General features: G+C 40.0%; 40 protein-coding genes (2 of these 40 cut by a window edge). 7 read left to right on the top strand and 33 right to left on the bottom strand.

Annotated elements, in window-relative coordinates; genetic code table 11:
• Positions 1-1,190 carry the 5' portion of a TrkH family potassium uptake protein gene (locus tag LMC10_RS07535; protein WP_229269372.1) on the bottom strand. The gene continues 154 nt to the left of window position 1, outside the view, so 1,190 of the gene's 1,344 nt are visible here — the first part of the coding sequence; it begins with the start codon at positions 1,188-1,190; its stop codon lies off the left edge, out of view.
• 154 nt (positions 1,191-1,344) lie between these two features.
• On the opposite strand from LMC10_RS07535, the gene LMC10_RS07530 reads away from it, so the two are divergent.
• Both LMC10_RS07530 and LMC10_RS07525 read left to right on the top strand, forming a co-directional pair.
• A complete protein-coding gene (locus tag LMC10_RS07530) occupies positions 1,345-3,117 on the top strand; it encodes an oleate hydratase (protein ID WP_228341998.1) in 1,773 nt (590 codons plus the stop codon).
• 77 nt (positions 3,118-3,194) lie between these two features.
• Positions 3,195-3,956: an NADPH-dependent oxidoreductase gene (locus tag LMC10_RS07525; protein ID WP_229269371.1), complete on the top strand. Its 762-nt coding sequence runs from the start codon at positions 3,195-3,197 to the stop codon at positions 3,954-3,956.
• Here the strand turns inward: LMC10_RS07525 and LMC10_RS07520 are convergent.
• The 8 genes from LMC10_RS07520 to LMC10_RS07485 form a co-directional block, all read right to left on the bottom strand.
• Entirely contained in the window at positions 3,953-5,092 is a 1,140-nt protein-coding gene (locus LMC10_RS07520) for a glycosyl hydrolase family 8 (RefSeq protein WP_229269370.1), read from the bottom strand. The genes LMC10_RS07525 and LMC10_RS07520 overlap by 4 nt on opposite strands.
• Positions 5,093-5,106: 14 nt before the next feature.
• A complete protein-coding gene (locus LMC10_RS07515) occupies positions 5,107-6,414 on the bottom strand; it encodes a glycosyltransferase family 2 protein (protein ID WP_229269369.1) in 1,308 nt (435 codons plus the stop codon).
• A 142-nt stretch (positions 6,415-6,556) separates the two neighbouring features.
• The gene (locus tag LMC10_RS07510; protein ID WP_229269368.1) at positions 6,557-7,420 is read right to left on the bottom strand and encodes a hypothetical protein; all 864 of its coding nucleotides are present in this window, start codon (positions 7,418-7,420) and stop codon (positions 6,557-6,559) included.
• A gap of 1,179 nt (positions 7,421-8,599) precedes the next feature.
• A complete protein-coding gene (phoU, locus tag LMC10_RS07505; RefSeq protein ID WP_003664717.1) occupies positions 8,600-9,304 on the bottom strand; it encodes a phosphate signaling complex protein PhoU in 705 nt (234 codons plus the stop codon).
• Between the two features lie 10 nt (positions 9,305-9,314).
• Complete coding sequence (gene pstB / locus LMC10_RS07500; protein WP_003664719.1) at positions 9,315-10,070, bottom strand: phosphate ABC transporter ATP-binding protein PstB; 756 nt, start codon at positions 10,068-10,070, stop codon at positions 9,315-9,317.
• 10 nt (positions 10,071-10,080) lie between these two features.
• On the bottom strand, positions 10,081-10,962 hold the full coding sequence (pstA, locus tag LMC10_RS07495) for a phosphate ABC transporter permease PstA (protein WP_229269367.1): 882 nt from the start codon (positions 10,960-10,962) through the stop codon (positions 10,081-10,083).
• Positions 10,962-11,861: a phosphate ABC transporter permease subunit PstC gene (gene pstC / locus LMC10_RS07490; protein ID WP_229269366.1), complete on the bottom strand. Its 900-nt coding sequence runs from the start codon at positions 11,859-11,861 to the stop codon at positions 10,962-10,964. Before pstC ends, pstA begins: the two co-directional genes overlap by 1 nt.
• A gap of 4 nt (positions 11,862-11,865) precedes the next feature.
• Positions 11,866-12,738, bottom strand: coding sequence for a phosphate ABC transporter substrate-binding protein (locus tag LMC10_RS07485; RefSeq protein ID WP_229269365.1), 873 nt, complete (start codon positions 12,736-12,738; stop codon positions 11,866-11,868).
• A gap of 125 nt (positions 12,739-12,863) precedes the next feature.
• Here LMC10_RS07485 and LMC10_RS07480 point away from each other — a divergent pair, with 125 nt between their 5' ends.
• Positions 12,864-13,574, top strand: a complete 711-nt coding sequence (locus LMC10_RS07480) for a winged helix-turn-helix domain-containing protein (RefSeq protein WP_229269364.1) — start codon at positions 12,864-12,866, stop codon at positions 13,572-13,574.
• 73 nt (positions 13,575-13,647) lie between these two features.
• Here LMC10_RS07480 and LMC10_RS07475 read toward each other — a convergent pair whose 3' ends face one another.
• The 16 genes from LMC10_RS07475 to LMC10_RS07400 form a co-directional block, all read right to left on the bottom strand.
• Positions 13,648-14,373, bottom strand: a complete 726-nt coding sequence (locus tag LMC10_RS07475) for an energy-coupling factor ABC transporter ATP-binding protein (RefSeq protein ID WP_229269363.1) — start codon at positions 14,371-14,373, stop codon at positions 13,648-13,650.
• Complete coding sequence (locus LMC10_RS07470) at positions 14,370-15,218, bottom strand: energy-coupling factor transporter transmembrane component T (protein WP_003664730.1); 849 nt, start codon at positions 15,216-15,218, stop codon at positions 14,370-14,372. Before LMC10_RS07470 ends, LMC10_RS07475 begins: the two co-directional genes overlap by 4 nt.
• Positions 15,187-16,200, bottom strand: a complete 1,014-nt coding sequence (cbiM, locus tag LMC10_RS07465; protein ID WP_229269362.1) for a cobalt transporter CbiM — start codon at positions 16,198-16,200, stop codon at positions 15,187-15,189. Before cbiM ends, LMC10_RS07470 begins: the two co-directional genes overlap by 32 nt.
• A gap of 19 nt (positions 16,201-16,219) precedes the next feature.
• A complete protein-coding gene (gene crcB, locus LMC10_RS07460) occupies positions 16,220-16,630 on the bottom strand; it encodes a fluoride efflux transporter CrcB (protein ID WP_003664732.1) in 411 nt (136 codons plus the stop codon).
• Between the two features lie 15 nt (positions 16,631-16,645).
• Positions 16,646-17,026 (bottom strand): fluoride efflux transporter CrcB, encoded by a 381-nt coding sequence (gene crcB / locus LMC10_RS07455; RefSeq protein ID WP_035154127.1) that lies wholly within the window; start codon positions 17,024-17,026, stop codon positions 16,646-16,648.
• Between the two features lie 15 nt (positions 17,027-17,041).
• Positions 17,042-17,896: an urease accessory protein UreD gene (locus LMC10_RS07450; protein WP_229269361.1), complete on the bottom strand. Its 855-nt coding sequence runs from the start codon at positions 17,894-17,896 to the stop codon at positions 17,042-17,044.
• A complete protein-coding gene (gene ureG, locus LMC10_RS07445; RefSeq protein WP_019253681.1) occupies positions 17,886-18,512 on the bottom strand; it encodes an urease accessory protein UreG in 627 nt (208 codons plus the stop codon). The genes LMC10_RS07450 and ureG overlap by 11 nt, the downstream gene beginning before the upstream one ends.
• A gap of 26 nt (positions 18,513-18,538) precedes the next feature.
• Positions 18,539-19,249, bottom strand: coding sequence for an urease accessory protein UreF (locus tag LMC10_RS07440; RefSeq protein WP_003664736.1), 711 nt, complete (start codon positions 19,247-19,249; stop codon positions 18,539-18,541).
• 13 nt (positions 19,250-19,262) lie between these two features.
• Positions 19,263-19,712 carry an urease accessory protein UreE gene (locus LMC10_RS07435; RefSeq protein WP_124216139.1) on the bottom strand — a complete coding sequence of 150 codons (450 nt, stop codon included), beginning with the start codon at positions 19,710-19,712 and terminating at the stop codon, positions 19,263-19,265.
• Between the two features lie 82 nt (positions 19,713-19,794).
• Complete coding sequence (gene ureC, locus LMC10_RS07430; protein WP_107721743.1) at positions 19,795-21,516, bottom strand: urease subunit alpha; 1,722 nt, start codon at positions 21,514-21,516, stop codon at positions 19,795-19,797.
• Positions 21,517-21,531: 15 nt separating this feature from the next.
• The gene (locus LMC10_RS07425; protein WP_035155977.1) at positions 21,532-21,906 is read right to left on the bottom strand and encodes an urease subunit beta; all 375 of its coding nucleotides are present in this window, start codon (positions 21,904-21,906) and stop codon (positions 21,532-21,534) included.
• 30 nt (positions 21,907-21,936) lie between these two features.
• Positions 21,937-22,239 carry an urease subunit gamma gene (locus tag LMC10_RS07420; RefSeq protein ID WP_035155979.1) on the bottom strand — a complete coding sequence of 101 codons (303 nt, stop codon included), beginning with the start codon at positions 22,237-22,239 and terminating at the stop codon, positions 21,937-21,939.
• 30 nt (positions 22,240-22,269) lie between these two features.
• Positions 22,270-22,788, bottom strand: a complete 519-nt coding sequence (locus LMC10_RS07415) for an AmiS/UreI family transporter (RefSeq protein ID WP_019253683.1) — start codon at positions 22,786-22,788, stop codon at positions 22,270-22,272.
• Between the two features lie 40 nt (positions 22,789-22,828).
• On the bottom strand, positions 22,829-24,007 hold the full coding sequence (locus tag LMC10_RS07410) for an ammonium transporter (protein WP_229269390.1): 1,179 nt from the start codon (positions 24,005-24,007) through the stop codon (positions 22,829-22,831).
• A gap of 304 nt (positions 24,008-24,311) precedes the next feature.
• Positions 24,312-24,698: a winged helix-turn-helix transcriptional regulator gene (locus tag LMC10_RS07405; RefSeq protein WP_229269360.1), complete on the bottom strand. Its 387-nt coding sequence runs from the start codon at positions 24,696-24,698 to the stop codon at positions 24,312-24,314.
• A 163-nt stretch (positions 24,699-24,861) separates the two neighbouring features.
• A complete protein-coding gene (locus tag LMC10_RS07400; protein ID WP_229269359.1) occupies positions 24,862-25,875 on the bottom strand; it encodes a hypothetical protein in 1,014 nt (337 codons plus the stop codon).
• A 114-nt stretch (positions 25,876-25,989) separates the two neighbouring features.
• Here LMC10_RS07400 and LMC10_RS07395 point away from each other — a divergent pair, with 114 nt between their 5' ends.
• Both LMC10_RS07395 and manA read left to right on the top strand, forming a co-directional pair.
• Positions 25,990-26,520 carry a GNAT family N-acetyltransferase gene (locus tag LMC10_RS07395; RefSeq protein ID WP_035169458.1) on the top strand — a complete coding sequence of 177 codons (531 nt, stop codon included), beginning with the start codon at positions 25,990-25,992 and terminating at the stop codon, positions 26,518-26,520.
• Positions 26,521-26,657: 137 nt separating this feature from the next.
• Positions 26,658-27,623, top strand: coding sequence for a mannose-6-phosphate isomerase, class I (manA, locus tag LMC10_RS07390; RefSeq protein WP_229269358.1), 966 nt, complete (start codon positions 26,658-26,660; stop codon positions 27,621-27,623).
• On the opposite strand, the gene LMC10_RS07385 is transcribed toward manA, so the two are convergent.
• Positions 27,620-27,823: a hypothetical protein gene (locus tag LMC10_RS07385; RefSeq protein WP_229269357.1), complete on the bottom strand. Its 204-nt coding sequence runs from the start codon at positions 27,821-27,823 to the stop codon at positions 27,620-27,622. The genes manA and LMC10_RS07385 overlap by 4 nt on opposite strands.
• Before the next feature lie 75 nt (positions 27,824-27,898).
• Entirely contained in the window at positions 27,899-28,513 is a 615-nt protein-coding gene (locus tag LMC10_RS07380) for a LysR family transcriptional regulator (RefSeq protein WP_229269356.1), read from the bottom strand.
• 128 nt (positions 28,514-28,641) lie between these two features.
• Here LMC10_RS07380 and LMC10_RS07375 point away from each other — a divergent pair, with 128 nt between their 5' ends.
• Positions 28,642-29,748 carry an NAD(P)-dependent alcohol dehydrogenase gene (locus LMC10_RS07375; RefSeq protein WP_229269355.1) on the top strand — a complete coding sequence of 369 codons (1,107 nt, stop codon included), beginning with the start codon at positions 28,642-28,644 and terminating at the stop codon, positions 29,746-29,748.
• A 17-nt stretch (positions 29,749-29,765) separates the two neighbouring features.
• The gene (locus tag LMC10_RS07370) at positions 29,766-30,230 is read left to right on the top strand and encodes a low molecular weight protein-tyrosine-phosphatase (RefSeq protein WP_229269354.1); all 465 of its coding nucleotides are present in this window, start codon (positions 29,766-29,768) and stop codon (positions 30,228-30,230) included.
• Between the two features lie 48 nt (positions 30,231-30,278).
• Here LMC10_RS07370 and LMC10_RS07365 read toward each other — a convergent pair whose 3' ends face one another.
• The 6 genes from LMC10_RS07365 to LMC10_RS07330 form a co-directional block, all read right to left on the bottom strand.
• Positions 30,279-31,334, bottom strand: coding sequence for a hypothetical protein (locus tag LMC10_RS07365; RefSeq protein ID WP_229269353.1), 1,056 nt, complete (start codon positions 31,332-31,334; stop codon positions 30,279-30,281).
• A 64-nt stretch (positions 31,335-31,398) separates the two neighbouring features.
• Entirely contained in the window at positions 31,399-31,956 is a 558-nt protein-coding gene (efp, locus tag LMC10_RS07360) for an elongation factor P (RefSeq protein WP_003664757.1), read from the bottom strand.
• 260 nt (positions 31,957-32,216) lie between these two features.
• The gene (locus tag LMC10_RS07355; protein ID WP_229269352.1) at positions 32,217-33,398 is read right to left on the bottom strand and encodes a PTS sugar transporter subunit IIC; all 1,182 of its coding nucleotides are present in this window, start codon (positions 33,396-33,398) and stop codon (positions 32,217-32,219) included.
• 287 nt (positions 33,399-33,685) lie between these two features.
• On the bottom strand, positions 33,686-39,190 hold the full coding sequence (locus LMC10_RS07345) for a mucin-binding protein (protein WP_267866709.1): 5,505 nt from the start codon (positions 39,188-39,190) through the stop codon (positions 33,686-33,688).
• 512 nt (positions 39,191-39,702) lie between these two features.
• Positions 39,703-53,550: a mucin-binding protein gene (locus LMC10_RS07335; protein ID WP_267866708.1), complete on the bottom strand. Its 13,848-nt coding sequence runs from the start codon at positions 53,548-53,550 to the stop codon at positions 39,703-39,705.
• A gap of 450 nt (positions 53,551-54,000) precedes the next feature.
• A protein-coding gene (locus LMC10_RS07330; protein ID WP_229269351.1) for an MBG domain-containing protein crosses the window boundary here: on the bottom strand, positions 54,001-57,671 show its 3' portion. It continues 13,801 nt past the right edge of the window; only the last 3,671 of its 17,472 coding nucleotides appear in the window; its start codon lies off the right edge, out of view; its stop codon occupies positions 54,001-54,003.

Raw genomic sequence — 57,671 nt, 5'->3', positions numbered from 1 at the left:
ATCCCTAATGAAATCCCGGTAGTACCAAAGGCCGCCACCGCCTCAAAGGTAACATACGCTAACGAATCATGTTCTGGCAAATCCTGTGTTTCAGCAAGGACTAAAATTGATACAAGCAAAATAAATAAAGCAACAAACAGTAATGTCAAAGCACGATAAATATTTTCTTGGGTAAAACGTCGATGGGCAAAAGTCGTATCCCGTTGACCACGCAGGGTTGCAAAACTCTGAATCGTCAATAGACCGATTGTTGTGGTTTTAACACCCCCAGCAGTTGACCCCGGCGTTCCTCCGATAAACATCAAAATAACAGTAAACGCGAGGCCGGCAGCGCTTAAATCAGTATAAGGAAAAGTAATTAAACCAGCAGTTCGTGGAGTGATTGCCATAAAGATGGTATTGAGAATACGGTTGGAAAAGCTTAATTTATCACTTAATTGCGCTAAGTTTTTCTCAGTAATAAAGTAAACAATCACAGAAACAATGAATAACACTGCCCCAGTTCGTAATGCTAACTGCGTATGTAACGATAGCCGGTGATATTTTGGATAATTGAGGATGTCTTTCCATACTAAGAATCCTAATGATCCAGCAATAATCAAAACAGCAAGCACACATAACATATAAGGGTCATTAGCATAGTTTGCCATACTATTATCAAACAAGTCAAAACCGGCATTACAAAAGGCTGAGATTGAGTGAAAAATACTAAACCATATTCCCTTGCTGAGTCCATAACGCGGATAAAAGTCAAAAAATAAAAATATTCCACCCGCTAATTGGATAAGTAACGAAAGCCGAATAATAAGGTAAACCACGTTCAATTGAGATAAGTGGTCAAGATTAAGTGCTTCTTGGGTTAGCAATCGTGTCGACATCCTCATTCGCTGCCGCACCAAAAGTGACATCATGACCGCGAATGTCATAAACCCCAATCCACCTACTTCCATCAAGATCGCAATTACAATCTGACCAAATAATGTCCAGTGATGAGCTGTACTCACGAGAGTTAATCCAGTTACGCAGGTTGCACTCGTTGAAGTGAAGAAAGCAGTCATAAAATTTGTCGTTTCTCCTGGTCGTGTCGCAAACGGCAAAGAAAGCAAGATTGTTCCCATAAAAATCACAATCAAGAACCCAAATGTCAAAATTTTGGGAAATGTATATTTATGTTTATTTATTTCAATCACTTTTATCCTTCCTCGTATTAATATTACTCAACTAATTATAAGCGTTTTTGTTAAATTCTAAACCATTATTTTATTTCCCGGGAAATCATCTTGAGAAAGCGCTACAATATAATTGTAGATTGCCCGATTGCTTTTCCTGAAAGGAGATCCTTTTATGTACTATTCAAACGGAAATTATGAAGCATTTGCTCGTCCCCGTAAACCGGCGGGAGTAGATCAAAAACATGCTTATATTGTTGGCGCCGGTTTAGCAGGTCTTTCTGCGGCTGTTTTCTTGATTCGTGACGCCCAAATGCCAGGCGAAAATATCCATATTTTTGAAGAGTTACCAATCGCTGGTGGTTCCTTAGATGGTCAAGACCGCCCCGATGTTGGCTTTGTCACTCGTGGTGGCCGCGAAATGGAAAACCACTTTGAATGTATGTGGGATCTGTATCGTTCAATTCCATCCTTGGAAATCCCTGGCGCATCTTATCTTGACGAATACTATTGGCTAGATAAGGATGATCCAAATAGTTCAAATTGTCGCCTAACTTATAAACGGGGCAATGAGGTTCCCACTGACGGCAAGTATCTTCTCGGTAAGTCAACTAAGGAATTGATGAAACTGATCCTTACACCTGAAGACCAGCTCGGCGACTTAACAATCGGTGATTACTTCTCTGAGGACTTCTTCAAGAGTAACTTCTGGATTTATTGGTCAACCATGTTTGCCTTTGAAAAGTGGCATTCGTTAGCAGAAATGCGGCGGTACGCAATGCGATTTATCCACCATATTGACGGTTTACCTGACTTTACTGCTCTTAAATTCAATAAGTACAACCAGTATGAATCAATGACCAAACCATTGCTTGCATACCTTAAAGATCATGGCGTTAAATTTGAATATGATACACAAGTCCAAAACGTCTTGGTTGATACTAAGAATGGTGAAAAGCACGCTAAAAAGATTATTCTTAAGCAAGGCGGCGAAGATAAAACGATCAACTTAACTGACGATGATCTGGTATTTGTTACTAATGGTTCAATCACGGAAAGTTCAAATTATGGAAGTCATCACCAAGTAGCGCAACCAACTCGAGCTCTTGGCGGCAGCTGGAAGTTATGGGAAAACATTGCCAAACAATCACCAGCATTCGGTCATCCAGATGTCTTTTGTAAAAACATCCCTAACCGCAGTTGGTTCATTTCTGCAACTGCGACCGTTAAGAATCCACAAATTGAACCGTACATTGAACGACTAACTAAGCGTGACCTTCATGATGGAAAGGTAAACACTGGTGGAATTATCACCGTCACTGATTCTAATTGGATGATGAGTTGGACCATCCACCGGCAACCTCATTTTAAGAGTCAAAAGCCAAATGAAACCATTGTGTGGATCTATGGTCTCTATTCTGACACAGAAGGTAATTATATCAAGAAACGAATTGTTGATTGTACTGGGGAAGAAATAACTAAAGAATGGCTCTACCATCTCGGTGTTCCAGAAGCTTTAATTGACGATTTAGCAAAAGAAGAGTCGGTTAATACTGTCCCTGTTTATATGCCATTCGTCACTAGCTACTTTATGCCGCGGGTAAAAGGCGATCGTCCTGATGTTGTTCCTGAGGGGTCAGCTAACTTGGCTTTCATTGGTAACTTTGCCGAATCACCAACTCGGGATACCGTCTTTACAACTGAATATTCAGTCCGGACGGCGATGGAAGCTGTTTATAGTCTCCTCAACGTTGATCGCGGAGTACCAGAAGTCTTTAATTCGATCTATGATATTCGCGAATTGATGCGGGCAATGTACTATATGAACGATAAAAAGCCGCTTGAAGAAATGGATCTTCCAATTCCAAAGATTGTTGAGAAACCACTGCTCAAGAAAATCAAGAAGAACTGGATTGGCGAATTAATGGAAGAACAACATTTACTTTAAAAAACTAAGGGAGTGAGGCATTAGGTATCTCTACTTTTGTCCCACTCCCTTCAATTTAATATAAAGGAGTCTTTTTTATGACCAATGAAACGATTAAGCACCAATTAAACCATCGTACAATTCGGGCATTTAAGCCCACCAACCTTTCAGCAGAACAATTGAATACTCTTTACTCTGTTGCTAGTCAGACGCCAACTAGTATGTTTATGCAGCAGATGTCAATTATGCACATTACTGATCCTGATAAACGGGCTGCAATAAGAGAAATTAGCAAGCAACCGTATGTCGGCGCAAATGGTGACCTGTTCATTTTGTTAGTTGACCTTTATCGTAACCAACAAATACGGCAGCAAAAGGGCAAGGATGATGGCCGTTTACATACCGCTGATATTTTCTTCCAAGGCCTTGATGATGCAATCATGGCTGCCCAAAACGTGATTACTGCTGCCGAGAGTATGGGCCTTGGCGTCGTTCCCCTTGGTTCAATAAAAAATGATCCGCAAAAAATCATCGAAGTCCTTAATCTTCCTAAAATGACCTTCCCGGTTTTAGGCTTACAAATCGGTGTACCTGACCAAGAACCTCAACTAAAACCCCGCCTGCCATTAAAATTCATCGCATTTGATAATGACTATCCGAAAGAGATCAAGCTTAGTGACTTAAGCGATTATGATCAAGAAGTTACTACCTACTATGACCTTCGTGATGCCAACCGACGAATCGATTCCTTCACCAACCAGATTGCGGGGGCCAAACTCGATCGTCACTATACCAAGCGCGATGAAATTATGAAGGTGTTACATCAACAAGGCCTTTGCACTGATGAAGGAATTGATTAGTTCATCCCCTCGAGAGCAGCTAATGTCGTTAAGGTCGCATCATAATAATTCTTCTCTGTTAAGGGTTTACTGAAAATGTGTTTCTGACTAGCAAACAGATTATCATACCCTTCATTACGATTGCAGCTGACCGTATAAAAAATCGGCGCACTGAAACTATTTGATTGATATTTAACCAATCGGTGACCGTTTAATGAATAGACAGCCGTAATATAATACTGTTCACTGAAGAACCTCATCATTTTATTTAAGACTTTCTGAGCCCGTGGATCATTGCTTTTTGCCAACATCATTGGAACCCGACAAGCATTGGCACTATAGTCTCCATCATATTTTCCAGCAACCGTATTCGGTCCCACCGGCTTGGTACTCCCTGGCCGAGCCCAGGCAAAGTCAGGTACTAGTCCTGTTTGGTGCTGTTTACTTAATGCAGTCAGCCGGTCAAGCATATTATTTTTGATCATCTGCCACCTTGAATCGTGAGTACGATCGTATAAATGATCAAAAATTGTCGGCATTACATCAGAGGTTCGCAATAAATAATAAAACTTAGAATCCTTCGTAACCCAATCACCCACTGTTAGCATGTGCGTGGTTGGGTTATATTCATATTTCAAGATATCAGTGGCAATCTGTTGCTCTAGCTTACGATAATAAGGTGCCTTTTGTGGCCAAACTTTTGCAGCCCGGTGAAGCGCCGCAGCAATGTAAAGATCACCATCAGTCGCACTATTACGATCATCGACCCATTGACTTTCTTTATTATAAGACTGACGCCAGGACATTAAGTAAGTTAGCTGGTCATGGTGTTTACCAACATAATCGCGATGTGCAAGGTAATAGTTAAGCAACTTATCAAAGTCATTTTCACTTGCCCAGCCCTTTTCAGCAGCGCGAGATACTACTTGCAGCCCGTAGCCTTGTCCTTCCGATAATGCAACAGGATGTTTTTGATCGTTGCTGGTATTAACAAATGTTTGCTTATTATTTTTACGGACTAAATACGCTGCCTGCCACCGCCGATAAGCTTCGTATTGAATATGTTCAGGATTCTTTATTCTTACAAACGCGAGCGTTGCAATATAAATAACCGCAACAACGAGCGTAAGAAGCCAAATATATACTGGACGTTTCATAACTAATCCCCTTATTAGTCAGCAAACCGCTTAGTCTTTACCCATTTTGTCCCGTCACGCCGTAATAGTCGATCAAGTGCTACGGAGATTACCGCATGAATCGAAACAATTATAAATAATTGCGAATAGGTAAAGTATGAAGCAAGCGCCAACCAGATTTGTTTATTCGTCGCTTGCCCAAATTGCGTAGCTGCTGCTGTTGTAATTTGTAAAATATACAAGATTATCATTAATAACCAATTAAAAAGTAAAAGTTGGGCGATTAGGATGTTACTTTCCCCGAATGTAAAGGGAATTATTACCTGTGGATCGAAAAGATGAACAATCCAAAAGCCTACATTCGCTAAAAAGATTGCATCAGAAAGGACGATTGCCGCATTAAACCAGAAAAAAGTACAGGAATAATAAAAAGTTTCTAACTTTACTCGCCAATTACTCCTTCTAAAGAGGTACTTGAAATTTTTAAGGACAACTTGGTAGTTTCCCTTTGCCCACCGTAAACGCTGATAGTAATAATCATGCAGACGTTCTGGCTCCTGTTGAAAAGCTTCCGAATTATAAGCTAACGCGATTAGTTTGCCGCTTTGCATAATCTTAAATGAAATATCAGTATCTTCTGTTAAGGCTCCATTTGCCCAGCCCCCGATTGAACGGACATATTTACTTTGAATGATAAAGTTAGTTCCTGGGATCCGGCCAATTTTAAATAAATGCCAAATTGCACAGTGCTGGATCCGTTGGGTAACAACAATTTCTTGATTAATGCACTTCGTTAAAAAGTTTTGCTCGGCATTGCGTGTCTTATTCCGGCCAAATGCTGCAACGTACCGTGTTGGATTTTCGAGGATTTTTCGTACTAAGAAATAGAGGGCGTTTTTTTCCGGCATTGCATCGGCATCGTAAACACCAATATATTCACCATGAGCCATTTTAAGGGCATCGTTTAAGACACCGGCCTTCCCTCCGCTACCATGACGTTCTATTACCTTTGCTTTTCTTTTCTCATATTTTGGAAGCTGTAACACTGTTCGGGCCCGTTGAGCAGTTTGATCATTGCAATTATCCGCAAAGATTAATAATTCGACCTTATCTGCTGGATAGTTTAATTCAAGGATTGCTTGGGTCGTCTGCGCAATAACTACTTCTTCGTTATGAGCGGGAACGACAATCGTAATTAATGGATATCGTTTTAATGGGACAATATCCACAATTTTTCTACTATGCTCAAGCCAAAAGTGAACTGCCCCACCTAATGTAATAGATGACATTAATAGCGAACTCCAAATTGAGATCAGGGTCATAATCATTACAAACTCGGTCATTGCTTTTTCCTTTCCCTTTTTACATTTAGTGTTGTCTGTTCAACGCGAAAATAAATCACCCACTGAAGAACCGCAAATATTAATGCCTGAACAAAAAAGATCAGGGTAATCACGAGCGCCAACCAAAAGAAAATCCTTACCATTATCTCTGAACCCCTCTTAGGTACTCAACGACAAGGTCTGTTTCCATATCTCTTTCAATATGACGCATTACACTTTCCAGATTCTTAAATGAAGTCGCATTGATGTTATCAACCTTCAAATGTCCCCATTTAAATTGAGGTTTTGAATTATTAATTTGTAATTCATCAAGTCCTGCACGCGTGCTTTGGTTCTGATAAGCGAATGTAATATCTGGTAAATGATATGACAAAATTAAAAAAGTACCATCTTCTAAATAGTACAAGGCTTCAGATGGTAATCGTCGCCGTTTTAAGACTTTCGCAATTTGCTGAAGAGCATAGTTGTAATCATTATGATGAAATTGCCGTATTTGGTGATTATGAACCCAGTGAATCGCTGTAACATCAATCCACAAATCAGCAATTTGTTCTTTAATAATGAATTGAAGTTCCTTTTCATAAATCTTATTAGCATTATATGCCGTCTGAAGTTTTACTATTTGATTATAGTGGGTCGCATAGCTTTCTATCTCTGCGCGATTACGGTCAAGCCATCCCCACTCACCAATAATGTACCGACTGAAATACGCCAAACTTGCGGTAATTGGAAAGGCAAACAGTAGCATTATTTTGATCGAATTATCCATTACCACATAACCTAGCAATAAAATGGCACTACCAATCGTTGTTAAGCCGATTGCAAGCCAGGTTAAAATGATATTTGGTACTAAGCTCCCTACCATTAAGCCCAAAATGATCATAATCATCATGGCCGTTGTAATAAAATGGGCGTATTGGGATGCCCACCACATCATTAACACGATTGCAGTCAATATTACACAAAGCGCAATAAGTCCCGATTCTACAACATGTCGCCGAATCATAAGAATGTTCTCCCCTTCTTCTTATAAATTAGCAGCTAATATCTTAGCACACCTTTTTCAGCATTTCACTAGTTTAAAAGCTTGATAAATAAGGGATTACGCTTTATTTGTGAAAACAATTATCATTTTATAACAGGTAAATTTGCCTGCAAAAAATAACTTTTTGCTATATTTAAATTTATAGACATTCATATAAGATATGTTTTATTTTTGTACGTTGATAAGCAAAACTACAATAATTAAGGCAAACACAAAAGCCTGATTTAACTGTGCAGGAAAAATCAGGCTTTTAACTTAGTAAACTCATCGATGAAACATAATGTTGTTGATGTTAATTGGATAAAGGGATGCTTTGTTTCAATGAAGAGTCTTTTATCTAACTTAAATAAACAAGTGGATTTCTTGTTTGTAAGTATTATATCACACCTGTTGTGAAAATGTTAACTAATCTTTAGGATGATTAAATGTTTTTCGCAAAAAACTCTTATTTATCTAGCGTTCGCCTAATGCACAAGCAGTGATTATCATCACAATATCACGTGTTTCCCACATAAACCTAGAAATAATAAATTACCTTGTCTTTATCAGATTAAAATTCTTTCCGGCATTTGATAAACAATATCATTGATTTCTTCTAATAATTTTCATTATATCCACCTCATTATATTATAATTTAGAAAAATAAATATTTTTATGTAATTGGTGTTGAAAAAAAAAAAAAAGGCTAATATAAGGGTGATAAATAAATTTCGATAAATTTATTTAAAAGAAATGAATTTATTATTCCTGATCACACCCCATTGGTCAGCAGCGATGATTTTATGGCTATTTATAAGCTATTGTTTCATTGGATTTTATTTATCAAACTTTATAGAAAGGAGCAGAAGTTTTTACTTTGTTAGTTAAGTTTAGTGGTATCATTTGAGTTATTTAATTTACTTTATAGCTACTTTTCTTCCTTTATCAAAACGATTAAATCGCTTGGAATCATATCACTAATACTTTTAACTAAGTAATTCTCTTTTTGCGTTTCTCATTATTCTTAGAAGCGCTGTTGTTTGATCCAAAAATAGAATATTCATTAATACACAGTTACAAAGCAATCTCTATATTTAAGCTTTCTAATCAAAAAGCAACCTCACTGTCATCCTTTGACCCTGAGATTGCTTTTTAATTTAATTACTGATTTCCTGTTAATTTTCGCCGGACTAACGTTGGATCAGCCTTACCGGGATTCAATTCAACTAGTTTTCCCGAACCACTGTAAATAATCCATTCGGCTAAGTTAACAATATGATCGCCAGCGCGCTCTAAATTTCGGAGAACAGCTAAATAACTTTCATAGGCTTTTACATCTTCGCCACCTTTAACCAGTGCTTTCATGATTTCTTTTTGTAATTTTACATAAAGTAAATCAACTTTCAAGTCCTCGTTGGCAACCTCATAGGCAACTTGCTCATCAGTATAAACATAAGCATCGAGGATTCGTTCAAGCATCTTGCGAACAATCATCATCATCTGTTCAATTGGCTGTTCGATGTCTTCATGATGTTCAAATTTACTTAAAGTAATCGCTGCGCGGGCAATATGGGTAGAATAGTCGCCCAATCTTTCAATATCAGTACTAGCTTTTAAGATACTAATAATTTTCCGAAAGTCTGTTGCAACCGGATTTTGTAATGCCATTAGCTTCAACGCCTGTTTTTCCAAATGAATTTCTTCATCGTTAATCTTTGTATCAGTTGTTAAAACCTTATCCGCTAAGTCTGCATCATGATCCGTAAAGGCCTTTGTTGCTTGATAAATCTGCTCACTAGCGTCGATTCCCATTTCCATGAAGTGGCTCCGCAGCCGTTTTAATTCATCATCAAAAATTGCTCCCATGTTTTCACTCCTAACCAAATTTTCCGCTAAGGTAATCCGCCGTTTGTTGTTGTTGAGGATTCATAAAAATATCCGCCGTCTGGTTAAATTCAATTAATTTTCCTTGGTGCATAAAAGCTGTCCAATCGGCCGAACGTGATGCTTGCTGCATATTATGGGTAACCATAATAATCGTAAATTTCTCTTTTAATTGTACTAAAGTATCTTCAATTTGCGAAGTCGAAACCGGGTCAAGGGCACTTGTCGGTTCATCCATCAAGATAATTTCTGGTTGAACTGCAAGCGTCCGCGCAATACAAAGTCGTTGTTGCTGTCCACCTGATAAGGCGAGGGCACTTTCTTTTAAGTGATCTTTGACTTCTTCCCACAAAGCGGCCTGGCGCAAACTCTCCTCTACTCGTTGATCAAGAATTTGCCGGTCCTTTACTCCGGCAAGACGTAATCCATAAATAACATTCTCGTAGATTGATAATGGGAAAGGTGTCGGTTGCTGGAAGACCATTCCAATTTGTTGACGAATCCGGTAAACATTAACTTTAGGCTGGTTAATATTCAAGTCATGAAAATTAATTTCACCTTTGACCGTTGCTAAATCATCGTTCATCCGGTTAAGGCTTCGTAACAATGTTGACTTTCCTGAACCAGAAGCCCCAATCATTGCCGTAATCTTGTTGGCCGGAAATTTCATTGAAACGTCATGAACAACGTGTTTATCACCATATAATACTTGTAAATTTTTCACTTCAAGAGCAACTGAATTTTCCATTCTTTTATCCTCACTTTGCAAGTCGTCGCTTAATTAAATAACCAATATATCTAGCTAGTAGGTTAAAGATTAAAATTGTTAGAATCAAAACCGCTACTGAACCATTTGAAACAGCACGGGCATCTGGAACCAGTCCTTCACTGTTAACTTTCCAGATATGGACAGCTAAAGTTTCGGCTGGTCGTAATGGATTTAAGAAACTGGTAGGACTAAATGGGTTCCAATCGGTATAGCTAATTGCCGGTGAACTCTGCCCGGCCGTGTAGATTAAGGCAGCAGCTTCCCCAAAAATACGGCCAGCACTTAGGATCGCTCCGGTAATAATTCCCGGTAAAGCAGCTGGTAAAACAATTTTAGTTGTTACTCGCCACTTTGACATTCCTAATCCCAATCCGGCCTGGCGTTGAAGGTAAGGAACTTGGCGAAGGGCGTCTTCACATGCCCGCGTTAAAATTGGCAAGTTCAAAATTGTTAAGGCCAATGCCCCAGCAAGTAAGGAGAAGTCTAACCCCCATTGCAAAACAAAGACTAAGTAACCAAATAATCCCACTACCACTGATGGCAATGAACTTAAAACTTCAATTGCCAAGCGTAATAAGTTTGTCCATCGATTATCTGGTGCGTATTCGCTTAAATAAATGGCAGCACACAATGCTAAAGGAATCGAAACGATTAATGTTAAAACAACCAGGTAAAGAGAATTAAACAATTGATCACGAATTCCCCCACCACTTCTAAACGATTCAGCGCTTGACGTTAAGAAATGCCAAGAAATATGGGGAATTCCTGATAGTAATAAATACGCTAACAAGGCAAATAAAACTAACCCTACTAAACCGGTTAAAGTTAAAATAATCACGGTTGCCAACCGATCTGCTTTTTCTGGACGCATTATTTTACCCCTTTCCGGCTAACGAGCCGCATTAAAAGATTGAAGGCCAAGGACATTACTAACAGAATTAAAGCTAAGGACCAGAGCGCATTGTTTGAGATCGTCCCCATGACTGTGTTTCCAATTCCGGTAGTCAAAACACTAGTCAAGGTTGCCGCCGAATGCATCAATCCCGTCGGCATTACCGTCGTGTTTCCAATTACCATTTGAACGGCTAAGGCTTCACCAAATGCCCGGGCCATCCCAAATACCATTGCGGTTAAAATCCCGCTTTTGGCACTCGGAATAATCACCCGCGAAATCGTTTGCCAGCGAGTTGCCCCCAGCCCCGCAGACGCATTGCGATATTGTTTAGGTACTGTCCTAAAACTATCAATTGTCATCGAGGTCATTGTTGGTAAAATCATCAAAAATAATACACAAGTAGCAGCGAGAATCCCAAAGCCAGTGCCGCCGAAAAAGCGCCGTAGGAAGGGAACGATTACTGTTAAGCCGACATATCCATATACCACGGATGGAATTCCGACTAATAATTCGATGGTCGGTTGGAGAAACTTATATGCAGTTGATGGCAAAATCTCTGTGATTGCAATAGCAACTACTAAGGCAAGCGGCAAAGCAATTATTCCTGACAAAAGAGTAACGCTAAAAGAAGTAGCGATCATCGGTAAAGCCCCGAATACATGATCACTTGGTCGCCATTTAATCCCACTTAGAAATTCCCACAATGAATAGTGATTGCCAGTAAAAAGAGCAATTCCTTTCCAAGTTAAAAAGATTAAGATCGTTGCCACTAGTCCCCCAATTAAAGTAATTGCAAGATAGCTAATTACTTTTCCTGAGGTTTCCTGCTTACTTTCAACAGAGGGCTGTGTCAAACGTTGTCGTAAGTCTTCCATCGTACTATTTCCTTTCAGTTACTTTCCCAGTTGGTGTTTTTTCAACTTTCATATCATGAATGCTAATATAGTGAGCTTCTGTTACGAGCGTCTTTTGGACTTTCTCGCTTTGCATATATTTAATGAAACTTGCAGTTGATTGGGATGGTTGTTTTTGCGTGTACATATGCTCATATGACCATAATGGCCACTTATTAGTTGTAACATTATCAGCAGTTGGCGCTACTCCATCAAGGTTAACTGACTGAACTTGGTCATTAAGATAAGCAAATGCAATATAGCTGATTGCCCCTGGTGTATTTCTAATAATTTCTTTGACTGTCCCGTTTGAATCTTGTTCTTGAGCATTCACTGCCTGCATCCCCGGTTTCAATACTGTTTGTTCAAACGCAACCCGAGTTCCACTCCCATGAGCACGATTAATAACTGTAATTGGCAAATCCGGTCCGCCAACTTCTTGCCAATTCGTAATTTGTCCCGTAAAAATTTGTTGCAGCTGTTGCATTGTCAAATTCTTAATCCCAAGCTCTTCATTAACGATTGGGACTATTCCCGAAACAGCAACAATATTATCATCTAATTTATTCGCATTAATCCCGTCTTGCTGGTCAGCAAAGATATCAGCAGATCCGATATTTACCGCTCCTGCTTGCACTTGACTAAGTCCGGTTCCTGAACCACCACCCTGCACAATAATGCTGGTTTGGGGATGCTTAGTTCGGTAATCATTTGCAACTGCTTCAGCTAATGGTTGAAGAGCTGTTGAGCCGACAATGGTAATTTTTTCTTGTGATGGTTGTTGCTTAGCGAGTACCCATGACCCGCCTAGCCAACAAACTATTGCGACGATAACAACCCCGATAATCGTTTTTTTCATTACTATTCCTACCTGTTTATTAGTTGTTTTCATATATTTCGTATGGTACAAATAGAGAATAGCAAGTCGATGTAAATTTTTAATCTTTGTAATGTAAAGGTTATGTAAATTTTGGAGAAAGTATTATGACCAAGAAATTTTTGCTAATGAGCCAGCAAGACGATCTCGTCCAACAGTTACAAGCTATTTGTAAAAAAGAACACTGGACCTATGAGCTCGTGACTACTCCGACTGGCTTAGTAGTAGCCTTAGAAAAAAATCAAATTAGCGGAATTTGGTGGGATATGACGGAGGTAAGCTTAGACACCACGATTGCTACCATGACCCTTATTAGGTCGCAAGTCCAAGGACCAATTACCGTTTTGGTCCCCCACCTTACGGAACGCATTCAACGAAAATTATACCGAGCACATGTTGATGATATAATTGAATTTCCCCTTTTTCCCAGTGTTTTCCGCCCCCTAATTCAGCAGCGCTTGTGGACTTACCACTATCCACAGATGCATTCCTTGGCTGATGATAATACGACCAAAAATGACCCAGTAATAACTACTGGATCATGGGAAATTAATCAAGAAACCTATACTGTTACTAAAAATGATAAAACAATTGCTTTAACCCCCAAGGAATTTCAACTACTTTCCTACTTAGTTGACCATAAAGGACAGGTATTAAACCGGGATCAACTCGTTAATGGGGTCTGGGGATATGATATCCTTGATACTTCACGGATCGTTGACATTCATATCAGTCACCTCCGCGATAAACTTGAAGATGACTCTCAACACCCTACTCACCTTCTCACAGTACGGGGATTTGGCTACAAATTTGTTTAAAATAATAAAAAATGAGCGCTAAATGTTAATAGTTAACATTAGCGTTCATTTTTTGTTACAAACATCTCTCATTTTATAAATTATCTAAGTAATCAATAAAGCGGGGCATTTCTTCCAATTGATCTGCAGTTATTTCCCGGGTAATAGTATGGTCTTCAGAAAAAACATAAACCCGGTCGACTAACGATCTAATCTGGTTAAAATGGTGGCTCGAAATAATAATTGTTTTTCCCGCATGATGAAGCTGGTTAACAATCTGCGTTATCAATGCCCGATATTTTGGCGATAAACCATTAAACGGTTCATCAAGAATTACAATGTCAGGATTCATTGCCAGAACACTCGCAATCGCCACGAGTTTCTGTTCCCCACCAGAAAGGTGATAAGGAACCCGATCACGTAGCCGTTCAATTTTCAGAAGTTTCAAACAATCATTTACTCGTTGATCAATTTCATGCTGCGGAAGTCCTAAATGTTGGGGACCAAATGCAATCTCATCAGTTACACTGGTATTAAATAATTGAATGTCACTATTTTGGAAGACAAAGCCAAACTTTTGATAAAATGGACCAGTTTTAGTTGAATCTTTTAAGAACTTCTTATCAATCGTCTGGTCATTAAATGTATATTTACCATTCTCCAAACTAAATAGTCCCACAATTGTTTTCAATAGTGTCGATTTTCCAGACCCGTTTGGACCCATGATACAGACCGCATCCCCATGATTAACGTTGATATTTACATCATGAAAACCCGTTTGCGTTCCATAAGTATAAGCTCCGTTAGCTATTTTGATCATGCAACCACTCCTCGTATTAAGCAGTATGCAACAATTGCTAGTAACAATTCTCCCATACTAATAACGTCATATTTATTCCAACTAAGTCTCCAACTCGCAACATTATTACTATTATATCCCCGTAATAACATTGCTTGGTAAAGGTCACTGGTTCGCTTCTTTGCTGATAGATATACTTGTCCGATAATTACGCCTAAAACACGCCGATTTACGTGTTGACCAAATGTCCGTAATTTAATACTGCTCAATAATTCCTGAATATAAACGCCTAATGTATAAACATATTTCATTGTAATATCAAGAGTTAGAATGATGACATTCGGTAAATGTAATTGTTTCAATCCTTGAATGAATTGCGGCCAAGAAGTAATACTTAAGAATATGGAAATATTTAACATGATTAGTGCAATCCGCGCTAAAAATAATCCAATATTATTTGCCTGTAATAATAAACTTGGTAAAAGGACAACTAATGAAACAAGCAATAATTTACAAAGCTTTTTACTAATTGTAATTATTACCGATCCAGGCAAAATAAGCAGGTGAACTAACATCAGGATTAGCATTAACCATAAAAACATAACTTGTGATGATAATACGATCAAAATTGTTAAACCGATCAGTTCAACAATTCGAACCCATGGTGAATTCTTAGCAGAATAAACTGGCGTAATGCGTGTAAGAAAAGCAACCAATGCGGCAAATTTGCTCAAGTTATCTTGCACTAACCGCCCCTTTGTTAGGGGAACTTGATGCCGCTCTGAATTCATCAACCAGACCGGTAACTTTTCTATTGGTTTATTTTTAGGTTGGTTATTTATTTGGGGCTTTGTTTGTTGAACCATAGACTGCCATCAGCACCTTACTTATTAAGAAGAAAATTAATATTGCTGTAATTGCGCTTAAAATATAGCCAATTGGCAAACTTGTTCCGGGAATCGTATAGTCGCCAAACAATGCTGTATAGTTAAAGCCATGATTCATCCCTGCAGGTACTGAACTTGAAATATGTTCTAATTTTAAGCGGTGAAGCAACTCAGTCTTATCCCATTCACCAAAAGCCGTTCCACTAGCGAGCAACCCAATTGGCGAAAGGACAACTAAACCAATAATGACATATACCAGATATTTAAGAGAGCCTTTTTTAGGCGTTTTTTGCTGATCATTCTTGTAAATTTCAGCAGGCGCAACTTTCTTGACAAAAACATAAACAACATAGGTAAAGAAAGCTTCGATCCATCCTGCTACTGCTAGATGGGCAAATGCCATTGCTGGAATCGTTACGGCTAATGGATACGGATTATATAGGGGTGCACCACTCGCCGTATGCGCAATTAATGGCTGAATTCCTAACTCAAACCCTGCCATTAAAGCGGCAAGATTAATGCCACAATACGAACCAATAATCGCTCCTAAGCTTGCATGATGGTGTTTACGCAAAAAGTTATAAATCCAATAACCGGTAAACGGCATGATAATCGCCATATTAAAAATATTAGCTCCCAAAGCTAAAATTCCGCCATCGCCAAATAAAAACGCCTGTAAGATTAGCGCGACGGTAACCGCAATCGAAGCCGCATATGGCCCAATTAAGATTGCAAGCAGCGTACCTCCAACCGCGTGTGCACTCGTTCCACCAGGTACTGGAACATTAAACATCATCATCAAAAATGATAATGAGGCCGCAATCCCCAGCATTGGTGCAAGTTCACGATGTTCTTTTAACTGCACTTTGACTTTTTTAGCCGAGACCGCAACCACTGGCGCAGCAACCGCAAACATTACTGCACAAGTAGCCGGACTCAAATAATTATCTGGAATATGCACTAATCCCACTCCTTTTAACCTATTTCAACAACTCCTCGCCATAATTCTTTCCCATTACTAGGAAAAGACCAGCGTAAACCGCAAATAATCCTAAAATCATATCGGCTAAAATATAGAAAATTCCTACCCAGATATGACCGCCCATAAACAATACTGTAATTCCCTGAGCAAAGGATGAAAAAGTTGTTAGACCGCCACAAAAACCGGTAGTAATTATCGTATGCCAATCTTTGGGGACAATTTTCTTCAATGCCCAGCCAGTAAATAGTCCAATAATGAAACAACCGACAGCATTAACAATCAAAACTGCTAACGGATCAGCAAATGGTGGATTAATCCATAAATCTGAAACCAATTCACAGGCATAGCGGAGAACGCCACCGAAAAAGCAGCCACAACCAATTACTAGTAACTTCAAACCATTGGTCATCTTACTAACTCCTTTCTACAACCACGAGTGAAACCATAATCCTAAGTAAACACAGCAAATGCAGGCAATTACGCTTCCTACCCAATAAGTCCAGGCTAAAAGCTTTTTACCACTTTTGAAGTATTTCAAAGTTTCTAGTGAAAATGTAGAAAAAGTAGTTAGGCCACCACAAAAGCCAGTCGCTAGTAAAACATTCATTGTATTCCGCAACTCATCACTAGTAACCATCCCGGCAAAAACACCAATCAGTAACGAACCAATTAAGTTCGCCATAATGGTTCCCCACCGGTAGTGGTCATAGTCAGAATTTAATACATCTGATAGTAGGCTTCGTAGTCCACCACCAAAAAATGCACCAACTCCGGCCGCAAGTAAATCTGTAACAATAATATTCATTTACTATTCACCCATCTAAGCTTGTTCTCGTTCAAGGTGTTCACTCTTCCGCAAGTTGAGTTCAGAGAAGTGAAGAATCTTTTCACGGTAGTAACTAATAAACTTCCACATTAATTTGTGGTTTTCAAAAGCACTGTTACTCAATAACCGCAGCACCATTCCATCTTTTTCAAGCAGGGAAATGCCATAATGAATATTAACGTCAAACTGTTCCAAATACTTCCGCAATTCTTCAACTGTCTTTTGTGTGATATTTTCATCAATAATGACAACTGAATTGAAGTTTAGTTTACCTTCAAAATAACCAATTTCCTGCATTGGATCAGATTCTGGGTCAACCAACAGATAATCGTTATATACTAACTGACCATCATAGTTAATTTTTGTTTGCAAACCCACTTCATCATATTGGAAAGGTGCTCCATCTGGTGACCATCCTTTAGAAAGGCCATCAGTTAAAATCAACTTAGCACCCTTTTCCATATCGATGGTTGTTGTTTGCCGATAACATGCATCTTTATATGGAATCGTTTCATCTTGATAAAATTCTAAGATTGCATTCTTACCGAGATGAAAATCATCTTCTTGGGTTGTCATTTGATGATTTTCACACTTATAAACATAGGTTGGTGATTGGGTAGTTACAATCGCGTGACTATTATCATCTAATGTAATTTGATGATGATATTTTTCACCCTCAACGTATCCGCCACCTGTAGTTATGAGAAAGTAATATGGAATGTTATCTTTATTGGGTTGGCAAAATGATAACCATGAATTCCCCTTTCGGAAAGTACGCTTAGCAAAGTCGCGTCCTTTTGTATGGGTAAATTCGAGGTCGATCATGCCATCATAATCTTTACTTTTCATCTTCCAAGTCCTCAAGTAATACATCTTTCTTCAGCCAATCAACAACTCCATCAAGACCAATATCCTTCTTTAAGTTAGTAAAGAGGAAGTTGCCATCATTCCGGAATTTTTCTGAATCTTTCTTCATCCGGTCAAGATCAGCGCCAACATATTTAGCCAAGTCTGTCTTATTAATAATGAAGAGGTCAGACTTGATCATTCCTTGTCCAGCTTTCCGTGGAATCTTTTCACCTTCAGCGACATCAATAATATAGATTGAGAAGTCAACTAATTCTGGACTGAAAGTTGCAGCTAAGTTATCTCCACCACTTTCGATAAAGATCAAGTCAAGGTCATTGTTAAACCGTTGTTCGAGTTCGTCAACAGCAGCCATATTCATTGAGGCATCTTCACGAATAGCAGTGTGAGGACAGCCACCTGTTTCAACCCCAATGATCCGGTCTTCATCAAGAACCGAATTCTTAGCCATATATTCGGCATCCCATTTAGTGTAAATATCATTAGTAATTACCGCGATATTATAATCATTATGAATCCGCCGGGTAAGCCGTTCGATTAATTGCGTTTTTCCTGACCCAACAGGACCACCAACACCAATTCGTACTGCACGTTTCATAAATTTTAACTTCCCTTCCAAAATAATTAAGACATGAACAATCGTGATTCTTGTGTTTCGTGATTAATCTGTGCCATCTCAAGTCCTGGAGCATTAGCACCAATGTAGGACGCATCTAATTTCATTACCCGCTTATATAATGGCTTTAATAACTTAATTAGGTCGTTTAAGATTACTTGTCCTTCACGCTGCCCTAATGGAATTGCTCGAACCGCATTTAAGACTAATGTGGAGGCAACGCTATACCCGTACATCAAGAATGCATCCATCAATGGAACGCCCTTATAATGAGCAAACATTGAGAAGACGATTGCAGGGTTTCCATATGCCTTCCCATCTTCAATCGCTTTAGCATATTCCTTTAGGTGCGGAACCTTATCGCCATAAATTTTATCGATTAAAATAATCATTTGGTGAGCGATCAGCTTTGTCCCGTTCCGTGTTTCAGTTGCTAAAGTTGATTTCGTAATCTGATCATCATATTCAATGAGCTTGTCAAAATCATGCTTATCAATGGCTTCATAGCACAGCTTGACGAGCAAGCCTTCACCAAATCTAAATTGCGAACGATAATAGTTCTCAAGCCAAATACGAAACTCAGGGGCTTTTTTAATCACATTAGTCCGCAAATAATTTTCCATTCCGAACGAGTGATTAAATGTACCGATTGGGAAGGTCGAATCACAAATTTGAAAAACTTCAAGATAGTTGAGTTTCTTTGTTAATTCATTTTCCATTATCTATCCCTACTTACTTTGTCAAATCAAGGTACTCAAGTGGTTGGTCTAGTTGAACCTTCTTTAGTTCATAATTAATATCTTCCTTATCAAGCATTTTAACGACAACTTTATCGAGGAGAAGTGAGATTTTACCATCCTTAATTTGGACTGGCTTGTGTAAATTACCAAGGAAGTGAGCTACAAGACCCATTTCATCAATGTCGCGTGGCGTTATCTCAATCATTTCATCAGCGATTACGCTCAAGACAAGCAATTGCTTATCGCCAAGCTTAAAGGCAGAACCATTCTCTAAAATCTGATCTTCATTATCGAGACGAATGCCATATTCGTTGCCATGATCTGTCTTTACCCGGAGAATATTTTTCATTAAATCATCACTTTTAACCATTGCAGTTTCAATGTGATAACTACCAATATTAGGAATATCATCTACGTTACGATAAACTTCTGTTAAAACCATAAGTATAAAACCTCTTTTTATATTTTTTTATAAAAGGAGATTGGGGCACGGCTCCCAATCCCCTGGATAAATCTAAATTAGATTAGTATAGGTAGTAACGTTGAGTTAATGGCAATGTTGGTGCAGCATCACAAGTGATCAACTCACCATCAATCGTTACTTTGTAAGTTTGTGGATCAATTTCAATTGTCTTTGGAGTGTAGTTGTTAAGCTTCATGTTGGCCTTAGTAAGACTCCGCGTATTGTGAACAGGTAAGATCGTCTTGTTCAAACCAAGTTGTTCCTTAATACCATGGTCATATGCATATTGAGATACATAAGTTACACATGTATGGTTAACAGCTCGACCTTCAGCACCGTAAAGGAACCGTTCAAGAACTGGTTCAGGTGTTGGAAGACTTGAACTTGGATCACCAGCAATACCGTATGTGATCATTCCGTTCTTGATAACCATATCTGGCTTAGTTCCGAAGTATTGTGGGTTCCAAATGTTTAAGTCGGCATACTTACCAACTTCAATTGAACCAACATAATCGGAAATACCATTACAGATAGCTGGATTAATTGTGTATTTAGCAACGTAACGCTTAATCCGGTTGTTATCATCGTACTTGGAATCGCCATCTAGTGGCCCACGAACCTTCTTCATCTTGCTTGCTAATTGCCAAGTCCGCATTGCAACTTCTCCAACACGTCCCATAGCTTGCGCATCAGAAGTCATCATACTAAGGGCACCCATGTCTTGGAGAACGTCTTCAGCAGCTTCAGTTTGCTTCCGAATCCGTGATTCAGCAAAGGCAACGTCATCAGGAATCTTTGGATTAAGGTTGTGGCAAACCATTGTCATGTAGAACAATTCATCAAGAGTGTTCTTACAATATGGGTTAGTTGGCGTAGTTGATGATGGAAGAACGTTGTCTTGACCACAGACAACCATAATGTCAGGAGCGTGTCCACCACCGGCACCTTCTGTGTGGAATGTGTGAACTGTGTTGCCATCGAACGCATTGATAGTATTTTCAACGAATCCACCTTCGTTCAATGAGTCAGTGTGGACAGCGTATTGAACATCATACTTGTTAGCAGCAGCAATTGAATTTTCAATTCCGGCTGCAGTTGCACCCCAGTCTTCGTGGGTCTTAATAGCAGCACAACCAGCTTCAACTTGTTCGCCGATTAGTTCTGGACGATCACCAGAACCCTTTGCCATCAATCCATAGTTAATAGGTGCATTATCAACGGCTTGTAACATCCGATGAGTATACCAAGCACCTGGGTTACAAGTAGCTGAACGAGTACCATTGGCAGGACCAGTACCACCACCAAAGAGAGTCGTAATACCGTTATCCAAAGCTGCTTGGGCAATTGATGGTGTAATGTAGTGAACGTGTAAGTCAATTCCACCAGCAGTAACAATCATTCCTTCACCAGAAATGGCTTCAGTACTTGCACCGACAATGAAATCAACGTTATCCATGACGTCTGGGTTACCACCCTTACCAATGGCTAAGATCTTACCATCACGAATACCAATATCGGCTTTGTAAATACCAGTCCAGTCAATAATAATTGCATCAGAAATAATTAAATCAGCAACCATTGGATTCTCGGCACGTGTTTCAGTAGCACTAACACCCATACCGTCACGAAGAACTTTTCCACCACCAAAAAGACTTTCTTGACCATGAACTGTTAGGTCTTTTTCAATCTTGGCAAACAGATCAGTGTCGCCTAGTCGTACACTATCGCCAGTAGTTGGTCCATAAAATGAGGCAAACTGCTCGTGATCCATATCAAAACTCATAACTTTACCTCCTCTTTACTTCTCTTCGGGATAACTCTTCTCAAATGGGTATCCATTAAAGGTATCGGCCTTCTTATCAACATCAAGCCAACCATTGACCTTGTTGTTAAAGCCGAATACACGGCGCTTACCACCAAAATCAATTAGCTTAACGGTCCGCTCTTCACCAGCTTCTAGACGAATAGCAGTACCAGCTGGAATATCAAGGTGCTTGCCCCAAGCTTGACTACGGTCGAATTGGAGCCCTTCTTCATTAGCTTCATAGAAGTGATATTCTGAACCAACTTGGACAGGACGGTCACCAACGTTTTTTACTTTGAGTGAAATGTCATCGTAACCAACATTGTATGGAACTTTATCTGGTTGTAATTTGTATTCTCCAGGAACCATTTTGTTTCCTCCTTTTATCTATGCTAATAATTAACGAATTGGGTCAGTAACAGTAATTAGCTTAGTGCCATCAGGGAATGTTGCTTCAACTTGGATCATTGGGATCATTTCTGGAACACCTTCCATAACATCATCCTTTGTTAGCCAAGTAGCCCCAGCGTTCATTAAGTCACCCACGGTCTTACCATCACGGGCACCTTCCATTAAACGACTGGTGATTAAGGCAACTGCTTCTGGTTCATTTAGCTTTAAGCCACGGTCCTTACGCTTTTCAGCAACCATTCCGGCTAAACTAATCATCATTTTTTCCTGTTCACGCTTTGTGAGCCTCATTGTATATCCTTCCTTTCTGCCTAAATTGAGTTAGTTAGGCCAGCAGTTCAGGAGCATTAAGAATCCAGGAATCCATGCTGTACAAATTCCTTCAATAATTCCTAAATATCCTGGAAACTTCCCAAGATTTATTTTTAGATTGTTAGTCAAGAATCCTGTTAACCAGAGAATTCCCCAGGCCCACCAGATGATTCCATACATCCAATTTCCACCATAATTTTGGAAACAAAGAATCCCAGCTGGAATTGAATTAATCGCAACAAACAAACTAAACCAACCATAAAGTCGTTGGTCGAAATCACAGAGAGTGTTAAAAGCTACATAAAGATAAGTAAATGCGAATAGCAACCCAGTGGCACTGGCATAGAACCAACTTGCCGGTTTATTGTTGATAATTCCCCAAGATAACGCAACGATATTAAGAGTTAAACTGAGACCACCGGTAAAGAAGTTCATAACCACAATCGATTTATCCTTTATGTCTTCCACAGCATAGAAACCATTACTCATTAGTACCATGCCGACATAAAGCAATATACAACCTAACAATTCATTTTCGCCTCCTTTCATTGAGACGAGTTAAAGAGTACTAATCAATGTCGTATGTCGTTTCATTAAGCAACGTTTGATCAAGACCTTCTTGAATGATTTCATCAGAAGGACGAATATTAGTAATTGCACCTAAAACCTTAAGTAAGATAAAGGTAATTGCAAACGAATAAGCAGCAACTAAGATAACGCCACCAGCTTGAATCAAGAATTGGTGACCACTTGCAGCAACACCATTAACGGTTTTATCTGCTAAGATACCAATTAAAATTGTTCCGGTGAATCCACCGATACCGTGAACTCCCCAAACACCAAGCGCGTCATCCCAGCCAATCTTTTCTTGAAGACTAACAGCCACATTACAGATAACCCCAGCTGCTAAACCAACTAAGACCGCGGCAGCAGGATTAATGTACCCAGCACAAGGGGTAATTGTAGCTAAACCAGCAACTGAACCAGTTAAAACATCAATAAAATTAGCCTTCCCACGAACAAACTTGGCATATAAGACCCACACAATCATTCCGCTAGCTAGTCCAATCGCAGTATTAGCAAAAGCCTTGGTAGATAGAGCACCTGCTTTTAAGGCCCCACCTGAATTAAAGCCAAACCAGCCAAACCAAAGAAGCCCGGTTCCGATTGCGGCAGCCATCAAATTACTTGGCTTCATTCCCGCATGCTTCAATTTCCGTTTACCGAGCACAATAATACTTGCTAAGGCGGCAAAACCAGCAGTGGTATGAATAACCGTTCCACCAGCGAAGTCAACAAAGCCCCACTTTGCTAAGAAACCATTACCCCATACCCAGTGACATACTGGAATATAAACAAGGTATGTCCAGAAAATATCGAGAAGAATATACCCTTTCATATTCAGCCGTTCTGCAAAGGCTCCACTAATTAATGGAACTGTGATTACACAAAACATTAACTGGAATAGGAAGAATAAAGTAAATGGAATAGAAGCAGCGTGAACTGAACTTGGTACTAATCCAACATTAGCCAAAGCAAAGTAATCAGAAATCCTTCCGATAACTCCCCCCTCATCTTTTCCAAATGCAAGACCAAATCCACCGTAAATCCAAATCAGTGTAACGATTCCCATTGAAATAAATGATTGCATCATGATATATAAAACACTGCGCTTCCGAGCTAAACCGCCGTAAAAGAAAGCGAGGCCTGGTGTCATCAGACAAACCATTGCCGTACAGAGCATCATAAACGCTGTGTCACCACTATTAATATGCAAAATATAATTCCTCCTTTACTGCTAATTGATTTATTAATGAAATATTGATAATAAACACGTAATCGCTAAATGATTATTAAAGCCTTTTCACTAATATTCACTTTTATAATACTATTTATATTAATTATTACAAGAAATAAGGTTTTTATTTTCATAAAAAATATAACTACTAAAAAAGCCTATGAGAATCGATAGTCTCATAGGCTTTTGTTTTATTAGTGTAATTAATTTAATTTATCTTTTATCCGTGTAGGGTTTAGTAAAACTAAATATACTATTCAACCGTATTTCGATACTTTAATAGTTCTGTTTGCTCCATGGAAGAATCAGGAAGCACAACTTGAACGCTATCATTGCCACCATTTTCATCCATTTGTTGACGTCCCCATACTCCCAAAGACATAACGAGACGGGCAAATTCTTGACCACCTTCCGTGAGAACAAAACAACCAGCTTCTTTAATCGGACTGATCAAATATTTGGTTTGCAATTCCTTAATTATCGTTATCAATTGATTATCAGAAATATTAGTCAACAATTCATGTAATTCATCAAAGTCTAACGGTTTTATTCCCAGCCAGAAAAGAGCTTTAGAGTAATCACCATTGCGCAAAAGGCTTAAAGAATAAGTAATGCCATGATTAGTTTCTTGATTCATCATTAACCCACTCCCGCGTACAAAATATTGTAATAATCATCACAAATTATAACATGAGCGAAAAGCAATCTCAAAAGATAACCTCTATTCATTTATCATATTATTATTTTTAAAGACAAATATCATTTTAAAGTCAATCCATTTAATGAAATCGCTACCAATAACATTATATTGTATATTTACTTTTTAGTAAAATTTGTGCCTCTTTTATTCCAAAGAAATGTGATTTAGGACTACTCATCTTATGAGCGATCAATATTTGTTGCGCTTGTTCACACTGTACTTTCGCTAACCCATTTGGCTGGAATATTTGCAAGTAGAATGATAACTGCCGTAATTTAATCGCTAATTGGCTCCGTGCCTTCGTCAAAGTTACATCCTTAAACTGCTTATAGTCATGAATCATGAAACGGGTTTTCCGACGCTGTAAAGCATAGTTAATTGAATTACTCTTGATCCGGTGAAGGTCTTGAACTGTGAGACCGTGTTGACGGAGAAGATAATTAAACATCGTAATCTGCTGGTCAATTTGCCGCCAATCCGTTGCAATATCATCTCGTAATTGCGTAATCTCTTCTTTGGTAAGGCGGTGAGCAACTCCTTGTTTTAATTGGTGATATAAGGTTTGCAGATCTTGATAATCGCGTTGGTGGAGTGGAAGGTCAACCTGACTAAATAAGTTGCATCGCTGGTAAAGGATCGTCCCTTCCTGGTTCTTAAATCCGTGCTGAGCAACAACAAACTGGAATATCTTTTTTGGAAAACACCGACCAGCTTGATAAGCCAAAAGAATACTATCCATATACAGGTTAATCTCATTAATGCCTGCCTGGATCTCCCTAGCAACTTTATGGGGAATGCTTGCATGCTGCTGAAAGTGAGAAATGCCCAAAAATAGCTGCCGACCAGTTGTCCGCGAACGTAAGATAAATTGATTTTTTAAACGCCGACCACAATCACAATAGAGGTTGTCGCCAGGATGATCATGTTGTCGCTGATACCATGGGTCAATTACCATCCCTTGGAACTCCCAGTCAGTCTGTTTGAGATAGTGGTGGGTATGAAAACGCGATAGCATCGCATAACGCGTAAATTCACTCAATGCCTGAACCTGGTCTGGCCTTAACTGTTGTAAAATATCTTCTCGCTGTTGACGGGTCAACACAATGATTTTATCCATCTTCTCATCCCTCTCCTAAAATACTGTATTACTATATCAGAACAAATGTTTGATTTCAAATTGTCTATTTAATCCTTTTCTGGTAAAATATTTAACTACAAGGAGTGATATTATTTGGATTTAGACATACAGCCCGTGAGGTTGAGTTTAAAAGAATATAAACAAGTTAAACAATTATATATGCGCGCATTCCCGAAATATGAGCGAGAACCGTGGACCTGGTTGCTCATCAAGAGTAAGTATCAACGCGCTGACTTTATGGCCTTCTATGACCAGGAACAGTTTGTTGGATTTGCTTACGTTATTCACAGTCACGGTATGCATTATATTTTGTATCTCGCAGTTAATGATCAAATCCGTTCTCAAGGATATGGGACTCGGATTATTAATGAGCTTCGTCACCTTTACCCTGAGGATTCACTTGCCCTTGACGTTGAGCAACCGAATCCTCAAGCGGCAAATAACCAACAACGGTTACGACGACTTAAATTTTATCGGCGCAACGGCTTTTTCCCAACGCCAAAACTTTTCAAAGAGGAAAAAGTCACATTCCAAGTTTTAGCAACCAATAAAAAAATCAACCAACGAAAGATTGATAAGGCCTTTGAGTGGTTCTCATGGCCGCTTGGTTGGCTGATTCAATAAATATTTCAATTTACTAATTTAAGGCTGTTGAAAAAGCTTTTTTTGCTTTTTCAACAGTCTCTTTTTATTGTCAAGAAAAATAAGGTTCACAAAAGTGTTATAATTTATGTAAGCGGATACATAAAGGAGTGATAACATTGGTAGAACCATTATTTTTAAAACCAGTCTTTCATGAGAAAATTTGGGGTGGTCGGCACCTTTCAACTGACTTTGGTTACCAAATTCCAGCGGGAACAATTGGTGAGTGCTGGGCAATTTCTGGCCATCCACATGGGTCAAATATCATCACCAATGGTCAATACGAAGGCCAACTATTGCCAAAAGTTTATCAGCAACATCCCGAGCTATTTGGCAATCCACGCTCTTCTGTTTTTCCATTATTAACAAAGATTCTTGATGCTAATGCTAGTCTATCAATTCAAGTTCATCCCGACGATGCTTATGCCAAAAAACATGAGCACGAACTAGGCAAAACAGAGTGTTGGTATGTTATTCATGCAGAACCTGGAGCTTATTTAACATACGGCCATACCGCAAAAACGCGCGATGAACTTATTAAGATGATCGATAATCATCAATGGTCAAAACTCTTTAGTAAAAAGCCAGTAAAAACAGGGGACTTTGTCTATGTGCCAAGCGGAACTATCCATGCCTTAAATAAAGGAATTATCGTCTTAGAAACCCAGCAAAGTTCTGATACCACTTATCGGATCTACGACTATGACCGTCGAGATAAAAAAACAGGTCAGCTACGCCAGCTTCATTTACAACAAGCAAAAGACGTGACAACGGTGCCATTTACTGAGCCACAAATTAACCCCCACCTCGTCCATGATGGTAGTTCAATAATTACTACTTTAATTTCTCAACCTGACTCACCATTCTTTACCGTCTACAAGTGGGAGATCCGTGACCAAACCAGCTTGGCTCACGAACACGGTCCCTATACTCTAGTTTCAATTATTGATGGCAATGGGATTTTAACCATTGATGATCAACAATATTCGCTTCATAAAGGCGATCATTTTATCATCCCTGCAACCGTTAAAAGCTGGACGATGGACGGTGAGCTTTTAGCCATTGCTTCTGAACCAACAGATTAATCATTTGCTATCTGCAGTATTTTAGCTACTTGTTTTACAATATCATGCGGTTTTTTCGCTTTAAAAATTAATTTAAACTCAAACGACTGATTGCTTTTCCCGGCCAACGGTAAATAGCGGATATTTTCAAGCGGGTTTTGGAGGACCTTGATTAGCTTTTCGGGATAAAACGCTACGGCTTGGCCTGATCCGACTAACATCTGCATTTGCTCATAAGTCGGCACTCGTAATACTTCAGCCGGTCGTACAATTCCTTGGAGACTACTGGTAAAGGCTTATTTTAAATATGATGAATCTTCATTACTATAGTAGGTTACTGGCATTTTCTGAATAGTAGCAAGCTCAACTTCATTATTATGACTTAAACGCTCGCTTATTCCGATAATCATTCGGTCACGGTGGATGGTAACCGTTTGTAATCCCATTTGTGCATAATTATTGTTAAAGCCATAATCATCCATCACAATGGCACAATCAAGGTTACCCATTAATACATCTGAGACCAAATGTTCCACACTCTCTTCGCTTACAAAGGCATTTACAGTGGGCGATAACTTAGCAAGCAGTTTATGGATAAAGAGGCCATCAAAAGGCGAAAAATAACCGATTGACAAGTTAGTTGCGCCCCGGTAAGAAAAACGGTGGAGCTCATGTTCGGTTGCATCTAGCATATTAATAATTGCCTCACTGCGTTTTTTAAAGAATTCACCAGCCGGCGTCAAAACGATTTTATTTTTCTTGCGCTCGAACAATTGAGTATGAAGATTCTGCTCTAACCGTTGAATCTGTCGCGAAACAGCCCGTTGTGAGACGTAATTCTTTTCCGCTACTTTTTGAAAACTGCCTAATTGAACAACATCCAAAAATAATCGTAATAATTCTTCGTTCATTTTTATCTCCTAGGCGAACATTTTTATTCGGGTGTAGACTTCCATTAACAGTCTACACTTTTTCTTTCTAATGCTACAATAATTTTGTTTAATATCCAGAGTATTTATATTGAAAGGAAGAGCCAAATATGCAAATTAAAGCTGCTGTTGCAACCAAACCTAACGCTGATTTAGAGATTCAAACCGTCGAATTGAATGAACCAAAAGAAAATGAAGTATTAGTAAAAATTGCTTCAACAGGTTTTTGTCATACAGATATTGTTGGTCGAAGCGGTGCTACTACTCCTCTCCCCGTTGTCCTCGGGCATGAAGGTGCGGGCGTCGTTCAAAAAGTAGGAGCTAACGTTACGAACGTTAAACCCGGCGACCATGTTGTTCTATCATTTAGCTACTGTGGCCATTGCTATAACTGTACTCATAATCATCAAGGCTTATGCGAAAACTTCAATCAGCTAAACTTTGAAGGAAAAACCTATGATGGTACTCACCGCCTGCACTTAGATGATGGCACGCCAGTCAGTATCTTTTTTGGTCAGTCTTCCTTTGCGACCTATGTAACAGCCAATGTCCATAATATTGTTAAAGTCGATCAAGATGTAGACCTTAACTTATTAGGTCCACTCGGTTGTGGAATGCAAACAGGTGCTGGAACCGTTCTAAATTATATTAAACCTGCTCCTGAAGATGCAATTGCCGTTTTCGGTGCTGGTGCTGTTGGCTTAGCCGCAATCATGGCTGCTAAAATCGCTGGAGTTAAACACATTATTGCGATCAATCGTAACGGTAACCACCTTGACCTGGCAAAGGAATTGGGCGCTACCGAAACAATTAATAACACGGCTGAAGATCCCGTCAAAGTAATTAAGGAAATCGTTCCGCGTGGTGTAACTTATGCAATCGATACTACCGGAAACACCGGCGTAATTAAGTCAGCAATTGATAGTCTTGCCACCGCTGGAGAATGTATTCTCTTAGGGGTTGGCGGCGATATTACCTTAAACTTAATGAATGATATCTTATCAGAATCCAAGAAAATCTCTGGGGTTGTCGAAGGAGATAGCAATCCCCAAGAGTTTATTCCTCAACTAGTTAAGTACTACAAGCAAGGCAAGTTCCCTCTTGATAAGCTTGTTAAGTACTACGATTTCGCTGATATTAACCAAGTTATCGCTGACTCAACAAACGGAAAGGTTATTAAGCCAATCATCAAAATTGATCCTGAATTAGCTAAATAATTAGGTGGAGTGTTTTTATGAAAGTAATTTTTGTTTGCCTTGGTAATATTTGCCGCTCACCAATGGCGGAAGCAATGTTCAAAAAAATGGTTACAGAAGCTGGCCTTGCTGATCAAATTACCGTTGACTCAGCCGGCACAAGTAACATTGCAGAAGGTTCACCTGCTGATAGTCGAACAAAAGCCATTCTCGATAAATATCATATTAAAGACGACGGAATGATTGCTCGTCAATTGCGCGACAGGGATTATTATGATGCCGATTATATTATCGCCATGGATCAGATGAATGTCCAGGACGCAAAAGATATGGCACCATCTGGGTTAGAGAATAAGGTTCACGGAATCTTTGAAGCTACCCCAGGAAAAGAAAATCGCTATATCGTTGACCCCTGGATCACTCACCGATTCCAAGATACCTATGATAGCTTAAGTGAAGCCCTCCCCAATTGGCTTGCTAAGCTAAAGAAGGAAATTAAATAACTGTTTATCAAAAAACACGCCTGAAAAATTCAGCCGTGTTTTTTCTTTTTAATCATCATCATCTAAGTAATGAAGATCGTCAAACTTCTTATCAGCATTTTGTTGCGCCATATCCTTTGATTGGTAGTAAACAGCATCTACGAGATTCCTTGCTCCTCCGCCAACCACTAAAACTTTAACCTGCTTGCCATCAACTGTTTCGGTCTTCACCGCGTATGATTCACCGTCACCAGCGCCTTGAGTCCAACCACGGACATTTAACCAACGTTCGCCATCAATATTTAGATAGCTCACTTTTCCCCAGTTCTTAGTAGCGTTTTGGATTCCTTCGTTAGTATAGTTATCTTCATTCTGAGCCCATTGTGAATCCTGCTTGTAAAGCTGGGTCGTTCCGCTATGGTCGCCATCACTATATGTGTAGGAATGAGGTCCAAAAGTCATAGTTGAATCAGCATCATTATCTGCCGAATACCATGTTCCCTGCATTTCACTTGGAACATCAATAGTACCAATGCGACCATACTTATGATCATTACCAGAATTACTAGTACTTGCTGAGGAATTGCTATCACCACTGCGCTTATCAACTACCTGCGCCTTAGCAGCTAAGTCATTAACGAGCTTCCCCTGACCTTCTTGATTAACATAATTGGCCATTTCTGACTTTGAGATTGTGGCGAGTTTGGTACTCTTTTGATTTTCCTTAACATTTTGGTAGATGTTTACATCATCGTTATTAACAGTGTAAACCAAGCCCTGTGACTTTCCACCAGCAGTCACATCGTAAGCTACTCCTTGCCCTCCATCACTCAATTGGTATTTAGAACTTGGGTAAAGATTTACCTGCAATCCCTCTTTTTGCGCTTCTTTAGCCATGGCAGCCCAATTCCCACCATAACGAAGGCCGCAATACGTACTAATCAAACTGACAGCTTCTTGGGGGCTCATGTTATCACTATTAACTTTCACATTACTTTTAGCGACTAATAAACTACTGCTTGATGCAGATGAAGAATTAGCCGCTTTATTGTTAGCCTGATTTCCACAACCAGCCAACAATAGACATATCCCCGTAACCATTAAAAATCCTATTTTCTTATTCATATTATTTTCTCCCATAAAAAACGCTCCCTGTGATATACAAGGAGCATTTTGATTACATATTTAACTAAGCCCGTGACTTGTAGCTACCATCAGTAGTGTTGATGATTAGCTTGTCACCGTTCTTGATAAATGCAGGAACGTTAACAACTAAACCAGTTTCCATCGTAGCAGGCTTACCACCACCATCGATAGTAGCACCCTTAATCATTGGTTCAGTTTCAGCAACAGTTAATTCAACAGTGGTTGGTAATTCAACCCCAATGATGTCGCCGTTAACAAAGTTTAAGATAACCTTCATGTTTTCAACAAGGTAGTTCTTGTCGTCACCAAGCAAGTCATGGTTTAAACTGTATTGTTCGTAGCTTTCAAGGTCCATAAATACGGCTGAATCACCTTCATCATAAAGGTATTGAGCAGAACGCTTGTCAACGTTAACTTGTTCAACCTTTTCAGATGGACGCATAGTAGTGTGGACAATTGAACCTGAACGGAGGTCTTGGATGTCCATTTGCATTAAAGTGTTACCCTTACCAGGCTTGTGGTGGTTGATTTGAAGAACCTTTAATAACTTACCGTCACGTTCAAAAACCATACCTTTTTTCAAATCAATTGTTTGAATCATAGTATAAAAACTCCTTCATATAAAACTGAACTCTTTTACCGATTAATGGGACTTTGCTTTAAAGCAAGCCTTAATCTTTGGCTTCGTTCCGTGCCGTTAATCATAGATAGTTACCATCTACAATTTACATTCACTGTCTATTGTATCACATTCCCTAATCACAACAATAGCAGTTGTTAGGATGTTTTATCAATAAAAAACTGTCTGCCTATTTCATAATTTTCAATAGACAAACAGCTTTTTTTCTTTGATCGATACTTCTAAACTAGCTCAAGATGTAATTGCTTTTCACCAATGAATCCAGCGCGCTTAAGAACAAGGTAAAGAGCAATTGAAAGAACAGCGGGTACTACCACGCCGAAAACCATGTATGTGCTGAACTGAGCCCAGCCGCGTGATAAGTAAGCAATTGGTGCAATCAAGGAGTTTAGTCCCAATCCTCCTAAGGTCGATGTTGAACGGAAATCAAACAGAACTGTTGCAATTGGTGCACAAACAGCTGCTGAAACAACCGTTGGAACTAAAAGATAAGGATTGATGAGGAGATTGGGAAATTGAACTTTAGGGGTAACAAGTCCTTGGGCGATATTTGCGCCAAGGTTATTTTGCCGAAATGACATCGCAGTAAAACCAACAAATTGAGCAGTAGTACCAATCAAGGCAGCCGCCGAAGAGATCGGATCAAGCATCAACGCAACGGCCAAGGCTGCAGAAGAGGCAGGCGTCATCAGAAATAGGGCCCACACAACGGAAATTACCATTGATCCTAAAACTGGTGAAACTTGCATCGAATGCGCAATGTAGGCGGACACAGCAAGAAGCGCTGGTGTAACAACTGCCGCAACTACTAGGCCAAAACCGATCCCCACGGCTAACGCACCAAATGGAACAAGAACCATATCAAGTGGCGTCTTTCCAGTTAAATACTTACCGACAAGAACAGCAACAAGCGCCGCTAAAACAGCAGAAACAGGTTGGCCAGTAGTAAGAACCGGTGCTCCCGCTGCCGCCGCAGTTACTTGCCCAGTTGCAGTCATTCCTTTAACCGCCGTATCAGTAAAATGAACACCATTTGATCCAACGGTAGCCGCTACCATTGATGCAAATGTAACTAATGTATTTGTGTTCATCTGTGAAGCAACCGCAACCCCAATAGCAGGCGCTAATAATGCTTGAGCCTCACCACCAATTAGGGTAAGGACATGGATACCTGTCAAGTTACCAATTGTTTGAGTTAATAATCCTCCTCCTAGAACGACCAAAATAGCATTAGCCACCGCCGCAAAAATTCGATAGGCCACTTCCTTGACCTTTGATGAATTTTGATAAGTTGCATTAGCTTTAGAATTGCTAACTTGATTTTCCATCATTAACGCCTCCTTATAATTTATTTTTTGTTTAATGATTGTTGTTAGTTTATCGGAGTAATAATTAAAAGTCAATTATATTTCTCATTTATTTTTAATTTAAATCAAAAGGTTAGATTTATTAAATCTATTACTACATTTAATCTTAAAGTAAGCGCTTTTGTAAATGAATTATTAAGAAAGAATAAAAAAGGATAGCAAAGCTGAAATGCTCACTATCCTTTTATTTTATGCTTCGAGTTTGTTGCTATGAATCTGTTAAGCCACTATCCATTGCATTATGTGTTAAGTCATTGCAATAAACCATCTTCAAATTAACCACAACTCTCCGCATAACTTATCTTTGACAGTCCAAAGAATTACTAATCTTCTTTACGCCGTTTCTTTCCTGCAGCCAATAAACCAGTTAAGCCTAATGCAGCCAAGCCAAGGGCAGCAGCTGAATTATTTTCATTACCAGTTTGTGGTAACTTCTTAGCTTCCTGCTTAGCAGGTGCAGCTGACTCAGTCTTCACTGGCGCTGGCGTCTCTGCTTGTGGGGCAGCAGGAGTTTGAGGAGTTTCCGGTTGAACCAGTTCTGGAGTAGCTGGTGTTTCTGGAGTTGCCGGTTCATCTGGTTGTGGTGTTACTGGCGTCTCAGGAGTTACCGGTGTTGGCGTCGTGTAAACAACTGGTGTATCAACAGTTGGATGCGTTGGCGTTACCGTTGGAACGCTTGGTGTCATTCCCGGAACTGAAGGTACTGGTTCATTTGGTACAACCTTGGTTGGATCAGTTGGGTCATTGGTATATGGCACAGCTGGAACATTTGGAATTGGGTTGCCATTTGGATCAACCGGTACAATGTTTCCAACCTTAGTGTAAGTAACCGTATCTTCAAGATTTTGTTGAACCGTTTCCTTAGCCGGAACGTTAGCCTTATCCGCAACATAGCCATTGATTACTGGAACCTTAACTTCGTTATAACTGCCTTTATCAGCAGTCCATCCTTCGTCAGGGTTAATAATTTGACCAGTTACCTTGTCGATGATTAATGTCCGTGTCCAAGTTGAAGTTTGCACATCGTCATCACGCATCTTATTACCGTTGTTATCCACGAAGTGGACCGTTGAAGTGTATTCCTTCGTGTAAGTATCCTTAGCAGGCCACTTTGGACCGTTTGGTTCATCAGGGTTTACTGGTGTACCAGGTTCATGTGGATTGTTTGGTCCTACTGGAGTATGACCGTGCTTCAAGACAACAGTGAAGACTTGATTCTGATCCGCGTTATCATCGAAGGTTGCGCCTGCTGGGAAGCCATCAGTTACTAGTACATAACCTTGTGCTTCCAGTTGCTTGATTTGATCAGCCGTACTGTAATTAATCTTGTCGCCAGCCTTACCAGTCAAGTCACCGGAAGTTGCGATTTGAGCGTTGTTGTTATCTTGGTCAACGTAGTTAACAATCGCAATTTGATCAACTGCTGGCTTTGGATTTACCGTATCTGGCGTGTACTTAACGGGTGTATCAACACCTGGATCGGTTGGTGTTACCGTTGGTACTTCTGGCTTGTAGCCTGGAATAGTTGGTACTGGTTCATCTGGCGTTACCTTCGTTGGGTCAGTTGGATCGGTTGGGTATTGTGGTGTTGGAACATCTGGAATTGGGTTACCATTTGGATCAACCGGAATAATCTTTCCATTTGGTACATAAGTAACTGTCGCTTCTTGATCTTCCATCGTGACACTTGGCCCATCAACTTGTGCACGGTCAGCATGGTAACCAGAAACAACCGGTGTTGGAACATTACTGTAATTCGTCTTATTACTTACCCATTCTGTTGAGCTGATAATCTTACCAGTCACATTGTCAACCGTAATAGAACGAGTCCATTGCGCGTTCTGTACGTTGTCAGCTGGGTTATTGTTTCCTGCACCAACATAGTGGACAGTAAACTTAACATCCTTAAGGTAATCAACATCTTCATTGGTTACCTTCGGTCCGTCTGGGTAGTTAGGGTTAATTGGTTCACCCGGTGTACCTGGCTTATCCGGTTTGAACGTCGTGGTTCCGTGCTTCAAGACAACCGTGTAAGTTTGGGTAGTATTGTCATCATTGTCAAATACTGCACCAGCTGGGAAACCATCACTTACGAGGACGTAACCTTGATTTTCAAGTTGTTTGATTTGATCAGCCGTACTGTAGTTGATTACACTGCCTGGCTTACCAGTTAAGTTACCAGAAGTTGCAATTTGCGCATTGTTGTTATCTTGGTCAACGTAGTTAACAACTGCGTTTTGATCATTAACAATTGGGTTGTATGGTACTGGTGTATCCTTACCAGGATCCGTTGGCGTTACTGTTGGAACCGTTGGACGGTAGCCTGGTACGTCTGGAACTGGCTCGTTTGGCATTACCTTCGTTGGATCAGTTGGATCGTTAGGGTAACTTGGGGTTGGAACATTTGGAATTGGCTTGCCACTTGGGTCAACCGGAATAATCTTACCAACCTTCTTGTAAACGACTTCTGTCACAACATTTGGATTGTCAGTGGTTGCGGTCAATCCACCAGCAGTTGTAACTTCAGCAACGTAACCATCAATTACTGGAACGTCAATTGTGCCAAACTTGTGGCTAGTTTCATTCCATGCACCGTTAGTAATTACATCCCCGGTTACCGCATCAACAATATCAGCCGTCCGGGTAAATTCACTGGTTTGAACATTATTTTCATGAAGCGTGTTACCATTTTCGTCGACAAACTTAATCGTCTGTGATGCTGGAATATTTTGCGCATTTCGTTCGACCGTTCCATTATCTTCATAACTAACAGTAACGGTATAACTCTCATCCCCATGGTTCAATGGCACACTCTTGACATTATTGCCATTAGCATCTCGACTAACGGAAACCACATGCATCCGGGCAATACTTGGCGATTCAACACCCTTGACATCTTGAGCTGGTGTCCAAGTTAACTCGCCAGGGCCTGTAATCTTCCCATCTTCAACGGTTACCAATTTGCCAGTAACCTTATCAACTGTACCTTGAGCAGTAAAATTAACCGTTTGATCAATCGGATCAGCTACTTGCTCACCTGTCTTCGCATTTACATAGTTGATTGTCCGTGTAACTTCTTTTTGTAAATCAGTCTTATTGTAACCAGCCCCTGGATGTTCTGGATTGACTGGTTCAGTACCATGCTTCATCACAATAATAAAGTGCTGATCGTTATTGCCGTCGTTATCAAAAGTCTGATCGACATCAAAGTCGGAACTAACATATTCATAGCCAAGACTTTCAAGTGCATTGATTGAATCACCATAGCCAGTAAAGCCAATCTTGGTATTTTCAATTCCATCAGCGTTGAACTTCGTCGTTATCCCATTAACAACAATTTGTTGGTTATTGTTATCCTGATCCACGATTGTTAAGTCCGCCTTTTGAATCTGGTTATAAGTAACTGGAGTGTCCTTACCAGGATCTGTTGGCGTCACGGTTGGTTGACTTGGCACCCATCCTGGAATATCTGGAACGGGTTCATCTGGTGTTACCGTTGTAGGATCAGTTGGATTAGTCGGATATTGTGGGGTTGGGACATTTGGGATTGGCTTGCCGCTTGGGTCAACCGGAATAATCTTCCCATTTGGAGCATAAGTAACAGTTGTTTCAATGTCATCTTGCGTAACAGCTGTTGCAGGAACAGTTGCCTGATTGGCATGGAAACCATCGATTACTGGAGTAGCTACTTGAGCATATTCTGTCTTTTGCCCAGGAACAATTGCCCAATCCGTATCATATTCTCCACCCGTAACAAGTTCATGGGTGACAGCATCAATTGTAACTGTCCGACTCCACTGTGAAGTTTGAACATTATCGGCTGGTGTCTTATCACCCGCGCCAACATAATGAACAGTTGCTTTAACATCTTTAAGGTAATTGGATGGATCAACATTTTTGTCTGGATGATCAGGGTTGACCGGTTGTTGACCATGCTTAAAATGCACTTCAAAGACGTTCGCACCATCAGCGTATTTAGCACCCGCGGTAAAGCCATCTGAGACTAATTCGTAACCTTGACCTTCAAAATTAGTAATTGAATCCTTAGTTGAATAGTCAATCGGATCGCCAACGTATCCCTTAAGATCATCAGCCTTAAGTTGCGTATTAGTCGTGTCATCGATGTACTTGACCTGCGCAGTGGCATCCTTAGCGTACTCATAAGTTACAACATAATTATATGGAGTAAATTGACCATGATTCGCGCCATATGTTGTCCGTAAAGTGTAACCATCAAAGGTCTTAGGCGTCGTATGCCATTCACCGGCAGAGTACCAGTGCTTTGTTGCATTAATCCCATCATTAGTTTGGTCCGGATTGTTTTTATTGAAGGCAATCACTTGATCATCAGCAAGCTTGTTACCCTGTTCGTCAATAAATTTAACAGTAACTGGCTTGTTAGGAATTAGGTTAATTGAAGTTGATGCCTCATTCCAGTTGTAGTAGTCAGTATTCTTGTGGTAATTAAAGGTTCCCATGTAGGTGTAACCTTGGTTGTGATACTTCTTAACAAGATTATCAATCTTAGCCTCAATATCACCATTATCATGTTCGTAAGTTAATCCCTTAACTCCTGAAACATTAAACACATCGGCAGGATCAATCGTATCCCACGCTGGACCAAAGTATTCACCGTATTGGGCACCAGATCCCTTTTGACTATCTTTAGGGTTAGGATTATCCATAATCTTTTTGTACTTAAAGGTATGGATTTGGTAATTAAGATTACCTTTGGATTGAACATTATTATAAGTATCAATAAAGGTTGCCTGATCATCTAACTGATAACCAGGAATATCAATGGCTTGAAGAAGAAATTTTGATGGACCAATATCCTTATTATCGCCATGATTATAAGCGTAACTAGCTGTAGTGGAAGTATTTGCACCAACAGATGAAGTTGAAAGTACTTCTCCTGTATCTTCATCAATATAACGAACTAAAATTGGAGAAATACGGGCATATTGAAGGGTAATATCAACATCTTTATCTTTAATTCGAGCCATATTACCATCCATCGTAAAGTTTTCATCAAGAACTTCAGGGTTTAATAGCTTGTAACCCGTTGGCGCCATCCCAAACGAATATAGGCTAGTACCTGTCTTGCCTTCTCCATTAAAAACACCATTTTTAAAGTTGTAGTTAAAAATATACGATGGTGTAACTGGAGCAGCACCAGTTGTTACATCAACAGCCTTAACGGTGATTTTATAAGTCTGATTAACATTTTCATTTGCTGTTGGAGTCGCAGCGGTTTTTTGCGCCGTCACCCCTTGAACACCAATTGCATGTTCAGCTGATGGGGTCGTTGTAGGGATAAATGTTTCAGTCTTTGGTGCTTGAGCGACATTTGCATCACTATTATTTTGCGTTGCACTGCTTGTATTGTTGACCGCAACAGCTGCTGATTGCTGATTAGCAGCACTAGTAGAAGTACTATCAGTAATTGCAGACGTTGCACTACTCATCGCCGTAGAGGCAGCGCTATTAACAGCAGCTTCATAATCGTTAGCAACTGATGTATCAATATTACCAGCGGGATTGACAACAGAAGCCGAAACATTTTGTGCAGCATTAGCGGCAGTTGCCTGTTTCATCGTTGCAGTACTTGCAGAAGAAACAACAAGGTTATGGTCAGTTTGTTCTGCACCCGCACTTCCAGAATTAGATGTTGAATTTGCATCAGTTGTATCAGCAGAGGCAGTACCAGCAAAAGTAACTCCTAACAATACAGAAGCAACCCCAACGCTTAGTTTTTTAATCGCGAACCGTTGCTTAGTAGGTTCATTTTTCTTAATTTGTTCTTGAAGGTTTTTATGAGATAGCATTCTTCTATATCCCCCTTAATCAATGGATAAGCTAAATTACCAGGCGCCCAAACATGCATCACAACTTGTTTTCACCTTTTAAATATAAAACTTATTCTTCAAATTACAACTCAATTAGCAAAAATTAAGTTATCATCTGTTAATAATTTTAGCGTTTAAATGCTGATAGCTCAATAATTAACCTTAAATTATTTTATGCCAAATTAATGAAAACAAATCCAGCAAACATGAAAACTATTTCATATCTAGTGTTACTTAGCGTGCTTCAATCCCATCTTTCAACCATTTTTTCTAACGTCATCCAATAATTTTTTTAATTTCAAACAATTCCATAGCGAGGCCATTCTTTTAGCTAACGATAAACATTTTTGAATTATGCGCAAAAAAAAGCCCTACAGTCGAAAACTGTAGAGCTTCTTTTATTAATGCAGCAAGTTGCTTGCGCCTCACATAATTGTTAAGTCATAGCAATTAACTCAACTTGTTGCATTATTACTGTCTGAACATAATTTTTAGTCTTCTTTGCGACGTTTCTTTCCTAATCCAACAAGACCAGTTAAACCAAGCGCAGCAAGTCCTAGAATTTCAGCACTATTAGCATCCGCATTACCAGTTTGTGGCAACTTCTTAGCTTCAGCCTTGGTAGTTGCAGCCGGTTGCTGAGCATTAGTTTGCTTAGCAGCAGTTGGTTGTGGTGCTGCAGGATTTACAGAACCATTATCAGCTGGGCTTTCTGGTGTTTGTGGTGTTGGTGTTACTTCATTGTTACCTTCTTGACTACCGTTATCAACCGGAGTTTCTGGAGTTACTGGGGTTTCATTGCTTGGCGTATCATCTCCAGGAGTTGTTGGGGTAGTAGTTGGCGTTTCTGGAGTAACAGGTGTATTTCCACGATCGTATACCACTGGTGTATCAGTACCAGGATCAACTGGCGTTACAGTCTCACGTTCTGGAGTATATCCAGGAACAGTTGGCACTGGTTCGTTTGGTACGACCTTAGTAGGATCTGTTGGGTCGGTTGGGTAAACTGGTTGGTCAGCACCTGGAATTGGTGTGCCATTCTTATCAACAGGGATAATATGACCATTTGGTGCGTAAGTAACAGTTTCGACAACATCCTTGTCCGGATCCGCTTGTGGAGCATTAACAACTGCCTTATCTGCATGGAAGCCATCAATAACTGGGGTATTTGCACCCGTGTAACTACCATCAGTTGTCCATGGTGTCGTGCTAATTACATTTCCAGTGACACTATCTACTGTAACTTGACGATGCCATTGAATTGTCTCAACACGATCACTAGGAGTTTTATCTCCGGCACCAACATAATGAACAGTAAAGGTTGTTGTCTTTTGAGTGGTGTAACTCTCTTCTCCACTATCATGTGGATTTTCTGGAGTAACAATTGTTTCAGCATGTTTCAAATGAACAACGAAACTATTTTCACCATTCGTAAAGGTTTCATTACCATCTTTAAAGTTATTCGATACTAATTTATAACCTTGACCTTCAAGCTCACTAATCTTATCTGCGGTAGTGTAAGTGATCTTATCGCCAACCTTACCACTGAAGTTATCAGTAGAGATTGTTTGACCAGTTGTATCGTCAACATATGTTACCTTGCCTTGAACTGTAACTGGGGCAACAGGAGTATCAGGTGTGTAAACTACCGGTGTATCTTCTCCAGGATTAGTTGGAGTTACAGTTGGTACTTCTGGAGTGAATCCAGGAATACTTGGAACTGGTTCATCTGGTGTAACCTTGGCTGGGTCGCTTGGATCAGTTGGGTATTGTGGAGTTGGTACATCTGGAATTGGGTTTCCTGATGGATCAACCGGCACAATCTTACCGTTTGGCGTGTAGGTAACAACAACTGTGTAATCACTGTCGCCATGGTTAACTGTAACCTTAGCAACATTGTTACCATCGCCATCACGACTAACACTTGTTACATGGTAACCATCAATTACTGGGGTATTTTGACCGCTTAAGTCGCCATTTCCATTCCAAGTAATTGGTGTTACCCATTTACCAGTAACGTTATCGATAACTCCAGTACCAGTAAAGTGTGCAGTTTGTTCAACTGAGTCATGAAGTTTATTACCGTTGTTGTCAACGTAAGTAATAGTCCGTGTTACGTTCTTCGTTACTTGGTCAGAACCATCTGGGTATTGTGGACCAGTTGGATCATTAGGGTTAATTGGTTGTCCTGGCTTTCCTGGGTTTTCAGGTGTAATTGGTGTCGTTGTGTGTTCAACGTAAATTACAATGTTTTGATCGCCCTTCGTAATACCAGTTGGGATTGTTACATCTGGGTTAACAATCTTGTAACCCTTATTAGTAAGCGAAGTAAACGTACCAGTCTTGTCATAGCTGAATTCAGTACCGACGTTTTGACTACCACTCGTCTTACCGTATTCTGGTAAATCAGTATTATCAGTTACGTCATGAACAGTAATTGTGATTGAACCCTTGTCTTGCGTTGGTGTTGGCTTGGTGTAAGGTACCTTTGTGTCGCCAGTTGGTGTATCAGGCGTTACATTTGGTACATTAGTTGTCCAGCCAGGAACAGTTGGCGTAGGTTCGTTTGGCGTTACCTTCGTAGGATCAGTTGGGTCATTGTGATAACTAGGTGTTGGGGCATCTGGAATTGGGTTTCCTGATGGGTCAACTGGAATGATCTTACCAATCTTGTGGTAAACAATGGTAATTTCCTTATCAGCATCCCCTGGAGTTGCCGTTTGACCTTCATAAGTCTTTTGTTCAGCAACGTAGCCATCAATTACTGGGGCATTAGCATTTGCGTACTTATGACTATCAGCATTCCAAGTACCCGTTTTACCAGACTTAGTAAATACAAACGTGTCATTAGTATTGTCGTCTAATAACTTAGCATTATTGTTATCACCATCAACATAGTGAACAATTTGCTTACCAACAACTGTTTGATCAGCTGGTGTAGGGGTTGGCGTTACTGGGTTCTTAGCGTAGTTAATAGTAATTACAATGTTGCCATTAGTATGGTTGATTGTCTTACCAGCAACTGTACCTGTACTACTGTTAATATCACTCAAGTCTTCGTTTGAAGCAGCGATGTTAGTAATGTGGTAACCATCAGTCTGAGGTCCTGCTACTTCATCAAAGGAACCTTCATCAGCGTCGCCATCCTTGATTGTCCAAGTCATTCCATTAGCGTTGCCAGTGATCTTGCCGTCCTTATCAACAGTTACCCATTGACCAGTAACCTTATCAAGTACTCCATTAGCTACAAAAGTAAGACTCTTTTCAACTGATGGAATATTGAGGCCGTCACCAACGTAATTAATCGTCCGCGTAATGGTCTTAGTTAATTGTTCTGGTTGGGTACCATCTGGATACTTAGGACCATCTGGGTTGCCTGGATTAATTGGTGTATTAGGTGTCTTTGGACCTGGTTGATCTGGATTTACCGGAACAGTATCGTGAACAAGATCAACTTCGTAAGTAACTGTACCATTCGTGTAAGTTACCGTACCTGTTGGATAACCATCATGTTCAAGTTTGTAACCTTGGTTAGTGTACTTAGTAATTGTATCCTTCGTGCTGTAATTTACATTTGAACCTTCATTACCAGTTGAAGTTGCCGTTTCAAGGGTCTTGCCGGTTGTCTTATCAACATAGTTAACAATTACAGTACCCTTTTGAACTGGCGTAGGTGTTACTGGTTTCTTGGCTAATGTAATTACTACTGAGCTATTTTGACTAGTTGGCGTAATTGTTTCACCAGCTACAACCCCATTATTCATATCAACATTAGCAGTGGTGTTGTTTTCACTCACTTTAACAATGTTGTATTGAGTTGTATCAATAGCTTTAGTTGCATCAAAGTCATGGTTTTCAGCGTTCCAAATAATATGGCCTGCGCCTGTAATCTTACCATTTTCAACTGTTACTAATTGACCAGTTACAAGGTCGACCACACCGTTACCAGTAAAGGTAAATGTTTGATGAACCGGTGTCTCTGCTTGACTGCCATCTTCGTAAACGTATGTTACATCACGCGTTACAGTGTTAGTCAATGTTTGTGGAACAAAGTTAGCCGGGATCTTGTGTGGATGTTCTGGATCATTTGGATTTGGAACTTCTTGACCTGGCTTTCCTGGGTTTTCAGGAGTAATTGGCGTAGTTGCGTGAACAAGGTGAACTTCAAAGACGTTGCCATCCTTTGCGAAGGTTTCGTTACCATCATTAAAGTTGTTTGATACTAAGTTGTAACCTTGACTTACGTAATTAGCAATCTTATCAGCCGTAGTGTAATTAATCTTTTGACCAACATTACCACCAAATGTTGCTGAGGCTAGAACGTTACCAGTTGTGTCATCGATGTAAGTAATTGAACCATTAGCGGCTACTGGAACTTCTGGGTTCTTGGTCAAAGTAATAACAATCGTACTATTTTGACTAGTTGGCGTTACTGTTTCACTAGCAACTGCCGTGCCATCAACCTTAGCAGCAGTTCCATTTTCGCTAACGTTTGATACATAGTAACCATCATGGTTAATTGCAGCTACATTAGCAAAGTCTTGTGAGTCATGATTCCAAGTGATCTTACCACGTTGGTTAAGAATGTTACCATCTTTATCAACTGTGACAAGGTTACCAGTTACTAAGTCAATTGTTCCTTCACCAGTAAAGTTTACGGTTTGAACAACATCAGCATGTGCCTTTGTCCCGTCAGCATATTGGTACTGAACAGTCCGTGTAATCGTCTTTTCAAGATCAGTCTTAGATAAGTTTGGATTACTTGGTGTTGGCGTTTGTGGATGTTGTGGATCAACAGGATCAGTTGGGTTAGCAGGATTTTCTGGCGTTACAGGACGCGTACCATGCTTAACATTAATTACTACCCGTTGATTGCCATCAGTGTATTCAGTTGGAATAGTTGGCAATTCACCATCAAGGACATAACCCTTGTTTTCAAGAGCTGGCAAGTCCTTAGCATTTGGATTGTAGCTAAAGGCTGTTCCTTGATCTTCCTTTGTTTGAGGTTGACCATAACCTGGAAGATCAACGTTATCTGTTGTGTCATGGTAGATAACTTCAATCGTCCCTTGCTTTACAGGTGTTGGTGGCGTTACCTTCTTAGCCAATGTAATTACTACTGAGCTGTTTTGACTAGTTGGCGTAATTGTTTCGCTTGCTACTACACCATTAGTATTGTCAACGTTCGCAGTAGTATTTGTCTTACTGATACCAACAATTCGGTAATTAGTAGTATCAATTGACTTAGTTGCATCGAAGTTATGATCGTTAGTATCCCAACTTGTCTTTTCAGCACCAGTTACACGGTCAGTTACCGTCTTACCGTTGAAAGTAAAGCTTTGGTTAACCGGCGTATCTGCTTGACTACCATCTTCGTAAACGTATGTTACATCACGCGTTACGGTCTTAGTAACATCCTTAGTAGTCATATCGTGAGTTAAGTGAACTTCAAACTTGTTTTCACCATTCGTAAATGATTCATTACCATCCTTGAAGTTATTGGATACTAGCTTGTAGCCTCGGCCTTCATAATTAGCAATTCGATCAGCCGTAGTGTAATTAATCTTTTGACCAACATTACCACCAAACGTTGCATTTTCAAGTTGGTTACCAGTTGTGTCATCAATGTAAACAATCGAACCATTAGCAGGTACTGGAACTTCTGGTGTCTTAGCGTAAACAACTTTAATCGTTGAGCTTGCAGTATTGTGATTTACAGTTTGTGCAGTAACCGCACCATTGGCATCAACAGTAAATCCTGAAATACCATTGCCGCTCACAGAAATTACGTGGTAACCATCAGCGGTCTTCGCAGCAATCGCATCAAAGTTGGCATCCGTATTTGGAGTCCAAGTCAATCCATCGGCGAGACCAGTAATCTTACCATTTTCAACATTTACCCACTTACCAGTTACATTATCTAAGTAACCAGAACCTTGGAACTTAGCTTCTTGGTGTTCAGGAGTTAAGCCTGGCATTTCATTACCTTGTTCGTCAACATAAGTTACATCACGTGTAATTGTGCGATCAAGGTATTCCTTAGTGTAACCATTCTTGTCATCTGGATGATCTGGGTTTACCGGAGTTACACCATGGATTAAGTTGATTACCCACTTTTGGCTGATGCCATTCTTATCATCAGCGTTGTCGTAGTTACCAAAGTTAATTCCAGCATAGTTAGTAGCATCTAGGTTAGTACCGTTGTATGAAGCACCATCCCAAACGTAACCCTTGTTCAATAAGTTTTGAACAAATTCTTGAGCACTGCCAAAGCTAATTGCATCGCCTTCAAGACCAGGTTGAGTGTAACTACCTAAGTCTTGTTCTTGACTAGGAGTTACATCGCGAATGATCAATTGAGCGTTTTGTTGCGTCTTAGGAGCTGGAACATCATCCTTAGCGTAAACAACATTAACCGTGTAATCAGAACCAGTGTGAGCAATAGTAGTTGAAGCTACATCATTGCCATTTGCATCCCGATCAACACTTACAACATGGTAACCCGGAATCTTAGGTGTAGTTACGCCATTAAATGTTTGATCTGCTGACCAAGTTAATGGAGTGATCCATTGACCAGTAACCTTGTCAAGGACACCCTTTGCTGTGAAGTGTACTGGTTGTTGAACATCATTTGGCGTGTATTCACCAGCGCCTGCGTAATGAACAGTCCGTGTAATGTCCTTAGTAAGGTCAGTTTCGCTAGTACCATTTGGATACTTAGGTTGTTCATTTTGTGGACGTGGGTCGTTAGGGTTGATTGGTTGATCTGGCGTACCTGGATTTTCTGGAGTTACTGGAACAGTATCGTGTACCAAGTGAACTTCAAAGCTGTTCTTAGAAGCATCTTTATTAAAGACTTCTTTACCATCAGTGAAGTTGTTAGATACTAACTTGTAACCCATGTTGATGTAACTGTTGATCTTATCTTGAGTAGTGTAATCAATATTAGCATCAACATTACCGCTAAGCGAATCAGTCTTCAAAGTGCTTCCTGTAGTGTCGTCAATGTAAGTTACCTTACCAGTTGTGGCATCTGGAGTTGGTGCGGCATCCTTAGCATACTTAACTGTTACAGTGTAGTCTGCACCAGTGTGGCTAATCTTAGCACTATCAACGTTTTGGTTGTCGGTTGTATCCTTATCAACACTTACGACATGGTAACCCGGAATCTTAGGCGTGGTTACACCATTGAACGTCTGATCTGCTGACCAAGTTAAGTCCTTAGTCCACTTACCAGTTACGCGATCAAGTTCACCACGCGCTGTGAAGTGTACTGGTTGTTGAACATCATTTGGTGTGTATTGATCTGCGCCTTCATAATGAACAGTCCGCGTAATGGTCTTATCAATCGAAGCCTGGTCCGTTCCTGATGGGTACTTAGGACCATCAGGATCATTAGGGTTAATTGGCTTATCTGGCGTACCTGGGTTATCTGGCGTTACTGGAACTGTACCATGCTTTACGTGGATAGTTACAGTAGTTGTTCCCTTAACAATTGATGAAGGAATATTGCCGTCAGTTGATACGTAAACATAACCCTTGTTTTCAAGGTTAGTTAAATCAGTACTTGGGTTGTAAGTTACTTGAGTACCAACATCTTGCGTACCAGTATCAGTACCTACACCAGTCAAGTCTTTATTATCAGTATCATCATGGAACTTAACGATTAAGTTACCTTGTTCAGCAACAATTGGGTTGTATCGAACAACAACATTAATATTGTCACTTGCATGAGTAATGCCAGTGTAACTCTTAACGTTTCCGTTACCGTCATTTGCACCGTCAGTTACAACTTGGGAAGTATAACCATCGATGTGCTTAGTTGGAACTAAGTTAAAGCTACCTTCATCCTTAGTACCATCAGTAATCGTCCAAGTAATACCCTTAGTTTGGTCTGCTAATTCATTACCAATAGCATCAGTCCACTTACCAGTTACTTTGTCCAAGTAACCTGTCCCTTGGAAGTGAAGCGTATCAGTTACTGGACTTGGTGTTTGATCACCAGCGCCTTCGTAAGTAACAGTTCGTGTTACATCCTTAGTTAAGCTGGTTTGATCAGTGCCAGATGGGTACTTAGGGCCATCTGGATTATCAGGGTTAATTGGTTGGTCTGGCGTACCTGGGGTTGTTGGCGTTACTGGTTGAATACCATGCTTAAATGTTACGTAGAAGGTTTGAGTATTGCCGTTCACATTATCAAAGCTTGGCTTAGTACCATTTGCATCAAAGCCATTTGATACTAATACATAACCTTGTTTTTCGTATTCAGCAATCTTGTCGGCAGTACTGTAGTTAATTGCATCCCCAGCTTGACCAGTTAATTGATCACTTTGTCCTAAATCAACAGGATGAGCTGGATCATTTACGTCTTGGTAAATAACTAATGCATTTTGTTGATCTGGAGTTGGAGCATCCTTAGTGTAAACAACATTTACAACTTGGTTAATGCCACGTTCAGGAGTAGCAAATTTTACAGTCTTAGTCCCTGGAGTGTAACCTGCTACTGCTGGTGAATCAACATCAGTAAAGGCACTCTTATCAGCAGACCAAGTACCTTCATTTACAATTGCACCAGTTACTTGATCAACAGTGTTAGTCCGCGTCCAGTTAATAGTTTGAGTTGCACTATCGTCTGGAGCCTTCGTACCGTCTGCCATGATGTAGTGAACATGAGCAGTCGTAGTGGCGGTTTCAGTCTTGTTACCAGTTGCATGTTTCAAGTAAATCTTGAAGCTTTGATTAGATTGAGAATCGTTATCAAAGCTTGGGTAAGTGAAGCCATTTTGGGCATCCCCACTCATACCTTGACCTTCAGATTTTTCAAATGTGTAACCATTGTTCAAGTAGTTTTGTAGTTGCGTGTTTGAACCGTCAAAACTAATTTGCTTACCTGATTCGCCACCAGCAGAGTAAGTAGCTAATACTCGTTGGTTTTGTGGATCATTATCATCAATGATTTGTAAGTCCGCAGCTTGAGCAGAACGGTTGTAAACAACAGTTACGCGTTGATTTACATTACGTTCTGGAGCGTTAAACTGAACATTTTCAAGACTTGGAGTGTAACCATCCTTTGAAAGGTCTGGGGATGTTACATCAGTAAATGCGTTCTTGTCCGCTTGCCAAGTACCTTCCTTCACAGTAGCACCAGTTACCTTATCAATGGTATTGGTACGAGTGTAAGTAACAGTTTGAAGATCACTATCTTTAGGAGCTTGTACCCCATTATCCGCAACAACATAATGAACTTGAGCAGTTGCTGTAGCAGTTTCTGTCTTGTCTTCAGTATCGTGAATCAAGTAAATCTTGAAGTCTTGGGCAGTGTTACCGTAAGTTGGGTAAGTGTAACCACTTTGAGCATCCCCACTAAGGTTACCAGCAGTCTTTTGAACCTTGTAACCTTGATTCAAGTAGCTTTGAAGGATTTCATTTGAGTTAGCGAAGTTAATTTGATCTTCACTCTTACCTTCATTACTAAATGCAGCTAATTGCTTAGGTGAGTTAGCGTTATTGTTATCAATGATTTCAAGGGTAGCCTTTTGAGTAACTTCAGGTGTCTTGTTCTTAGTGTAAGTTACAGTGACATCGTTAACCTTTTGACCTGGGTAAACAGTTACACCCCCAACAGTTGAAATGTCAACCTTGTCATAGCCTACTTCACTAGGAGTCTTAGAAGCTACAGAATCCATGTTTTGGGTTGTTGGCGTCCAAGCACGGTCCTTATCAGTAGTAGTTACATTAGTAGTGCCATCAGTACTGTAGCCTAAGATTTGACCAGTTACCTTATCGATCACGGCATTACGTTCAAAGGAAACAGTTTGAGTGTAAGTACTCTTACCATCTGGAGCTCCATTTACTGGCGTAGTAGTGCCATCTTCATTTACACCAACATAGTTAATATGACGAGTTACTTCAGTAGTTAAAGCTTCTTTAGTTAAACCATCTGGGTAAACAGCTGGGTTATTCCGTGGATCGTTAGGATTAATGTTGCCACCAGGGTTATGTGGAGTCTTTGGCGTAATCACTTCAGTTTGGTGACCGTAGTAAACATTAACCACTGCATCCTTAGTAGCAGAATTTACTGTTACATGATCAGCTTGTGCTAAATCAGGAGTAGTGTAACCTGCATTTGAAAGATCTGGCGAAGTTACTTGAGCCCAATCACCAGTGTTCCAACCATCAGCAGTAGCAGCCTTAGTAAAGGTCTTACCGTCAGCACTAACAGTCCCATAACCCATGTCTTGACCAGTTGACGATACAACGTGTGTCCGTGATAATGTCACGTTTTGGGTTGTTGGATTACCAGCAATCAAGTTAGTTGGAATCTTTTCACCAGTTACCCGGTCATAGTAGTTAATTGTACGAGTTACAGTCTTAGTCTCAGTAGTACCAGTGTAAGTTGGTGCATCTGGAGTCTTAGGATTGTAAGTAACGACAGTTGTTGGGTTTTGGTTTGGATCTGGAGTTGGGGCTGGAACATTAGTCTTGTCTGGAGTGTATCCATCAAGGTTTGGTGTAGGCACATCAGTGTAGTTATCTGGAGTAGTCCAGTTCCCAGTTGGCGTAGTTACACCTGTGACCTTATCCTTAGTTCCTGGCCGCGTCCACGTAATTGTTTGCGTGTTATCAGATGGTGGGTTAGTCTTACCATCTGAAACAACATAGTGAACAGTTGAAGTAGTAGTCTTCTTGTCCGTTACGTTTTCAGTATCGTGAACTAAGTACAACTTAAAGTGTTGGTCACTAGTACTGTTGTTATCAAAGTTACTGAAACTGATTTGATCATATGAAGTTGGGTTAGAAGTTTGGTTTTGATCATTTACAAAACTGTCAATCTTGTAACCCTTAGCAATTAAGTCCGCAACGTAATTTGCAGAACCACTAAATGAAATTTGGGTACCAGTCTTACCACTATTATCGAAGCTGTTAAGTTCCTTGTTATTATCAGTCTTGTCGTAAATAACTAAGTCAGCCTTTTGCGCAACTTCTGGGTTTGGATTGTAGACAACAGTTACTACTTGATCACGATTTGGTTGTGGAGTAGTAAAGTTAGCAACCGCTTGATCTGGAGTGTAGTTCGTAAGCGTAGGCGAAGTTACACTAGTAAAGCCGTTCTTGTCTGGAGTCCAAGTTCCTTCAGTAGTTGCACCAGTAACCTTGTCAGTAGTGTTAGTACGAGTCCAATTGATTGTTTGAACTGGACTATCAGCTGGGGCAGCTGGCTTATTAGCTTCATTACCGGCAACAACATAGTGAACGTGAGCATTAGTTGTTGCACTTTCAGTCTTAGTATCAGTTCCGTGAACTAAGTAAATGTTAAAGCTTTGAACATTGCCATCAACACTATCAAAGTTTCCAAAGGTAATGTTTGAAGCAGTACCAATTGAATTACCATTGGCATCAGTTGCACTATCAAATACGTAGCCTGAATTTAAGTAAGCTTGAAGGGTTTGTGGTTCACCATCAAAGCTGATTGCACTGCCCTTTGTACCATTGTTATTTTCAAAAGTAGACAATTGCTTATTGTTTTCAGTCTTATCGTAAATAGTAACCTTAGCTTTTTGTGGAGTATCTGGAGTCTTAGCATCTGGGGTGTAAACAATCGTTACATCAATATCGCCAGAAGTTGGGTTTACCGTAACGGCATTCGCACTACCATCAGCGTTAGCATTTACGTTACCAGTAATGTGGTAGCCAGCTACTTGTTGACCAGCTACTTGCGCTAAAGTACCAGTTGCAGGAGTCCAAACAGTATCACCAGTCTTGCCAGTTACCAAGTCCTTAGTAGCAGTTCCAGTAAAGGTTACTTTTTGGTCTGCTTGAGGAGTCAAGTGGCTTTCTGGCGTAGTGCCGTCAGTAAAAACATAGTGGAATCGACGGGTTACATCTTGGTTGGTTGTAACTTGTTGCGTTTGGTGACCGTAGTAAACATTGTATTCAAGATTTTGAGTATCTGGTGTTACTTCATGAGCCGCTACAACATTTGCACTAGTTCCGTCTTGGAATTCAGGAGCAGTGTAGTTGAATGCTGAAAGGTCAGCAGACTTCTTAGCAGCAAATTCATCAGCAGTCAAGCCTTCAGCAGTATGCCAATCTTGAGTTCTAAATGATTTACCATCGCTGCCAACAGTACCGTAACCGACAACCTTACCATTTTGATCCAATACTTGCGTCCGCGTGAAAGTTACGGAATCAGTAATTGGGTTTTGGGCAATTAAGCTTGAAGGAATCCGTGCACCAGTTACCTTGTCGTAGTAGTTAATAGTACGTTGGATAGTCTTAGATTCTTCAACACCTTGGTGGTAAGTAGTAGTTTGAGCTGGGTTCTTAAAGTGAACAACGAATGCTTGGTTCGTGTTGTCATCATTGTCATAAACTGGGAAGCCAACACTAGTGAAACTACCACTAGCTGCACCATTAGTTACACCATTACCAGTTGTACCGTTATAAATGTAACCTTGTCTAAGCAAGTTAGCAACAGTAGTACTTGCATTGTTAAAGGTAATTTGTGAACCTGCATCTCCACTAGCATTTTGTTGTGCGCTCAAGCTTGCGCCAGTATCATCGTTAACAAAAGTAATGTTAGCGTTTTGCGTATTAACAACCGGAGTAGCAGCCTTGTAAAGAATAATTACATCTTGGTTACCATTGGTTGCATTATTAACAAACTCAGAACTTGCACCATCAGCTATTCCACCAGATTTCAAAGTAGAACGAGAAATGGCACTAACGTACATAGCCTTCCAAGTAGTATCACTGTAACGTTCTGCATCATATGCATTTAAAGTTACAGTACCCTTAGTATCCAATTGTTGGGTTACGTAGAGACGATTTGGACCGGTATTAGTAACTGTAAAGTTAATGTCACCAGCACGATAATTCTTAAGTTGTCCCACTAATGGGGTGTTCAATAGATCTGAAGCCTTAATTGCTACCCCATTATTAGTAGTTAAAGTACGATCAGTAGCCAACTGACTCGCATCATATACTCCATTATTTCTCTTAACTAAATCATAAGTCTTACCATTAGCAGTAATCTTGTCAAGTTCAGCATTAGTTAAGTTGTATTCTTGACCTGAGATAGTTTCATCAGATACTTTATGAGCTAATAATTCACCAGTATCCGCATCTACATACCAAACGTTTTGTTTTACTTTACCCGGAACAAGGCCACCAATACTTTGCCAATTACTGCTTTCAACAGTCTTACCGCCGTTATTCCAGATCATTTGTAAAGTACGAGCAGATTGATCAGCAGATCCACTAGCACCGTTAGTAACTGGACTTTCACCGTCTGCATCAGTTACGTCAATACGAGTAAAAGTATTTAATCCTGTACCAGAAAGAGAGCTATTGATTGTCTTTACATAATTATAAGTTCCCCCCTGGTAGGTATTTCCATTTGTTTGATCAATGATTAATTTACCACCAAGGGTTGGCTTACTTGGCGTAGTAGCTTGGGAAGAGCTGGCAACCAATTTGCCATTAGCATAAAGATAGAGCGTTTGACCTGGATTAGATCTATCAGTAGCAAGGACATAAGTTATCTTTCTAGATGTATCATAATCAGCCACATATCCATATTGACTGGATGGAATACCAGTTACTGTAGTGTTATATCCACTAGGGTCACTAAAATTGAAATTAGGATTGTATGTAGAAATATCAGTAGCACCGGTATTCGTTGCTACCAATGATGTTCCTAATAAGCGAGCCATATCGGCATCATTTAGTGCAAAGCTACGTGGGCTAAATGTTTGCGTAGCTGTTGATGCGTCTTGCGTATCAGCAACAGTACTTTCTGGAGCTGCACTTGTTTCAACAGCAGTTTGTGATGCAGCAGATTGTTGACTGACAGCACTTGTGCTAGTTGGTTGCGCTACTGAGGCCGCTGAAGTTGCGACACTGTTTGCTGAATTTGCAACAGCAGCACTAGTTGAACTTACAGCTGCACTTTCAACAGTATTATTCTGTGCTGTTTGACTAGCTACTGCAGCACTAACGGCAGCTTCATATTCATTTGCAGCTGGGGTTTGTACATCTCCAGCCGGATTTTGTGAAGTTGCAGTTACACCACTCGCTTGATTAGCAGCAGTTGCTTCTTTTAACGTTTGATTATTAGCAGAATTTAGAACTAAATTGTGGTCAGTTTGTTCTGAACCATCACCATTATTAGCATTTGTGTCTGCGCTAGCATCAGTTGTATCAGCTGATACACCATTTGCAAAAGAAATACCCAAAAGAACTGAGGCCACACCAACAGATAACTTCTTAATGGTGAACCGTTGTTTTTTTGGTTCATACTTCTTAAATTGTTCCTGATGATTATTCCGTGATAACATCAACTTTTCCCCCTTAATATTTTTTATAGCGCCAGCAATAAATATAATAAATGACTGTAATAATTGTTTGCTTACTTTTTCTATATTACTTGTTTTGCTTTAAAACACAACTATTCTTTTGTCGATTTTTAAAAACTAAAAATTGCATTTTGCATTATCAGTTGATAGAAGCTTTATATAACGGCATTTTTAAGTATTTTTAAAGTCAGAAAAAATGTTTAAGTTTTTTTAAACAAATGAAACTTTTGTCATTTGTTAATCGTTAAGCATTTTGCTTTTGCTATATCACTCGATAAAGACTTGAAAATCTTTTCCTTCTAATAGCGATCAAGCTTTTTCATATTAATAAATAATTTCTTTTCTTAATTGTTTTATCAAAATATAAATAAGCTCCCCACATTTAGAATTTCTAAATAGTGGAGAGCTTATCTTTCTTATTACACTAAAATGCTATTTCTCTCGTTTCTTCTTCAAACCAGTTAAACCAAGGATACTTGCCAGAGCAACAAATGCGAATCCTAATATAGAACTACTATTTTGGTCATTACCAGTTTGCGGAAGAATATTAGCTTTTGACTTTTCTTTTGATGAAGTCTGAGTTAATTGGTGTGAGATAAAGTGTTGATTTGAAACCTGTTGCCTTTCTTGTTCAACCGGTTCAGTTGGTAATTGATTACCAGACATTACCTTATCACCATTATTTGTTGGTGCTATTGGTTTAGCCGGTACTGATGGTTCAGTCGGTTGTGCCGGTTGAGTTGGCGTTACCGGTTGATCAGGATTAGTCGGTGTCGTGGGCTGATCAGGCGTGATTGGCGTTACTGGCTTATCAGGTTCTACTGGTTGATTATTCTTAGTGTATTCAATCTCAATACTCTGATTTTCGTCACTAGGAATAACCATTTCAGCTGGAATAGAGACCTGACTAGCGGTATAGCCATTAATTTCTGGAGCCGTATATGCTGGCCACTCATCACTACCATCAACTTGCCAGCCACTATAGGTTACCTTGCCAGTAACCGCGTCAAACGTTGCCGTCCTGGTAAATTTAACAGTCTGTGTAATTATCTGGCGTTGTCCATCCGGCAGCTTAACAGTAATAGTTCGTGTTACCTCTTTAGTTAAGGATTCCATCTTCTCGTAAGTAGTTGATGGATTACCAGGAACTTTTCCTGTTGGAGCTTTTTCTCCCGGCTTTACAGTAATCATTTGATGTTTGATCAAAACGACAATATCTGGAATTCCATCAGGAGTAGCCATGACTGTTGCTGGAATTGATTGGCCGGGGATAAGTTCCCAACCTGCTGGCAGAACTGGATTGATCGCAACTGTCTCACCTGTTTTACCTTGGAGCGCAGTCCGTGTAATTTCATTACCATTTTCGTCACGGTAAATGATAAATCCGGTCTGTTCATTAGGAATGTAGTTAATTTCGACAATACTGTCACCACTAGCTGCTGTGACATCCATCTCAGGAACAATACTCATATTTGTCGTGTACCCTGGTACGGTTGCAGGAGTAAAGGCCACAAATTTACCATGATCCCATTTAACGTCAGTAACTTCGCCAGTGACTAAATTCTTAGTCCCAGTTCCGGTTAAGACAACTGTTTGCACGGTTTGTTTATCACCACTTGGCAGGTGCTCAACGATTGCCCGGGTTACCGTCTTATGCTCTTGAATCGTAGTGGTAACTGGCTCAATCACGATCACAGTTGTCCCGCCAGTAATCTTTACTGAATGAGGAAGGTCGCCAGTTGGTTGCCAATTAGTCGGAATTTCTGGCTTGAAGGAAACATCACTGTCTTCTTCACCAGTAACCGTCTGTGTATGGATTACTTGACCATTTGCATCTTGGTAGCTAATAATCTCTTGGCCTTCCTGTGGTTCCGGAATCTTATCGTACGTGATGTCAACCGTTTCATCTGGCGTCTCAGGATTTACCGTCATTGCTGGCACAATCTTTTGACTAGGTACATAGCCCGTAACAGTCGTCGGTTGGTAACTAGCCCATTGCGCAGTGCCTTGAGGAAGCCATTCAGTGTATTTAATTTCACCTGTTACTTCATCAAAGATCGCTGTCCGGGTAAATGTAACTTTTTGTGGAATCGATTGTTCCTTGCCACTTGGGTATTTAACATTGATTGTCCGCGTTGGGGTAACTGTTAGTTGTTCCATTGTAGGGTAGTTCTTGGATGGATCACCAGGAACTTTGCCAGTTGGAATGTCAGTCGTAGGAGTTTCTGGAGTAACAACAACCGTCCCATGTTCAACCTTAACTATTATCGTTGGAATTCCGTCTCCTGTAGCTGTGACAGTCTTTGGAACATCTTGACCGGGAACTAATTGCCAGCCGGCGGGGATTTCTGGAGTAACCACTACTGTTTCACCTGTCTTACCAGTAATTGTTGTAGAACCAATTTCCTTACCATCTACATCTTGGTATGAAATCTTACCACTTTGTTCATTAGCGGTGTAAGTGATGTTGACTGTCTCATCTTGTTGGCCGTTCTTTACTTCAACAGCTGGCACGATGCTTTCACTTACCGTGTAACCAGGAATATTTTCTGGAGTATATGCATCCCATTTAGCCGTTGACCATTTACCATAAATTACGTCACCAGTAACATCATCGTAAGTAGCGTCACGGTAAATCTCAGCTACTTGAGGGATCGTCTGCTTTGTTCCATCTGGCTTAGTTACAACAATCGTTCTCGTAATCGTCTGGTTCAAATCACTTGCATGAGCACCATCAATTACTTCACCTGTTACAGTCTTCTCACCGTCAGGAACTGGGTTTGTATGATTAACATTGGTTATGCCATGCTTAATCTTGATTACTACAGTTGGGATTCCATCTGCAGTAGCTGTGACAGTCTTTGGAACATCTTGACCGGGAACTAATTGCCAGCCGGCGGGGATTTCTGGAGTAATAGTTATAGTTTCGCCAGTCTTTCCGCTAAGTGATGTTGTCCCGATTTCCTTACCATCTACATCTTGGTATGAAATCTTACCAGTTTGTTCATTAGCGGTGTAAGTGATGTTGACTGTTGTATTATCAGTTTCTTGACTTACATCTTCTTCAGCTACTTGAGCTGGATTTGCCGTGTACCCAGGAACTGTTTTTGGCGTGTATTCATCCCATTTACTACTCTTACTATTCAATGTCCAATCACTGTAAGTTATCTCACCAGTTACTTCGTCAAATGTTGCAGCTCTAATAAATTCAACCCTTTGAGTGATTGTCTGCTTAGAACCATCTGGCTTAGTTACAACTATTGTCCGAGTTGGAGTCTTTACAAGATTGTCCATCTTCTCGTAAGTCTTATTTGGATCACCAGATACTTTACCATTTGGAATATCTTCCGTAGGAGTATCTGGAGTTACAATAATCTTCTTGTGCTGAATCTTAACAATAATAGTTGAAATTCCGTTTGAAGTTACAGTAACAGTCTTTGGAATTTCTTGGCCGGGAACTAATTGCCAGCCGGCGGGGATTTCTGGAGTAATAGTTATAGTTTCACCCGTCTTGCCAGTAATTGTTGTTGTCCCAATTTCCTTACCATCTGCATCTTGATATGAAATCTTACCAGTTTGTTCATTAGCGATGTAAGTAATATCTACAGTCTCATCTTGTTGGCCATTCTTAACTTCAACTGATGGAACTACTTTCTCACTTGCAGTGTAACCTTTGATTTCGGCTGGACTAAATTCTTTCCAACTTCCAGTCGACCATTCTCCATAAGTTACTGCACCAGTCACATTATCGTAACTTGCATCACGATAAATCTTTGCGGTTTGAACTTCTGTATTTTTAGTTCCATTTGGAGTGGTTACATTGATTGTTCTAGTAATTGTTTGGTTCAAATCACTTGCATGAGCACCATCAATTACTTCACCTGTTACAGTCTTCTCACCGTCGGGAACCGGATTATTATGATCAACATTGGTTATTCCATGTTCAACTTTAATTACTACCGTTGGAATTCCTTCTGCTGTAGCAGTAACAGTCTTTGGAATGTCTTGATCTGGAACTAATTCCCATCCGGCTGGGATTTCTGGGTTAATTGTCACTGTTTCTCCAGTCTTACCGCTAAGTGGAGTAGTGCTAATCTCATTAC

The sequence above is a fragment of the Limosilactobacillus reuteri subsp. simiae genome, assembly GCF_020784875.1.
Classification (GTDB): Bacteria; Bacillota; Bacilli; order Lactobacillales; family Lactobacillaceae; genus Limosilactobacillus; species Limosilactobacillus reuteri_H.
This window is presented reverse-complemented; position numbering and strand designations above follow the sequence as displayed.

Coding starts and splice junctions, on each gene's coding strand:
- LMC10_RS07530 (WP_228341998.1), top strand. CDS start 1,345: ATGTACTATTCAAACGGAAATTATGAAGCATTTGCTCGTCCCCGTAAA.
- LMC10_RS07525 (WP_229269371.1), top strand. CDS start 3,195: ATGACCAATGAAACGATTAAGCACCAATTAAACCATCGTACAATTCGG.
- LMC10_RS07520 (WP_229269370.1), bottom strand. CDS start 5,092: ATGAAACGTCCAGTATATATTTGGCTTCTTACGCTCGTTGTTGCGGTT.
- LMC10_RS07515 (WP_229269369.1), bottom strand. CDS start 6,414: ATGACCGAGTTTGTAATGATTATGACCCTGATCTCAATTTGGAGTTCG.
- LMC10_RS07510 (WP_229269368.1), bottom strand. CDS start 7,420: ATGATTCGGCGACATGTTGTAGAATCGGGACTTATTGCGCTTTGTGTA.
- phoU (WP_003664717.1), bottom strand. CDS start 9,304: ATGGGAGCAATTTTTGATGATGAATTAAAACGGCTGCGGAGCCACTTC.
- pstB (WP_003664719.1), bottom strand. CDS start 10,070: ATGGAAAATTCAGTTGCTCTTGAAGTGAAAAATTTACAAGTATTATAT.
- pstA (WP_229269367.1), bottom strand. CDS start 10,962: ATGCGTCCAGAAAAAGCAGATCGGTTGGCAACCGTGATTATTTTAACT.
- pstC (WP_229269366.1), bottom strand. CDS start 11,861: ATGGAAGACTTACGACAACGTTTGACACAGCCCTCTGTTGAAAGTAAG.
- LMC10_RS07485 (WP_229269365.1), bottom strand. CDS start 12,738: ATGAAAAAAACGATTATCGGGGTTGTTATCGTCGCAATAGTTTGTTGG.
- LMC10_RS07480 (WP_229269364.1), top strand. CDS start 12,864: ATGACCAAGAAATTTTTGCTAATGAGCCAGCAAGACGATCTCGTCCAA.
- LMC10_RS07475 (WP_229269363.1), bottom strand. CDS start 14,373: ATGATCAAAATAGCTAACGGAGCTTATACTTATGGAACGCAAACGGGT.
- LMC10_RS07470 (WP_003664730.1), bottom strand. CDS start 15,218: ATGGTTCAACAAACAAAGCCCCAAATAAATAACCAACCTAAAAATAAA.
- crcB (WP_003664732.1), bottom strand. CDS start 16,630: ATGACCAATGGTTTGAAGTTACTAGTAATTGGTTGTGGCTGCTTTTTC.
- crcB (WP_035154127.1), bottom strand. CDS start 17,026: ATGAATATTATTGTTACAGATTTACTTGCGGCCGGAGTTGGTGCATTT.
- LMC10_RS07450 (WP_229269361.1), bottom strand. CDS start 17,896: ATGAAAAGTAAAGATTATGATGGCATGATCGACCTCGAATTTACCCAT.
- ureG (WP_019253681.1), bottom strand. CDS start 18,512: ATGAAACGTGCAGTACGAATTGGTGTTGGTGGTCCTGTTGGGTCAGGA.
- LMC10_RS07440 (WP_003664736.1), bottom strand. CDS start 19,249: ATGGAAAATGAATTAACAAAGAAACTCAACTATCTTGAAGTTTTTCAA.
- LMC10_RS07435 (WP_124216139.1), bottom strand. CDS start 19,712: ATGGTTTTAACAGAAGTTTATCGTAACGTAGATGATATTCCTAATATT.
- ureC (WP_107721743.1), bottom strand. CDS start 21,516: ATGAGTTTTGATATGGATCACGAGCAGTTTGCCTCATTTTATGGACCA.
- LMC10_RS07425 (WP_035155977.1), bottom strand. CDS start 21,906: ATGGTTCCTGGAGAATACAAATTACAACCAGATAAAGTTCCATACAAT.
- LMC10_RS07420 (WP_035155979.1), bottom strand. CDS start 22,239: ATGAGGCTCACAAAGCGTGAACAGGAAAAAATGATGATTAGTTTAGCC.
- LMC10_RS07410 (WP_229269390.1), bottom strand. CDS start 24,007: ATGATGCTCTGTACGGCAATGGTTTGTCTGATGACACCAGGCCTCGCT.
- LMC10_RS07405 (WP_229269360.1), bottom strand. CDS start 24,698: ATGATGAATCAAGAAACTAATCATGGCATTACTTATTCTTTAAGCCTT.
- LMC10_RS07400 (WP_229269359.1), bottom strand. CDS start 25,875: ATGGATAAAATCATTGTGTTGACCCGTCAACAGCGAGAAGATATTTTA.
- LMC10_RS07385 (WP_229269357.1), bottom strand. CDS start 27,823: ATGTTAGTCGGATCAGGCCAAGCCGTAGCGTTTTATCCCGAAAAGCTA.
- LMC10_RS07380 (WP_229269356.1), bottom strand. CDS start 28,513: ATGAACGAAGAATTATTACGATTATTTTTGGATGTTGTTCAATTAGGC.
- LMC10_RS07375 (WP_229269355.1), top strand. CDS start 28,642: ATGCAAATTAAAGCTGCTGTTGCAACCAAACCTAACGCTGATTTAGAG.
- LMC10_RS07370 (WP_229269354.1), top strand. CDS start 29,766: ATGAAAGTAATTTTTGTTTGCCTTGGTAATATTTGCCGCTCACCAATG.
- LMC10_RS07365 (WP_229269353.1), bottom strand. CDS start 31,334: ATGAATAAGAAAATAGGATTTTTAATGGTTACGGGGATATGTCTATTG.
- efp (WP_003664757.1), bottom strand. CDS start 31,956: ATGATTCAAACAATTGATTTGAAAAAAGGTATGGTTTTTGAACGTGAC.
- LMC10_RS07345 (WP_267866709.1), bottom strand. CDS start 39,190: ATGCTATCTCATAAAAACCTTCAAGAACAAATTAAGAAAAATGAACCT.
- LMC10_RS07335 (WP_267866708.1), bottom strand. CDS start 53,550: ATGTTATCACGGAATAATCATCAGGAACAATTTAAGAAGTATGAACCA.